Below are 55,668 nucleotides of genomic sequence, written 5' to 3' on the forward strand. Positions count from 1 at the left end.
GAAGCACGAGCGGCTGCGCGAGCTGGGCGCCGCGCACACGATCGACTACCGCGAGCAGGACTTCGTCGACGAGGTACGCCGGGTCACCGGCGGCCGGGGCGCGGACGTGATCCTCGACATCATGGGCGCGTCCTACCTGCCCCGGAACGTGGCGGCGCTGGCGACCGGCGGGCGGCTCGTGGTGATCGGCATGCAGGGCGGGCGCAAGGGCGAACTCGACCTGGGGATGCTGTTGGCGAAGCGCGCGGCGGTGCACGCGACGGCGTTGCGGTCCCGCCCGGTCGAGGAGAAGGCGGCGATCGTCCGGGGCGTACGCGAGCAGGTGTGGCCCCTGGTGGAGGCGGGCCAGGTCCGGCCGGTGGTGCACGCCCGGGTTGACATGGCCGACGCCGCCGCCGCGCACCGCCTGGTGGAGACGAACGACCACCTGGGCAAGGTGCTGCTGGTCCGGTGAGGGTCAGCCCTGGCCGGGGCGCGGGAGCATGAGGCGCGGGCCGGGGCCCTCGGCGGCGAGCGAGTCCTCCGGGTTGTAGAGCGTGCAGCGCTGCAACGACAGGCAGCCGCAGCCGATGCAGCCGTCCAGGTCGTCGCGGAGCTTGCCGAGCAGCCGGATCCGCTCGTCCAGCCGGTCCCGCCAGGCGCGGGACAGCGCGGCCCAGTCGTCCGGTGTGGGGGTGCGCCCCGACGGCAGCGAGTCCAGCGCCGCCCGGATCTCCTCCAGCGACACACCCACCTGCTGGGAGATCCGGATGAAGGCGACCCGGCGCAGCTCGGTGCGGGCGTAGCGGCGCTGGTTGCCGCCGGTGCGGGCGGCGTGGATCAGGCCGAGCCGCTCGTAGTACCGCAGCGCCGAGGGGGCGACGCCACTGCGGTCGGCGAGCTGCCCGATGGTCAGTGTTGCTTCGTGCATCACACGGCCTTGAGTTGAAGTTCGCTTCAAGTCGGAGGCTATCGGTATGACGACCACCACCGCCAGCGACCTGGGCGCGCTCCTGGACCGGGTACGCGCCGGACGCGAGTTCGGCGCCAACGTGTACTCCACGCTCGACGTGCTCCAGGTGCTCTACGACCGGGTGCTCCGGATCACCCCGGCCACAGTGGCCGACCCGGACCGGGACCGCTTCCTGCTCTCCAAGGGCCACGCGGTCGCCGGGTACTACGCGCTGCTCGCCGCCCGTGGCTTCGTACCGCCCGAGTGGCTGGACGACCAGGGCGGCCCGGCGAGCCGCCTCGGCGACCACCCCGACCGCACGCTCGTGCCGGGCGTCGAGATCGGTTCCGGTTCGCTGGGCCACGGCCTCGGGCTGGGCGTGGGCACCGCGCTCGGGCTGCGGGCCCAGGGCCGCACCGAACCCCGGGTGTACGTGCTGCTCGGCGACGCCGAACTCGACGAGGGCTCCAACCACGAGGCGATCGCGTACGCGGGCGCGACCGGGCTGGGCAACCTGACCGCGATCGTGCTGGACAACCGCTCGGCCACGTACGGCTGGCCGGGCGGCGCGGCGAGCCGGTTCACGGTGAACGGGTGGAGCGCCGCCACCGTCGACGGGCGCGACCACGACGCCCTGCACACCGCCCTCACCGGGCACGACGAGCACCGGCCGCACGTCGTCGTCGCGGTCGTCACGGACGGGGAGTGACAATGACCAGCACCATGCGGGACGCGTTCGTGACAAGCACCGAGGAGGTTCTCGCCGATCCGCGTACGACAGTCGTGCTCGCCGACATCTCCGCCGCCGCGTTCGAGCCGGCCGCCGCCCGGTACCCGGACCGGGTGGTAAACGTCGGCATCCGGGAACAGCTGATGATCGGGGTGGCCGGTGGGCTGGCGCTGACCGGGCAGCGGCCGATCGTGCACAGCTACGCCCCGTTCCTGGTCGAGCGGGCGTACGAGCAGATCAAGCTGGATCTCGACCACCAGGACGTCGGCGCGGTGCTCGTCGGCATCGGCGGCTCGTACGACCGGGCGGCGGCGGGACGCACCCACCTCGGGCCGGCGGACGTGGCGCTGCTCGACACGCTCGACGGCTGGACGGTGCACGTGCCGGGGCACCCGGACGAGGTCCGGCCGCTGCTGCGTGACGTGGTGTGCGGGCAGGACTCGGCGTACCTGCGGCTGTCCGTCCGGACCAACGCGCGGGCGTACCCGCAGGCGGGTGACCTGCGTGTGGTGCGGGACGCCGGGCCGGGCGCGCCGCTGCTGGTGGCGGTCGGTCCGGTGCTGGACGCGGCGGTGGCCGCCGTCACCGACCGGCCGGTCACAGTGGCCTACACGCACCGGCCGCGCCCGTTCGACACCGCCGGGCTGCGGGCACTCGCCGGCACCGAGGTGATCCTGGTCGAGCCGTACCTGGCCGGCACCTCGACGCGGGTGGTGTCCGAGGCGCTGGCCGACCGGCCGCACCGGCTGCTCGCGCTCGGGGTGGGCCGCGGGGACCTGCGCCGCTACGGCAGCGCCGAGGACCACGAACGCTGGCACGGCCTGGACGCCGCAGGGCTGCGCCGCTCGGTCGACGCCTTCCTCACCTGAGCGTCCCGGACACGGCGGAACCCCGCGACCTCGGCTCGTGCCGGGCTCGCGGGGTTCCGTCGTTCAGGCTCAGTGCGCGGCGGCGGGACCGGCCGGGCGGCGGCGGGCGCGCTCGCGGGCCAGGATCCAGAGCGCCTCGACGCCGTCCTTCCAGGTGATCTTCTTGCCCTCCTCGCGGCCCCGCGCGCGGTAGCTGATCGGCACCTCGTAGGGGCGGATCCGGCGGCGCAGCAGCTTGCCGGTGACCTCCGCCTCCATGCCGAAGCCACGGGAGCGGACCTGGAGCGAGCGGTACAGCTCCAGCGGCATCAGCTTGAAGCAGGTCTCCAGGTCGCCGATGTAGGAGTTGTAGAGGACGTTCGCGGCGAGCGTGACGCCCTTGTTGCCCATCACGTACCAGAAGCTGTACGAGCTGTGGCTGCCGAAGGTCCGATTGCCGTAGACGACTGTCGCCCGGCCGTCGAGCACCGGCTCCAGCAGGCGCGGAATGTCCTGCGGGTCGTACTCCAGGTCGGCGTCGAGGATGACCATGTACTTACCCTCGGCGCTGTCGACAGCCGTCTTGATGGCCGCGCCCTTACCGGCGTTGCGCTGGTGGGTGATCACCCGCAGGCGGGCGTCGTCGACCCGGCCGAGGATCTCGCCGGTGCCGTCCCGGCTGCCGTCGTCCACGACGACAAGCTCGATCTCGCAGGGGTAGTCGACGGCCAATGCCTGCTTGAGGGCATCCGCGATACGTTCTTCCTCGTTGTAGACCGGCATGAGGATCGAGAGCTTCACGGAATCTCCACGGAGGCGATGGCAGGTCGGGGCATAGCGTAGCCTGGCACATTGCTCAGGTCACGACAGGCCAGGCACTCTATTCCTGGCGAAGTGGCACCACCACGAGCCGGGCCACGCTCCTGTCGCCGTCCTTCGCGCCGGCCACCCCGACCGTCGTACCGATCTTGATGTCGGTCGATCGGATCGTGGTCCGCCGCTCGACCACCCGCAGCTTCTCGCCGAACGTCCACGTCACCGTGAACCCGTCGGTGGACTTGACGGTCATCGACCTGCCGTCGATCGCTGTCACCTCGCCGCGCTGGACCGCCACCGTCTTCGTACCGCCGTCCCTGGTCCGCACCACCGCCTCGCCGTGCAGCGTGCCGCGCCGCAGCAGCACCCGGGCCCGGTGGCGCTTGTACCCCTCCTTCGCCCGCTCGCCCTTGCCGTCCGGCCCGGCCTGGGGCGTGCCCGACGGCGCCGGCGCGGCGACCGGATCCACGTCCAGTTCGCCGGCGTCGACGCCGAGCGCGGCGAGCGCCTGCCCGTCCGCACCCAGCGCGGCGCTCACCTCGACCGCGTCGCCGGACGCCGGTCCGGACCGGGCCGCGCCGCACCCGGCGAGCCCGAGCGCCGTGGCGGCGAGCAGTGCGGCGGCGCCGGTGACGATTCGCTGACGTGTCATCTGTGGTCCTCTCCTCACGGTGGTGGACCGAGCGTCCCGCACCGACGCGAGAGGACGGTCAAGCCGATGTTCGAGCCCGGTAAGGATCCGCGGGTACCCGGACCGTGAACGCGGCCCCGCCCTCCGGGGCGTGCCCGGCGGCGATGTCCCCGCCGAGCCGCCGGACCAGCCCGGCGGCGAGCGCCAGGCCGAGCCCGCTGCCCACCTTGCGCACCCCCCGGTACCGCTCGTGCAACGCACCGCGCTCGAACGCCACCATCAGGTCGTCGTCGGTGAAGCCGGGTCCGCCGTCCCGGACCTCCAGCACCCCGCCGCCCGCCGGGCCCGCCGCCCGCACCGCGAGCACCACCGGCGCCCCCGGGGGTACGACCCGCAGCGCGTTCTCCAGCAGCCCGTCCACCACCTGCCGGATCCGGCCCGGATCGGTGTACGCCGGCACCGGCTCACCCGGTGTCTCCAGCCGGAACGGCACCCCGAGCGCGGCGCACCGGCCGGACCAGGTGCGCTCCGCGTCGGCGGCGACCCGGCTCAGGTCGACAGGGACCGGTTCCAGCGGGAAGTCGACCGCTTCCAGCCGGGCCAGCGCCAGCAGGTCGCGGACCAGCCGGTCCAGGTGCTCGGCCTCGGCGAGCACGGTACGGCCGGTCGCCGGCACCGCGTCGGCCTCGATCACCCCGTCGGCCAGCGCCTCGGCGTAGCCGCGGATGGCGGTGAGCGGCGTACGCAACTCGTGCGAGACGGAGAGCAGGAACTCGCGCTGCCGTCCCTCGCTCGTGGCGAGCGCGGCGGCCAGACCGTTCAGCGCGTACGCCAGGTCCGCCACCTCGTCGGGCGGCTCGACCGGTACCCGGACCGCCCGGTCCCCGGCACGCAGCCGGGCGGCGGCCGTGGCGGCGGTACGGATCGGCCGGGCCAGCCGGCGGGCCAGCAGCGCCCCGGCGGCCGCCCCGGCGGCGAGCCCGGCGAGCAGCGGCAGCCAGAGCCCGCGCAGCACCTGCCGCCACGGTCCGGTGCTCCGGGCCCGGGTCAGCACCACCCCGTCCCGGCCGGGCAGCGCCCGCGCCTCGACCAGCCGGCGTTCCCCGTCGACCAGCCGCCGGCCGGAGACGTTCTCGCCGCCCGCCACCCGGGTCACGAGCGCTCTGGGCAGGCCCGGCCGGTCGGCCCGGCCGTCGCGGATCACGTACACCTCGATCCGCTGCTGGCGCAGTTGCCGCACGAGCCGGTCCCCCGCGCCGTCGCGCCGGCCGGCCGGCCGCACCCGGAGCACGTCGGCGGCGAGCCGCGCCTGGGCGGCGAGCACCTCCTGGTCCCGGCGCTCCGCGCCGCGTACCGCCAGGGGCACCGCGACGAGCGCGGTGACAAGCACCGACACCAGCGCCACCGCGCAGGTGGCGAGCACGGCGCGGGCGGTGAGCGTCCGCCCGGGGCGGCGCCGCGTCGGCTCGTTCGGTTGTTCAGGCATCGGCGGCGTACCCGACGCCCCGATGGGTGCGGATCACGCTCGCCGCGCCGAGTTTGGCCCGTACCTGCGCCACGTGCACGTCGACGGTCCGGGTGCCGCCGTGTGCCGCGTACCCCCACACGCCGGCCAGCAGTTCCTCCCGGGTGAACACCCGGCCGGGGCGGGCCATCAGGTGGGCCAGCAGGTCGAACTCGGTGGAGGTGAGCTGCACCGGCGTACCGGCGGCGGTCACCGTCCGGCGGCCCGGATCGAGCGTGACGGCACCGAGCGTGCGGGGCTGACCGGCGGGCGTGCCGGCGGTGCGGCGCAGCACCGCCCGGAGCCGGGCGAGCAGTTCACGGGGGCTGAACGGCTTTGTGACGTAGTCGTCGGCGCCCAGTTCCAGGCCGACGACACGGTCCACCTCGTCGTCGCGGGCGGTGAGGAAGATGACAGGTGTCCAGTCGCCGTCCGCGCGCAGCCTGCGGCAGATCTCGGTGCCGGCCAGGCCGGGCAGCGCGATGTCGAGCACGCAGGCCACCGGGCGCAGGCGCCGCGCGGCGGCCAGCCCGGCCTCGCCGTCACGTTCCAGGTGTACGCCGAACCCGTCCCGGGTCAGGTAGAGCCGGACCAGGTCGGCGATGGCCGGCTCGTCCTCCACCACGAGGACGAGCCCGGGCGGGGCGGCGATGGTCACCGGCCCATGATGACCGACCGGTGGCCGCCCGGCCGGTCACCGAATGTTCGGATCCGGTAAGGACGTCAGCGGGCCGGTGCCGGACGCAACACCGAGGGCCGGGTGCCCGCCGGCTGGTCGCCGATGGTCGCCACCACCCGCTCGGCCGGGGTACGCAGGCGGGTCCGGAAGGCGTGGTTGAGCAGGGCGTCGAGCTGCCACACCTGCTTCGGGTGGTGGGTACGCAGGACGAAGCGCTCGCGTACCCCGTCGATCGCGGTGGCCGCCAGCTCCACGCGGTGCGCGCGGGCATCCGGGCTCCACGTCACGTTGCTCAGCTCGCGCAGTTCGGTGTTGAGGTGCAGGCGCAGCCGGTGCAGCACCCGGGTCTGCCGGGTGACCACCAGGCGGCGGTGGGTGAGCAGCATCAGGTAGTCGCCGCCGACCGGGTCGTCCGGGCGGCTGCATCGGGTGACCAGGATGGTCGCGTCGCCGGAACCGACGCACCGGCGGAACACCGGCATGTGCCGGGTGACGGTCTGGGTCGCCAGGCCGGTGTCGGCGGCGGCCGGAAGGAACGTTCGCGAGAACACGTCCATGTGAGGTGCAACGAGCCGATGACCTGGGGTGATATGGGTCACGGCCGATTTCTGGAACTTCCACACCTGCAAGTCGCACCAGCGGTGCGACTCCGCCGCCGGTCGGATCAGAGCAGCTCGACGATCGTGGCGTTGGCCATGCCACCGCCCTCGCACATGGTCTGGAGGCCGTAGCGGATGCCGTTGTCCCGCATGTGCTGGAGCATCGTGGTCATGATCCGGGCACCGGACCCGCCGAGCGGGTGACCGAGCGCGATCGCACCGCCCCGGGGGTTGAGCCGCTCCGGGTCCGCCTCGGTCTCGGCCAGCCAGGCCAGCGGCACCGGGGCGAACGCCTCGTTCACCTCGTACACCCCGATCTCCTCGATGCCCAGCCCCGCGCGGCGCAGCGCCTTCGCGGTGGCCGGGATCGGCGCGGTGAGCATGGTGACCGGGTCGTCGGCGGCGACCACGGCGGTGTGCACCCGGGCCAGCGGGCGCAGGCCGTGCCGGCTGGCCCACTCGGCCGTGGTGACCGCGAGCGCGGCGGCGCCGTCGGAGATCTGCGACGCGGACCCGGCGGTGACCACGCCGTCGGCGCGGAACGGGGTGGGCAGCTCGCCCAGCTTCGCCAGCGAGGTGTCGCGGCGGATGCCCTCGTCGGCGGAGAACTTGCCGCCGTCGGCGAGCGCCACCGGCGCCAGCTCGGCCTCGAACGCGCCCGCGTCCTGCGCGGCTGCCGCCTTCTCGTGGCTGGCCAGCGCGAACTCGTCGAGTTGGGTACGGGACAGACGCCACCGCTGGGCGATCAGCTCGGCCCCGACGCCCTGGTTGAACGGCAGTGGCGAGTCCTCGGCGACGCCCTCGACACCGCGGTAGCGCTCCAGGATCGCCGGGCTGAACGGCATGCCACCGGCGACGCTGGAACCCATCGGCACCCGGGTCATCGACTCGACGCCACCCGCGACGACCAGGTCGGCCTGGCCGGAGAGGACCGTCGCGGCGGCGAAGTGCAGCGCCTGCTGGCTCGACCCGCACTGGCGGTCGAGCGTGGTGCCGGGGACCGACTCCGGCCAGCCGGCCGCGAGCACGGCGTTGCGGGCCACGTTCCAGGACTGCTCGCCGACCTGCGACACGCAGCCCCACACCACGTCGTCGACCTGGCCGGGATCGATGCCGGTGCGCTCGGCGAGGGCCCGCAGCACGTGCGCCGAGAGGTCGACCGGGTGCACTCCGGCGAGGCTGCCCTTGCGCCGCCCGACCGGGGTCCGTACCGCGCCGACGATGACCGCGTCACTCATGTCTACTCCCCGGTAACCTCGCTTGCCCCGATAGTACGTGCTGACCCGACCGCCGTCCTCCCCCGGCGTGCGGCCGGGACGGCTGGCATGCTGGGCGGATGGATCCACAGTCACCGCCGGCCCGGCAGTGGCGGGTGCCGCGCGAGGTGCCGGTGCTCAAGGCGCTCGGCGCGCTCGGGCTCGTCGCTCTGGGGCTGGTCTTCGCCGGCGGTGACCCGGTCCGTCCGGGGCTGGCCGGGCTGGCCGCCGCCGGTCTGCTCGGCTGGGCGCTGCGCGACGTGGTCGCTCCGGTCCGCCTCGCCGTCGACCCGGACGGGCTCACCGTGCTGCGGGGGTTCGCGGGGCGACGCCGGCTGCCGTGGGACGCGGTGGAGACGATCCGGCTGGACCGGCGCAGCCGGCGTGGGATCACCGCCGAGACGCTGGAGATCGACGCCGGGGAGTCGCTGCACCTGTTCGGCCGCCGCGACCTGGACGCGCCGCTGGACGAGGTGGCGGCGGCGCTGACCGAGGCCCGCCCGACGGCGGGCTGACGCTCAGCCGAGCAGCGCGGCGGTGCGGACGAGGGTCAGGCCGATCAGCGCGACCAGCACGATCGCGCAGCCTGCCACCTGGAAGACGGTCCGCCGCGACCGTGGCGCGTACGCGAGGACCAGCGCCACCAGCGCGCCGGCCACCAGCCCGCCGAGGTGCCCGGCTACCGAGATGCTCGGCACGGTGAACGTGAAGATCAGGTTGATCACCAGGATCGGCACGATCGCCGAGGTGTCCCGGCCGAGCCGCCGCATGATCACGAAGATGGCGGCGAACAGGCCGAACACGGCCGTCGAGGCACCGGCCGTGAACCGGTTCGGCTCGGCGAAGACGTAGGCCGCGACGTTGCCGCCCAGCCCGGCGAGCAGATAGAGCGCCAGGAAGCGCAGCGGCCCGAGCACCGCCTCAAGCGTCCGGCCGAGCACCCAGAGCGCCCACATGTTCAGCAGCAGGTGCAGCACGCCGTAGTGCAGGAACATGGCGGTGACCAGCCGGTACCACTCACCGTCGGCCACCCCGCCGACGTGCCCGTCGGGGAAGCGCGCCAGGCCGAGCACCGCCCCCCACTCGGTGAGCGGGGTCCCGCTGCCCATCAGGCCGCCCAGACCGCCGCCGGCCACCGCGGTCCCGCTGCGGGCCGAGAGGATGGACAGCAGCATCGTCAGCACGTTCAGCGCGATCAGCGCCTTCGTGACGTTGCCCTGGCGGCCGGCGGCACCGCCACCGAAGGCGGTACGCGCCGGCCGCACGCTGCGGCGTCCCTCGGCGACGCACTCCGGGCACTGGTGGCCGACGGAGGCGTCCCGCATGCACTCGGTGCAGATGGGCCGGTCGCACCGGCTGCACCGGATGTACGTCTCCCGACCGGGGTGCCGGTAGCAGACCGGAGTGGTCGGCACCGGGCCCCCGGTGGCGTCGCCTGGCTGGCCGGAGCGCTCAGTCATGCGAGCAAAGGTACAGGTGTGCCGCTCAGGACTGCTTGCGCTCGATCTCGACCCGCTCGATCACCACGTCCTGGACCGGCCGGTCGCTCGGGCCGGTCGGGGTGTTGGCGATCGAGTCGACCACCTTCGCGGACTGCTCGTCGGCCACCTGGCCGAAGATGGTGTGCCGGTTGTTCAGGTGTGGCGTGGGCGACACCGTGATGAAGAACTGCGAGCCGTTGGTGCCCGGCCCGGCGTTCGCCATGGCCAGCAGGTACGGCCGGTCGAAGCGCAGCTCGGGGTGGAACTCGTCGGCGAACTTGTAGCCCGGACCACCGCGACCGGTGCCGGTCGGGTCGCCCATCTGAATCATGAAACCGCTGATCACACGGTGCGAGACGGTGCCGTCGTAGTACGGACCGCTGCCCGGCTGGCCGGTGCGCGGATCGGTGTACTCCCGGGTGCCCTCGGCCAGCTCCACGAAGTTGCGGACGGTCTTCGGCGCGTGGTTCGGGAAGAGCTCCAGCCGGATCGGGCCGGCGTTGGTGTGCAAGGTGGCGTAGACAGCCTCGGCCACGGGTACTCCTCACTCGTAGTTCAGTTCCTTGCGGATCCTCCCATGTGCCCGATCTGGCCATGCGGAGGCATTCGAAGGTGGAGGATGACGAAGGAACAACTCCCAGGAGGTGGGACCGTGTTTGGAATCGGGCGGCGAAAGACCCAGGGCCAGCTCGCCAAGGTCGAGTTGAACCAGGGCATCGGTCACCTGCGGCAGGCCGCGACGCACGCGGCGAAGGGTGCCGGCGCCACTGTCGGCCCGCGGGTCCAGGCAGCCCGGGTCGCCGTCGCGCCGACCGCGGTCATGGTCCGGGACCGGGCGTCCAGCGGCTTCGCGTCGACCGCCGCGGCGCTCGCCCCGGTGATGCTGGCCGTGCGCAACGCCCGGGTCGAGGCCGCCGGCAAGGCGTCGAGCGGCCGCAAGGTGATGGCCGCGAAGCAGGCCTCGGTGACGAAGAAGGCGAAGAACATGAAGGCCGGAAAGAAGAAGCAGCGCAGGTCGCGGGGCATGACCGCGGGCCTGCTGGTGGCCGGCACCGTCGCCGGTCTGGCCGGCGCGATGGCCATGCGCCGCCGCCGCGAGCAGCAGGAGTGGGCCGAGTACGACCCGACCGGCACGCTCGACACGACCGGCACGCTCGGCGCGAGCGGGCGGGACAAGCTGGAGCCGATGCGGGAGGACGTGGACACGATCGTGGTGGAGACCCCGGACGCGAGCGCGAAGGTGACGCAGGCCGGCCCGACCGGTGCCGGTTCCTCGGCGGTGGCCAAGGGCAGCAGCGCGTCGACCGCCACCTCCGGCAGCCAGCCGGTGATCCACCCCAACGACCAGGTCCCCTCCGTCGCCGAGGGTGCCCGGGACGTCACCGGCCGTCCGGCCGACGACATCACCAAGGCCGTGCAGGCCGGCAAGAACGCCGCGAAGGCCGGCGGTCGCCGCTGACCTCGTACCGTCGGATCAGCGCCGGCACGCGGGACACCCCGCGTGGCCGGCGCTTCCGCGTATACGGCGGCCGGGCCGGCGCGGAGTGACGATGGCTACAGCCAGCCGTTGCGGCGGAACAGGCGGTAGAGCGTGAAGGACGCCGCGAGCATCAGCGCCCAGACGCCCGGATAGCCGTACGTCCACTTCAGCTCGGGCATGTTGTCGAAGTTCATGCCGTAGATGCCGGCGATCGCCGTCCACACCGCACCGATCGCGGCCCAGGCGGCGATCTTGCGCATGTCGTTGTTCTGGTCGACTGTGACCTGGGCAAGCCGGGCCTGGAGGATCGAGTTGAGCAGGTCGTCGTAGGAGTTCACCTGCTCGACGGTGCGGCTGAGGTGGTCCTGCACGTCCCGGAAGTAGCGCCGCACCTCCTGCGGCACCGCGCGGTTGACCTGCGAGGTCAGCGTCATCAGCGGGCGCTGCAACGGCACCACCGCCCGCTTGAACTCGACCAGTTCCCGCTTCATCTGGTAGATCCGCTGGATCCGGCCGCTGCTCTGCCGGTCGAAGACGTCGGCCTCCAGCACGTCGAGGTCGTCCTCCAGCCGGTCGGCCACCTCCAGGTAGAGGTCCACCACCCGGTCGGTGATCGCGTACGCGACCGCCCACGGGCCGTGCCCCAGCAGATCCCGCTTCGCCTCCAGGTCGGCGCGGACCGGAGCCAGCCGGCAGGCGTCACCGTGCCGCACGCTGATCACGAAGTGCGGCCCGATGAAGAGCATCACCTGACCGGTCTCCACCACCTCGGAGTTCTCGGTCAGCTCCGCGTGCTCGCAGTAGCGGGCGGTACGCAGCGCCAGGAAGGCGATCTCACCGAAGTGTTCCAGCTTCGGGCGCTGCTGGGCCTTGACCGCGTCCTCCACCGCGAGTTCGTGCAGGCCGAAGGTGGCGGCGATCTCGGTCATCTCGACGAGGTCCGGTTCGTGCAGGCCGAGCCAGACGAAGCCGTCCCGCTCCTGCCGGGCGGCGGCCAGGGCGTCGGCGTACTGAGGGCGGCCGGGGCGGCGCTCGCCGTCGACGTACAGCCCGCAGTCGACGATCCCGCTGCGCTCCGGGCCGGCCGGCTCGGTCGTACGCGGGGAGCCGTCCGCGTTGAGGATGCGGGACATCGCGCGCACCGGGGCCGACCAGGCGCGGGGGCGTAGTGGCCGGCTGCTCTCGGCGCCGGCGGTTCGGTCGCGTGCCACCCGGTCCGTCATCTCTCGCCCCCTTTCCCTGAAGCTGCGGCTTGCAGGTTACGCCGACCGGCGGGAAGCGCAGCGCGGGCGCGGGAAGGGCCGGTTGCGACCGGCCTCACGCGGCGGCGCCGGGCGGGCCGGGCCGCGTCAGGGGGGTGAGGGGCGACACGGCCCACCCGGCACCCCTTGGGGGCGGGAGTGATGCTGGGCGTGCCGCCGGGCCCGGCCGGGTCGTGCCGGCGCACGGACCGGTCACCGGCAAAAGGTGAGCGGCACTCGCAGCATTGTGGGGGTGCCGGCCGGTCCGGCGGGAGAGCCGAACCGGCCAGCGGGGCCCTTTTGTCAGAAACCCGACAGAAATCAGCCGCGCACGGCGGCCATCGCCTCGGCGAGACGCCGCACACCCTCGTCGATCCGGTCGGCGGTCACCGCCGAGTACGCCAGCCGCAGCGCGTGCCGGCCGCCGTCGATCATGAAGTCGCTGCCCTTCACCACCGCCACCCCGCGCTCGGCGGCGGCCGGCGCGAGCCGGTCGACGTCGACGTCCTCCGGCAGCTCGACCCAGAGGAAGTAGCCGCCGTCCGGCTCCACGAACCGGGCCTCCGGGATGTGCCGGCGCAGCGACTCGGCCAGCACCGCCGACCGCTCGCCGAGCGCCGAGCGGACCGTCCGGATCGACTCCTCGATGGCGCCGGAGACGCAGAACTGGTGCACGATCGCCTGGGCCACCATGCCGGGCGAGATGTAGAGGTTGGTGGCCCGCTTGGCGATCGCCGCGATCAGCTCGGCCGGGCCCACCAGGTAGCCGACCCGCACGCCCGGGCAGACCGTCTTGGTGAAGCTGGAGGCGTGCACCACCACGCCGCGGGTGTCCATCGACAGCATCGAGGGCAGCGGCTCGCCCCGGAAGCGGATGTCCGCGTACGGGTCGTCCTCGAAGATCGTGAAGTCGTACTCGGCGGCGAGATCCAGCAGCTCACGACGCTTCTCCAGGGAGAGGGTCACGCCGGCCGGGTTCTGGTAGTTGGGGATCACGTGCGCCAGCCGCGGGCGTACCCCGGACTCCAGCAGCTTGCGCAGCTCGGCGGTGTCCAGGCCGTCCGGCTGGATCGTCACGCCGTGCACCTCGCCGCCCATCTGCTTGAGGTTGAGCAGCGTGCGGTCGTACGTCGGGCGCTCGACCACCACCGCGTCACCCCGGCGCACCAGGTGGTCGAAGAGGAACGCGTCGGCCTGCAACGAGCCGTTCGTGATCAGCACCTGGTCGGCCTCGACACCGTGCTTCTCGGCGATCCACTTCCGCAACGGCGGGTAGCCGACGGAGGTGCCGTACGCGGTGACCCCGGCGGGGTCGGCGTCGAAGGCGCGGACGGCGGCGGCCTTGAGCCCTTCGACATCGACGATGTCCAGCGAAGGCGCGCCACGGGCGAACGAGATCAGCTGCTCGGCGGTCATGCGCAGAGCCTAGGGCCTGGCTCGGCGGGTCCGACCGCGATACACGCGAAGTTCAACATGCGGGCGGCCGGCCGGGTCACCGGTGCGTCCGGAGGATCCGAGAACAGCTCGCACCTGTCTACGATCCGACGGACGCTGGCGCCGGTCCGACCGGACGCCGAAGGATGACGGGTCACGGCAGACCCGGGAGAACAAGGGATGGGGCTCGTGACCGAGGACGAGGCGGGACGGCTCGACGACCAGCGGTTCGCGCAGTGGCTGGCGGCCGAGGCCGGTACGGCGCTCACCGCGCTGCGGGACCGGCAGGGCTTCGCCGACCCGAAGGCGCTCAAGGACGCCGGCGACCGCGCGTCGCACGAGGTGATGACGGCGGCGCTGGCCAGGCTTCGGCCGGACGACGCGGTGCTCTCCGAGGAGGAGGCCGACGCGCGCCGCGCGTGGGCCGACGGCGAGCGCGCGCCCCGGCACGAGGCGGACCGGGTCTGGATCATCGACCCGCTGGACGGCACGCGCGAGTTCTCCGAGGCCGGACGCGACGACTGGGCGGTGCACGTGGCGCTCTGGCAGCGCTCCGCCGCGCCCGACGGCGCGCTGATCGCCGGTGCGGTCGGCATGCCGGCCCGGACCACAGGGGACGGAACGCAGCTCGTGCTCGGCACCGACTGCCCGCAGCCGAAGCCGTCCGACGGCCCGATCCGGATCGCGGTGAGCCGCAGCCGCCCGCCGGCGTTCGTCGGCGAGCTGGTCGAGATGCTCGGCGCCACCGCCGTCCCTATGGGCTCGGCCGGTGTGAAGGTCTGCGCGGTGGTGACCGGCGAGGTCGACGCGTACGTCCACGCGGGCGGTCAGTACGAGTGGGACAGTGCCGCCCCGGTCGCCGTGGCGCTCGGTGCGGGCATGCACGCGTCCCGGATCGACGGCTCGCCGCTGCGCTACAACCGCGCCGATCCGCGCCTGCCCGATCTGCTGGTCTGCCGGCCCGAACTGGCCGACCAGTTGCTCGACGCGATCGCCCGGACCGGGGTCGAGATGCCCGCTTCGACCGTCACCGGCAGGCAGGGTGAAGCGTTCGGCTGAGTGTCACGGTACATACGGCCGGGTGGATGAGGGTTATCGTCGGGCAGGGACGCATGACGATCTGAGCCCTCGACACGGGCCGCCGACAGCCAGGGAGGGTCATGCCGGTCGACCGAGAGCCGCACAATGCCTTCGGGCAGCCGACCGGCCTGTGGCCGGGTCAGGACATTCCGCGCCAGGGAGGCGGTCCTTCGCTTCCCTGGCCGGAAGCCGAGAGCACGCCGCCGCCGGCCCGTTCCGACGGTGACCTGCCCTGGCCCGAGCGGGACCGGCCCGACGCCGGTCACCCGGACGGGCCGGTACACGACACGACGAGCTGGGAGCCCGTGCCCGCCACGGCGAACGGCTGGGCGCCGCAGCGTGACGCGCACGACGACGCCTGGCCGGCGCAGGCCGGCCACGCCGGCTGGGCGCCGCACGACGAGCCCGGCCGGGCTGGCGAGGCGGGCTGGGCCGCGGGCACCGCGGCGACCGCCACCCTGACCGGGCCGCCCCCGGTGGACGTTCCGCACGGACCGGCCGCCGGTGGGCCGGGCCAGCCGCCCGCACCACCGCTCGTCCCGGCACCGCCGCCGTCGTCCGGCGGCTCCCGGCGGCGCTGGCGCGTCGCCCTGGCGGCGGCCCTGGCGCTGGCCGTGGCCGGCAGCGGGGTCGCGGTGGCCGCGCTGCGGCCCGACGCCGCGAACCCGCAGGCCGGCGAGGCACCGGGCGCGGTCGGGCCGGCGACCTCGATGGGCCCGGGCAAGCCCGGGACACCCGGCGCCTCTCCCGGCGCCGACCAGGGTCTCGGCGGCAAGCCCTCGGCACGTCCGTCGGCCTCCGCGAACGCCGGGCCGGGCTTCACCGGTACGCGACTGACGCTCCCGGGCGCCTCGATCGGTGTGCAGAACGGGGAGACCTTCGGCCAGGCGCTGGCCCGTTCCGACCGGACCTTCGGCAAGCTGCGGATGGCCCGGATCTTCTTCCCCGGCCTGCCGCCGGCCTGGTCCGGCAGCCGCGCCGACGTGGTGGACCGAACCGTCGTGGTGTCCTTCAAGGCGTCGCCGCAGGAGGTGAACACCGGCAAGTTCGACTCCCGCCTGGCCTCCTGGTTCGCCTCGATCCCGCGTGAGCACAACGTCTACTGGTCGTACTTCCACGAGCCGGAGGACGACGTCGAGCGCGGCGCGTTCACCACGGCGGCGTACCGGACGGCGTGGAAGCGGATCGCCGGCCTGGCCGACCGGACGGGCAATCCCAAGCTGATCAACACGCTGATCCTGATGTGCTGGACGCTCGACTCGAAGTCCGGGCGCAGCTTCGACGCGTTCTACCCGGGTGGCGACGTGATCGAGGCGCTCGGCTGGGACTGCTACAACTGGGGCAAGAAGTGGAAGCGGTACGCCTCGCCCCAGGAGATCTACGGCCCGATGATCAGCAAGTCGAAGGCGCTGGGCAAGCCGTGGGGCGTCGCCGAGACCGGCAGCGACCTGGTGCCCGGTGACGCGGGCACCGGCCGGGCGGCCTGGATCCGGTCGATGACGAACTTCCTCAACGGCCAGCGGCCGGAGTTCGTGGCGTACTACAACCAGACAGTCAGTCAGGGTGACTTCCGGCTGCTCGACCAGCCGAGCATCCAGGCGTGGAAGTCCTTCTGCACGGCCTGATCACAGCGGAACGACGACGGGCGGGCGACCGAGGTCGCCCGCCCGTCTCGCGTACGGCTCAGATGCCCCGGCCGCGCTTGTGCAGCGTGCGCAGCACCCGGTCGGCCTGCACCGCCCGGCTAGCCACGGCCAGCGCCAGGTAGGCGCGCGGCTCCTTCGGGTTGCGGGCCAGCGTGCGCCGGGCCCAGCGGACCGCGTCCCGCCGGTTGCCCATGGCGGCCTGCGCGAACGCGATCTGACCGGCCACCCGCGCCTCGCCGTGCGGCACCGTGGCGAACTCCGGGTAGCGGCGCAGCAGCCACTGCAACGCGGTCGAGATGGTCTCCCAGCGCTGCGCGAAGTAGGACCGCTTGTGCCAGCGGACCAGCACGTACGGGCTCTCCACGTTCACCAGCGGGGCGTACCGGGCGGCGCGGAGCAGGAACTCGTAGTCCTCCGCGTAGCTGCCCGGGATCTGCTCGTCGACCAGGCCGATCGCGTCGAGCAACGCGGCCCGGCGGATCAGGAACGTGGACGGGTGCAGCTCGGTGAGCCGGTCGCGCAGCAGCGCCTCCAGCGAGATCCGGGCCCGGTCCAGCGAACGGTCCACCGTACGGTCGTCGTAGCTGACCCGGATGCCGCAGCTCACCAGCGCGCCGTCCGGGTGCGCGTCGAGCGCGCCGAACTGGGCGGCCAGCTTGCCGGGCAGCCACTCGTCGTCGTCGTCGCAGAACGCCACCCAGTCGCCGACGGCCGCCTCGATGCCGGTGTTACGCGCACCGGCCAGCCCGGCGGTACGGGTGTTCGTGATCACCCGGACCCGCCGGTCACCCCGGTCGGTCTCCAGCGACCGGTCCGGCTCGGACTGGTCGTAGACCACGATCGCCTCGATCAGGCCCGGGTGCGCCTGGCTGAGGATCGCGTCGAGCGCCGCACGCAGCAACTCCGGACGGTCCCGCGTCGGTACGACGACCGAGATGCTCGGCCCACTCATGCTCTCTCCACGGACTCGTCGGATCCCCGCTGGCCCAGATAGCCGTAGCGGACCCGCAGGGGAAGCGTGGCCAGGCTGACCACGGCACGGCTGCGGCGCGGCAGGCGGTCCCGCCACGCCTCGTCCCGCCGCACGGTCAGCGGTCCGCCGCTGAACCGCAGCGGGTTGCCGGCGACGCTGTGCGCGCGGAACGGCGCGGCGGGCTCGGGCGCCGCGCCGGTCCCGTCGGCCCCGGACAGGATGCGCAGCGCCGCCGGGTCGTCCGGCAGGCCGGCGAAGTCCCGTACCCGGCGTACGGTGCCGGCCGGGTCGGCGGTGAAGTCCTCGTACCGCAGCCGCAGCACCTTCGCCCGGGAGGCGAGCAGGTGGAACGCGGCGTTCTGCGCGGTCCACAGCTTGCTCACCTCGAACGGCGAGAAGGTCGGCATGAAGTCCTCGCCGTCGACCACCTCGGGGCGGCGCACCTGCTTGCCCCACGAGTAAGCCACCGCCCGGCTGTCCCGGACCAGGTGCAGCACCCGCAGGTCGAGCCCTTCGGCCCAGCGCAGCGCGAAGGCGAGCGAGGCGTGCTTGCTGGAGTCGACCACCACCCGCGCGCCGGTCGCCGACAGCGCGGCCCGGTAGATCCGGGTGTACAGGTCGGCGTATCGGCGCACGTCGGCCAGCTGGTCCGGCGGGAGCGCGTCCTTCGCGAGCCGGGGGATGTGCCGGGTCCGGTCGACCCGGTCCTTGAGGGCCAGCACGTCGTCCCGGTCGACGGCGGCCCAGCCGCCGAACGCCTGGTCGCCGACCTGCCGCCAGAACGGGCAGGCGGTGAACCGCTCACCGCAACCGCACCGCTCGTCCGCGCCGAGCGCCCGTTCCCACAGGTGCACGACCTCACCGACGGCGCACACGTCGGCACTCTGCGCCAGCAGCAGCTCCAGCAGCGTGGAGCCGCTGCGGCCGAGACCGCCGACGAAGAGGACCCGCGGCGGCGCCGGATCCGGGGCGCTCATCCGCGACGTCCGACGGCTCGCTGCCGTACCCGGCGGGCCACCAGCTCGTCGATCACGGCGCCGACCCGGGCGACCGCCTCGGCGCGCGGGTCCGGGCGGTTCGGGTCGGCGGCCAGCACGAAGCGGCTCGGGTCGGCCAGCCCCTCGTCCAGCGCGGCGACCAGCTCGGCCTCGGACTCGCACAGCCGCACCATGCCCGCCGCGCCCAGCCGGCGGGAGAACAGCTGCTGGTGGTTGTCGACGTGCTCGTCGTGCGTCGGGTCGCGGGGCACCACGATCGGCAGGTGGCCGTTGCGCCGGGCCTCGGTGATGGTGGCCGGGCCACCGTGGCTGACCACGAGCGTCGACTCCGCCATCGCCCGCTGGAGTTCCTCGTGGCCGAGGAACGGGGTGGCCTCGGGCAGGGCCGGGGTGCGGCTGTGGCCGTACTGGAGGACCAGCCGGACCTCCGGCCGGTTCGCGTGCCAGCGCTCCAGCCAGCCCACCAGCCGGTCGAAGCGGTGCACGTCGGTGCCGACAACGACGAGCACGTACGGCGTCGCGGAGCGCCGGTTCCGCTGCCGGGGGATCACAGGAGGTTCCCCACGACAGTCGCCTCCGGGTACATCCGGCGCTGCTCGTCCCACTGCACGAGCATCGCGGAGAGGAAGGGGCGGCAGAGCCGGGCGGTGAGGGTCGCGCTGTCGATCCGGTCGTACACCTCGATGTAGACCGTGGGGATCCGGCGCATCCGGGCCGCCACCACGAACGGCAGGGCGACCCCGGCGCCGGTGGTGACCACCGCGTCGACCTGACGCCGGCGGATCACCTTCAACGCGAGGAACGCGTTGCGTACCAGGTTCTTGACGTTGCGTGTGGTGGGGTGATGCGCCCAGACCACGTCCTCACCGGCGAGCAGCGAGCGGGCGTCGGGGGTGTCGAACGTTACCCACGCGCGGCGCCGATCCCGGTACCACGGTTCCAGGGCCAGGAGCTGGGCCAGGTGCCCGCCACTGGAACCCACCAGCAGGACCTGGCCCGAGTCCTCGGTTGACCCGCTCACCACAGACTTCCTCCCGTACGCGGACGACCGCGTCCGGAATTTTGTGAATGCCCCTCGGACGCGTCCTGACAACCTACTGGCGCGGCCATGGGCAACTGAAGGGGCCATTGGACGGATACTGACGCGCCGGTCGGCTCACTCCTCGATTCCCGTCACTGGGACATGCACCGATTGGCCACTGTCCAGGTCAGCCCGGTTCGCCCGGGACGCCGGGCCGGGCCACCGGGAGAAAGTGAGATGTGTCAGGATTCCGTCACCGCTCCGCACGAGAGCCGTCGGTGACGCCGGCTGTCCGGGGGCAGGTCGGGCCCGACACCGGGAAACCCGCCGAATGGTCAGCGCCGATCGACCATTTCTACGCGGGCTGCCCACACCCGGGCAGGCTTACCGGAACGTGAGCAGACTTTCCCTCGCCGTTCGGATCGGGGACACTCAAGGCCACGGTCAGGTCCAGCTGCGCCGTGGACTGCCCGGCTCGGTCGAAAGGGAGCGACAGACTCTGATGCCCTCACCCCATTTGGCCGAGAGCGACGCTGACGGTCTTGCCCTGATGGCCTACCTGGGCTGGCTGCGCCGCCGCTGGTGGATCCTGCTGCTCGCCGCGGCCCTCGGTCTTGGTGGTGGGCTGGCGCTGAGCCAGATCCAGGAAGCGCGCTACACCTCGACCACCTCGCTGCTGGTGCGCCCGCTCGGCTCGGGCGCGGAGAGCAACCCCAACGCCAAGGTCAACCTCGACACCGAGGCCCAGGTGGTCCGCTCGCTCGTGGTGGCCGAGCGGGCCAAGACGCTGATGAAGGTCGACACCGGCGCGGATCAGCTGGTCAAGTCGGTCACCGTCAAGGTGCCGCCGAACAGCCAGATCCTCCAGGTGGTGTACGAGACGAACAGCCCCGAGGGCGCCCAGTCGGGCTCGCACGCGTTCGCGCAGGCGTATCTGGACCTGCGCAAGGCCACCGCGCAGAAGACGCTGGAGAACGAGACGAACGCGCTCAAGCAGCAGATCGCCGCGTTGAACAAGGAGCTCAGCGCCGTCGCCGGGCGGATCGCGGCGGCGCCGTCCAACTCGCCGGAGCGGGAGCGGGCCGAGGCCGAGCGGAGCGTCCTGACCAACCAGATCACCGGCCTGAACAACCGGCTCAGCCCGCTGGTCTCGGCCGGCTCCGACCCGGGCGAGATCATCTCTGACGCCCGGCTGCCCGATTCGCCCAGCTCGCCGAACCGCACGCTCAACCTCGCCAGCGGCATGGGCGCGGGTCTGCTGCTCGGCATCGTGCTGGCACTGGTGCTGGACCGGCTGGACACCCGGATCCGGCGTGGCCGCGACATCTCCGACCGGGTCGGCCTGCCGCTGCTCGTCGAGCTGCCGTCGCGGACGCCTTCGCTGGCCGTCCTGCCGCCCACGCACCGGGTCTCCCGCGAGCTGGGCCGGCTGCGCAACGTGCTGCTGTCCGCCGTGCCCGAGCCGGCGCAGGGCGGACGCGGCCGCCAACTGCTGCTCTGCGACGCCTCGGCCGGCACGGCCGCCGGGTTCGTCGCCGCCAACCTCGCCGCCGCGTACGCGCGCACCGGCCAGCAGGTCGCGCTGATCACCACCAAGCCCGACTCGACGGTGGCCGCCATCACCGGCGTGGCCGAGGGGCGGCACAACCTGGCCTCGGTGCTCCGCCGCGACGTCCCCCCGCTCAAGGCGCTGGCGCCGGTGCCGGGGCTGGGCCAGCTCCGCGTGCTGGTGCCGGGCGACCTGGACGCGGAGGTCGAGCTGCCGGTCGCCGGTCTGCTGGAGATCCTGCACGAGCTGTCGGCGCGCTTCGACCACGTGATCATCGAGACCGCGCAGCCCACGTACGCGGTGGAGGCCCAGGCCCTGGGCCGGTACGTCGACGCGGTGATCATGGTGGCCGAGGCGGGCAAGACCCGGAGCGGCGAGATCACCGCCGCCCTGCAGCAGTTCGAGCAGGTGAACGCGCCGGTGATCGGCGCCGTGCTGGCCCCGCGCCTGCCCGCCCCGGCGGGCGACGCCGCCCGGCCGGCGCCCTCGGGCGGGTCGAGCGCGCCGGCGACCCCGGCGGCACCGGCGAACCGGCCCAAGCCCCGGCCGAGCCCCGGCCCGTCCGCCGAGTCGACGATGGTCCTGCCGCGCATGCAGTCCTCCCGCCCCGCCCCGGCGAAGCCGGCTCCCGGCAAGGCCGCCCCGCCGCCGCCTGCCCCACCCGCCCAGGGCAGCCAGGGCCGGCCGGGTAAGCCGGCCCCGCTGAACGGCACCGGCGGCACGTACCGCTCCCGGGGCGACGGCGACGGTCGCAGCTACGCCCTCGACTCCGGCGAGGACCTGGGGTGAACCGCCGGCAGATGCTCCGCGCAGCCCTCGCCCCGGCCGTCGTCCTCGGCGTCGGCACGGGATGCAGCGAGCCCGAGCCCAAGCCGGGCAAGATCCAGGTGGTGGACCCGGGCGACGTCACCGCCTCGCCGTCGGCGGCCAGCGCCTCGCCGAGCCTGCCCACCGGCCCGCTGACCGGTAAGCCGGTGAGCACCCCGGCCGCGGCGGCCCGCCAGGCGGTCGCGGTGCCGCTGCGGGTGAGCCCCGCCACCACCCCGGCCGGCCTGGAGGCCGCCGACCTGGTGTACGCCGAGTTCGCCGAGTCCGACACGCTGCACCTGACCGCCGTGTTCCACTCCAGGGACGCCGCCAAGATCGGCCCGGTCACCGAGATCCGGCCGGTCGACATCCGCTCGCTGTCCGTGCTGCGCCCGTTCGTCGGCTACGACGGCGGCCCCACCGGCTTCCTCACCCAGTTCGAGAACTCCGACCTCGACGGCGTCACACCCGACGACGACAGCAAGGTCTTCTCCGGCGACTACACGTCGACGGCGGCGCTGCTGAAGGCCGCCCCGAAGGGCGGCCAGCCGCCCACCCCGCCGATCGACCACGCCGGTGAGGGCGACGCGCTCGCCGTCCGCGACGTCGCGCCGGCCACCGAGCTGACCGTCACCGTCGCCGGTGGCCCGCCGATGGTCTGGCGGTACGACCAGGCGAAGTCCGTCTGGGCCGGCAAGGTCGGCAAGGTCACCGTGACCGCCGCCTCCGTCATCGTGCTGACGATGGAATACCGCACGCTCGACGTACGCAAGCCATCCCCGCGCTCGCTGCCCTCGGCGAACGTCTTCGGTGAGGGCGCCGTGCTCGCCGTGTCCGGGCCGAACAGCGTGAAGGGCCGGTGGCGCAAGCCTGGCCTGGGCATGGTCTGCACGTTCGCCGACACCGGCGGCGACCTCCTGCGTCCGCAGCCCGGCAACGCGTGGGTGATCTACGCGCCGACCACCGCCAAGGTTTCCGTGAAATGAGCACCGCCACCCCGCCCCGCACCGCGCGCGGGACGGTCCCGGTCGGGGCGGTCTCGCCGCCCGGCGGGAACCGCCTCCGGTCGGTGACGGTACGGCCGGAGAGCTGGTCGTGGCGGCTGCCGACGGCATGGCCGCTGATCTCGCTCTTCCTGCTGTACCCGCTGTGGTGGGTGCTCGGCGTGTCGAGCTTCGTCTTCGTCATCTTCGCCGTGCCGATGGTGGTGCAGATGCGCCGGCGCGGCCCGGTCCGGGTGCCGCCCGGCTTCGGGATCTGGATGGTCCTGCTGCTCTGGGTGTTCCTGTCCGTGCTCACGCTCGACCTCACCGCGCCGAACACGCTGCCCCCGGGCGGCAGCGGCAAGTACATCGGCTGGGGCATCCGGCTCGCCAACTACATCGCGATGACAGTGACCATGCTCTACGTCTACAACCTGCGGGAACGGGAGCTGTCCCAGCGCCGGATGGTCCGGCTGTTCGGGTTCATGGGCGTGGTCGTGGTGCTCGGCGGCTGGATCGGCTCGCTCTTCCCGAACCTCACGTTCGTCGCGCCGCTGCGCTTCGTCCTGCCCCAGTCGATCGCCGGCCACCCGTACGTCTCCTCGCTGATGGAGATCAAGTTCGCGCAGGTCCAGCAGGTGATCGAGGGGGAGGCCAGTTCACCCCGCCCGTCCGCGCCGTTCACCTACACGAACTCGTGGGGCGAGAACACCGCGATCCTGCTGATCTGGCTGATCGTCGGCTGGGTCGTGCTGGGCAAGCCGCTGCGCCGTACCGCCGGGGTGGCCATCGCCCTGGCGGCGATCTTCCCGATCGTCTACTCGCTGAACCGCGGCCTGTGGATCGGTCTGGGCATCGCCGCCGCCTACGTCGCGCTGCGGCTCGCGCTGCGCGGCCGGATGGTGGTGCTCGGTGGGCTCGCCCTCGCGGTCGGGCTGATCGGGGTGCTGATCGTCGCCACACCACTCGGCCGCACCTTCGACGAGCGACTCCAGAACGGGCACAGCGACGACATCCGCACCACGCTGTCCCAGGGTGCGGTCGCCGCGGCGAACCACTCGCCGATCCTCGGGTACGGCGGCAACCGGGCACTGATCGGCAGCAACCGGTCCATCGCGATCGGCAAGTCCGAGGACTGCAAGCAGTGCGGCAACCGGGAGCTGGGCAGCAACGGCCAGCTCTGGGCGCTGCTCGTCGGGCAGGGCTGGGTCGGCGCGATCTGCTACAACGCCTTCTTCGTCTACGCGATCTGGCGCTACCGGCGCGACCACAGCGCGATCGGGATCGCCGGCACGCTCGTCCTCATCCTCATGCTGTTCTTCCAGTTCACCTACGGGGTGATGGAAGCAACGCTCGCCTACGCCCTGATCACTGTCGCCCTGCTGGCCCGTAACGACCGGATACGCCGGTCGCTCGCACCGGCGGCACCGCAGGGCACGATCGCCGGGCTACGGGCCCGACTGGAAAAGACCGGTGACCGCTGATGGTGTTCCGCGTACCCCCGGACGGCGACGGCCGCGCCGCGTACCTCGGTGACCTGGCCGGGCTGATCTGGCCCGCGCCGGCCGAGCCCAGCCTGCGGCGCGGCGGCGCCGGCTGGGTGGTGGTGCCCTCGGCGGCCCGCCCCCGGCTGCTGGTGCCGACCGGCTCGGGCCGGGCTGCGGCGAGCGCGGTCCGGCACTCCACCGAGGCGGTCGGCCGCAAGGCCAAGCTGGTCCGGCAGGGGCTGGCCACCGCGTTCCGGCTCGGGCTGGGCCCGCTCGTGTTCCGCGACCGGCTGGTGGTCGACGGCGGCGGGCTGGACGCCTACCTGACCGAGGTGCTCGGCGAGCCGGCGCTGGTGAGCCTGCACATCGGGCCGGCGCGGGCGAACCGCAAGCCGGTGCTGCAACTGCTCGCCCCGGACGGCCGGGCCCTCGGTTACGCCAAGCTCGGCGTCGACCCGCTGACCCGTGCCCTCGTGCACGCGGAGGCCGACGCGCTGCGCCGCCTCGCCGAGGTGCCGCTCGGGCCGGTGGTAGTGGCCGGGGTACGCCATCACGGCGACTGGCACGGCCACGCGCTGCTGGTGCAGGAGGCGCTGCCGGTACGGCTGCCCCGGGCGACCCCGGCCGCCGCGGAGGCGGCCGAACGCGCCGCCATGGTGGCGGTCGCCGGCTGTCTCGGCGTACGCAAGCAGTCGTGGGCGGGCAGCGGGCACGCGGCCCGGCTCACCGCCGCGGTGGACGCGCTCGGGCCCCGGCCGGAGGCCGGGCGGCTGCGCGCGGCGCTGAAGTCGGTAGCGGACGCCGACCCGGTGGTGGCCTTCGGCGCCTGGCACGGCGACTGGAACGGCGGCAACAGCGCGGTGCTCGCCGACGGCCGGGTGCTGGTCTGGGACTGGGAACGGTTCGAGGCGGACGTGCCGGCCGGATACGACGCGCTGCACCTGGCGGTGCAGGGCGCGATGAGCCACGACGGGGTGGAGCCGGTCGAGGCGGCCCGGGCGCTTGTCGCCGGCGCCGGCGCGACCCTGGCGCCGTTCGACCAGACCGGTGGGGGCGCCGATCTGGTCGCTGTGCTCTACCTGGTGGAGCTGGCTACGCGCTATCTGCGCGACCGGCAGGCGGAGGCGGGTGCGCGGCTGGGGCACGTCGACACCTGGCTGCTGCCCGCCGTGGAGGAACACCTGGCCCGCCGGGCCCGGTGAGAGTGAGGAGTGGGGACGTGACGGTGGCCAGGGAGCAGGCGCTCCGCGCGGTGAAGTCGGTGAGCCGGACGGTCGGTCGATTGACCGCCGGCTCACGGATGGTGCCGGGATTCCTGATCGTGGGGGCGCAGCGCTGCGGCACCACCTCGCTGTTCAAGACTCTCTCGCAGCATCCCGGTGTGCTGCCGCCCGCGTACCACAAGGGCGTGCACTACTTCGACATGGACTACCACCGGGGCATGAGCTGGTACCTCGGGCACTTCCCCACCACCGGCAAGGCCGAGGCGGTGAAGGCCCAGATCGGGGTACGCGGGATCACCGGCGAATCGAGCCCGTACTACATGTTCCACCCGCTGGCCGGGCAGCGCATCGCCCGGGACCTGCCCTCGGTGAAGCTGCTGGTGCTGCTGCGCGACCCGGTGGAGCGGGCCTACTCCGCGCACTCGCACGAACTGGCCCGGGGCTACGAGACCGAGGCGGACTTCGAGCGGGCGCTGGCGCTTGAGGAGTCGCGTACGGCGGGCGAGCGGGAGCGGATGATCAGCTCCGCGTCGTACGCCAGCGAGCACCTGCAGCACAACGCCTACCTGGCGCGGGGCCGCTACATCGAGCAGTTGGAGCGCCTGGAGGCGCTCGTCGGCCGGGACCGGATGCACGTCATCGACAGCGACGACTTCTTCGCCGACCCGCGTCCCTCCTTCGACGCGGTCTGCGACTTCCTCGGGCTGCCCCGCTGGGCGGACATCGCGTTCGGCAAGCACAACTCGCGCTCGCGTTCGCCCATGTCGGCGGAGCTGCGGACCCGGCTGGAGGACCACTTCGCGCCGTACGACGAGCGGCTGGCGACGTGGTGGGGACGCGTACCGTCGTGGCGGCGGTGACCCGGGCGGACGCCGGCGGCACCCCGACGCTCACCGCACCGGCCCCCGGGCCGGGCGCGGGACTGGGCGGCGCGGCCCGGCAGGGCTTCGCCAACCTGGTCGGGGTCGGGCTGGCCGCGGTGGCCGGTTTCGGCCTGAACATCGTCATCGCCCGGGGCTGGTCGGTCGGCGAGGCGGGCATGTTCTTCGCGGCCACCAGCGCGTTCATGATCGCCGCCTCGGCGGCCCGGCTCGGCACCGACGTCGGCACCGTCTACTTCGTCAGCCGCCAGCGCACGCTCGACCGCCGCGACCAGATCCGGGGCACGATCCTGGCCGGGTTGCTGCCGGTGCTCGTGGTCGGCGCGGTGCTCGGGCTGGCCGGCTGGCTGGCCGCACCGGCGCTGGCGCGGGCCACCATGCCGGAGGCCGGTCCGGAGGCGGTGACCGCGCTACGCATCCTGCTGGCGTTCGTGCCGCTGGCCGCGCTCAACGACTACGCGCTCGCCGCCTGCCGTGGCTTCGGGCAGATGCGCCCGCTGCTGACAGTCGAGCGGCTCGGCCGCACGCTCGTGCAGTTCCTGGCCGTGGCCGTGGCGGCCTGGCTCGGCCTGTCCGCCACCGTCGCGCTGCCGCTGGCCTGGGTGGTGCCGTACCTGTTCGCCGCGGTGGTCGCGCTGCTCTGGCTGAGCCGGCTGGTCGGCCGGGCCGGACGGCAGGTGACCCGGCCGGTGCCGGCGCGCGAACTCGTCGGGCCGTTCTGGCGGTTCACCGGCCCTCGCGCGATCAGCAGCCTGGCCGCGATCGTGGTGCAGCGGCTGGACATCGTGCTGCTCAGCGCGCTGCGCGGGCCGGCGGACGCGGCGATCTACACGGCCGCGACCCGGTTCCTGGCGCTGGGTCAGCTCTCCAGCGTCGCGCTGTCCAGCTCGGTGCAGCACCGGCTGGCCGCCGCGTTCGCCCGCGACGACCGGGCCGAGGCTCGCCAGCTCTACCAGGCCGCCACCGGCTGGCTGGTGCTGCTCTCCTGGCCCGCGTACCTGATCTTCGCGGCGTTCGCCACGCCGATGCTGGCGCTGTTCGGATCCGACTACGGCGACGGCCGCCGGGTCGTGGTGCTGCTGGCGCTGACGATGCTGCTGGCCACCGGCTGCGGCATGGTCGACATGGTGCTCAACATGGCCGGGCGCACCGCGTGGACGTTCTACAACGCGATGACCGGCACCGTGCTCAACGTGGTCGGAAACCTGGTGCTCATCCCGCGTTACGGCATCCTCGGCGCGGCCCTGGCCTGGATCGTCTCCATCCTGGTCACCAACCTGGTGCCGCTGACCCAGCTCTGGTGGTCGATGCGGCTGCACCCGTTCGGCGCCGGCACCCGGGCCGCGATGGCGCTGGCGGTGGTCACGCTGGGCCTGCCGCTGGGCGCGGCGAGCCTGCTCGGCGCCGGTCCGCCGGTGCTCGCGCTGGTGACCGCCGCCGGTCTGGCCGCGTACCTGGCGGGCGCCTGGCGCTGGCGGCGCACCCTGCACCTCGACGCGCTGCGCGCCCTGCGCCGTGGCCGCAACCGGGCCGGGGCGGACCCGGCCGCCCAGTCCTGACCGATTCTGCGCACCGATGGGATCTTCGATGACAAGCGACTCCCCCCTCGCCCCGCACTCCGGCCTGTCCGCCGTGAAGGCCGCGAAGCTCGCCGCGGTCGGGCTGCTGGCGGACCGCAAGGAACGCCGCGAGCTGGAACGGCCGGTCGAGGCGGGTGGCCGCCGGCTCACCCTGAAGGTGGAGCGGCCGATCTTCATCCTGGGCGCCCCGCGTTCCGGCACCACGTTCCTCGGCAGTTGCGTCGGCGCGCTGCCGGACGTGTCGTACCACTTCGAACCGCGGCTGACCAAGGCGGTCGCCCGCTGTGTCTACGAGGGAAGCTGGACGCCGCAGCGGGCCGCCCGCTACTTCCGCGGCTACTACGGCGCGTTGCTCGCCGCGTCCGGACACGGTGGACTGCGTTTCGCCGAGAAGGACCCGGAGAACTGCTTCATCGTGCCGTTCCTGACCGAGGTGTTCCCGGACGCGGTGTTCCTGCACGTCTACCGGGACGGGCGGGACGTGGCCGTGTCGCACGCCGAGCAGCCCTGGCTGAACGCGGCGTCCACCGGGAGCGGCCGCAGCGGCCGGGGCGGCACGCCGTGGGGGGCCGCGCCCCGGTTCTGGGTGGAGCCGGAGCGGCGCGAGGAGTTCACGCAGGTCTCCGACCTGGGTCGGTCGGCCTGGATGTGGCGGCGGTTCACCGGCAGCGCGCTCACCCAGCTCGCCGAACTGCCGGCGGACCGGGTGCGGCACCTGCGGTACGAGGACGTCGTCACCCGCCCGGCGGAGGCGGCCGAGACCGTGGCCGACTTCCTGGAGGTCGGAGACCCGGCCGGGCGGGAGGCGCTGCACGCCCGCTTCGCCAAGGCGCGGCCCGGCTCGGTGGGCCGCTGGCGGCAGCGACTGACCGAAAAGGACCTTGCCGACGTGATGGCTCAGGCCGGACCGCTGCTGGCGCAACTCGGCTACCCCGCCTGAACGCCGCGTCACGGGTAGAGTGCCAGGGGTCGCCCGCCAGGCCCGGCGTGCCTCTCCGCCCCCGCGGATCGTCAGGGCCTCATGCCGTGGCCGGCGACCGTCCTGGGGAGAGGTTGCGGTGGTACGACGGTTACGACTGACGATGGCTGCCGTGCTGGGCCTGGCCCTTCTGGCTCCGGCGGTGGCGGCCTGTGACTCCGGTTCCGAGCGGTCCGACGGGACGGCGACGACGGCGGCGCCGCCCCCGCCGACAGTGACACCGCGGACCGCTCCGGTCCGCACCACCGGGCGTGGGCCGGAGCCGCCGGCGGAGGGCGCCTGGCTCGGCACCTGGGTCAAGCCGCAGAACCACAACGCCGCCGGGCGGGCCGCGGCGTTCGACGCGTTCAACCAGGCGGCCGGCGGCAAGCTCGCCATCGCGCACATGTTCCACGAGTGGAACGAGCCGTTCCCGACCAACACCGAGAAGATGTTCCAGTCCCGGGGCAGGCTCCAGATGATCTCGTGGCAGGGCACCGACACCCGGTCCACGGTCAGCGGCGTCTACGACGCGCTGATCCGGGAACGCGCGAAGGACGTCAAGGAGTTCGGCGTTCCGGTGCTGCTGCGCTACCGGTGGGAGATGGACCGGCCGAACCTGGCCGCGAGCATGCACTCACCGGAGGACTACGTCGCCGCCTGGAAGCACGTCCGCGGCATCTTCACCGAGATGGGCGTCACCAACGCCGGGTGGGTGTGGTGCCCGCACGCGGACGGGTTCGCCGAGCCGCAGCGCCGGGCCGCCGACTACTACCCCGGCGACGACCAGGTCGACTGGCTCTGCGCGGACGTCTACCCCAGTCCGGAGTGGAACAGCTTCTCCAACCGGATGGACCACTTCATGGCGTTCGCCAAGAAGCACCCGCGGCCGGTCATCATCGGCGAGTACGGCCTGACCCAGGACGGGCGGCCGGGCCAGCGCGCCGACTGGATGCGCGAGGTCGGGCCGTACCTGAAGAAGCACCCGCAGATCAAGGCGGCGGTCTATTTCGCGGCCCGGCAGACGGAGAAGCCGATCTACGACAGCACGTTCGGCGACGACCCGGAGAGCGAGAAGGTCTTCCGGGAGATGGCGACCGATCCGTACTTCCAGGCGCCCCTGCCAGACCTGAGTGTTCCCTCAGGGCAACCCTCCGTGTCCACCAGGTGATCGTCGCTCGTCTTTTCGTGTGACCCGGGCCGTTTCCTCGGCCAAAAAGGCCGAACCCGGGTGGACGGGCGATGCCCGAATGCGAGAAGGTATTGCTCTCACGTCTGCGGTCGGTCGAGTGACGCCCCGCCTCATGTCGGCACCGACCACGATCGCAGCGCCTCCGACGTTTCCCCCCGGAGTAGCCTGTGGCTTCCTCGATCCTGAGACACCGCTCGGTGTCCGCCTTCGGCGCTGCCGTGCTCGGCATCGCCACCTTGTTCACACCGGTGCCGGCGCTGGCCGCGCCGGCCTCGGCACCCGCGCCCGACCACAGCACGATGGTCGGCGAGGTGCCCTCGGACAAGACGCCGAACATCAACGACGGCAACGTCGTGGCCATCTACGACGCCGGCAGCAAGGTGATCGTCGGCGGCTCGTTCACGAACGCGCAGAACCGTGGTTCCTCGCCCACTCCGGTCGACCGCCGCGGGCTGCTCGCCTTCGACAAGGCGACCGGCAAGATCGACAACGCGTTCGCGCCGGTGCTGGACAACGACGTCACCGCCATCATCGCCGGCCCGACGCCGGGCACCGTCTACGTGGCCGGCAAGTTCAACAAGGTCGGTGACAAGAACTTCCGCAAGCTGGCGCTGCTGAACGTCGCCGACGGCACCCCCGTCGACGGGTTCAAGGGTCCGGCCTTCAACGGCACCGTCAACGACATCGCGCTCGTCGACGATCACCTGCTGGTCGGCGGCATCTTCACCACGGCGACCGCGACGATCAACCGCAACGGGCTGGCGTCGCTGAACCCGACCACCGGCGCGGTGGACGACTACCTCACCGTGTCGCTCACCGAGAACCACAACTGGACCCCGACCAACAACGGCGCCTCGGCCGGTGTCGGTACGGAGAAGCTCACCGTCTCCCCGGACGGCAAGCACCTCGTGGTGATCGGCAACTTCAAGAAGGCCGACGGGGTCGTGCACGACCAGATCGTGCGGATCAACCTGGGCGCGAACTCCGCGACCGTCGCCGACTGGAACACCGACGGCTACTCCGCGGCCTGCAAGTACACCGCGTTCGACTCGTGGGTGCGCGACGTCCAGTTCTCCCCGGACAGCAAGTACTTCGTGGTGGTCACCACCGGCGCGTCGTACCCGGGCACGCTCTGTGACTCCGCGGCGCGCTGGGAGACCGCGGCCACCGGCGACGGCCAGAAGCCGACCTGGACGAACTTCAGCGGCGGCGACACCTTCCTCTCCGTCGGCATCAGCGAGAAGGCCATCTACGTAGGCGGTCACTTCCGCTGGTCGAACAACCCGCTCGCCCGCGACAAGGCCGGACCGGGCGCGGTGCCGCGGGCCAGCATCGCCGCGCTCGACCCGGTGAGCGGCCTGCCGCTGTCCTGGAACCCGGGCCGCCACCCGCGCGGCTACGGCGTCACCGAGATGCTGGTGACCCAGGAGGGCCTCTGGCTCGGCAGCGACCAGGAGTACATCGGCAACTTCGACTACCAGCGCAAGCGGCTCGCCTTCTTCCCGCTGGACGGCGGCAACGCCCCGCACTCGACCAGCACGAAGGGCCTGCCGGGCAACGTCTACCAGGCCGGTCGGGCGGCGCAGACCGAGGTGCTCTACCGGGTCAACGCCGGTGGTCCGGCCATCCCGGCCACCGACGGCGGACCGGACTGGGCGGCCGACAGTGCCACCGAGCCCAGCCCGTACCACAACACCGGCAACCAGGTCACCAGCTACACCACGAACGCGACGTTCGACGCCACCGTGCCGGCGAGCACGCCGGCCACGCTGTTCAACACGGAGCGGTGGGACGAGGCGACCGCGCCGGACATGCAGTGGGACATCCCGGTCGCGGCCGGCACCCGGGTCGACGTCCGGATCTACATGGGCAACCGCTGGTCCGGCACGAGCAAGCCGGGCGCCCGCAAGTTCGACGTCAGCGTCGACGGTGTGCTCAAGCTGAACGACTTCGACCCGGTCGTCGCGGCCGGCGGGACCGACCGCGGCACCATGCAGTCCATCTCGGTGGTCAGCGACGGCGTGGTCGACATCGACTTCGGCCGGGTGCTCCAGAACCCGCTGCTGCACGGCATCGAGATCGTCAAGACCGCGCCCACGCCGGACGCCTCGGACGTGCTCTACCGGGTCAACGCGGGTGGCGACCAGTTGGCGGCACCGAGCGGCCCGGCCTGGGCCGCGGACACCGCCGCCGCGCCGAGCACCTACCACAACGCCGGCAACCAGGTGACCAGCTACACCACGAACGCCTCGCTCGACGGCACGGTGCCGTCGGGCACGCCGGTCGAGCTGTTCAACGCGGAGCGGTGGGACGAGTCGCCCGCGCCGGACATGCAGTGGGACTTCCCGGTCCCGGCCGGCACGCCGGTGCAGGTGCGTCTCTACCTGGCGAACCGCTGGTCCGGCACCGCCACCGCCGGCAAGCGCAAGTTCAACGTGACCATCGACGGCGTGGTCAAGCTGAGCAACTTCGACCCGATCGCCGCGATCGGCGCCACCAACCGGGGCACCATGCGCGCGTTCCCGATCACCAGTGACGGCAACATCGACATCGACTTCGGTCGCGTCCTGGAGAACCCGCTGGTGCAGGGCATCGAGATCGTCAAGCTGCCCCCGGTGCCGCCGGCCACCACCGTCGACAGCATCACCAAGCGCACGTACGACGGTGCTACCTCGGTCGGCAACGCGATGTCGGTGCCGAACGGCGACAACACCGGCTGGTCGAAGATCAAGGGCGCGTTCTGGGTCGGTGGTGACCTGTTCTACGGCGTCGGCGGCGACCTCTACAAGCGCTCGTTCGACGGCAGCGAGTTCGGCACCGCCAAGAAGCTCGACCCGTACCACGACGCCAAGTGGGACACGGTCGTCACCGGCTCCGCGCCGGAGGGCTCCACGTACGCCGGCATGACCGGCAACTTCGCCGCGGAGCTGCCGAACGTGACCGCGATGTTCTACAAGAGCGGCCGGATCTACTACTCGCTGGCCGGTCAGAGCACGCTGTTCTGGCGCGGGTTCGCGCCGGACACCGGCACCGTCGGCGCCGAGCGCAACACGGTCACCGGCACCACCGCCTTCGCCGACGCGGGCGGCCTGTTCCTGGACGGCGACAAGCTCTACGTCGTCTCCCGGAGCACCGGCAACCTGTCCTCGATGGCGTGGTCGGACGGCGTGCCGACCGGCTCCGCCACGGTGCGCAGCGGTCCGGGCGTCGACGACGTGGACTGGCGCGGCACCTCGGTCTTCGTCGGCCCCTGACGGGCGGGCACGACCGAAACGGAACGCATGACGACGATGGCCCGGCCGATATCGGCCGGGCCATCGCCCTTTCCCGGCGCCGGTAGCGCCGGGGCCGGTCAGGTGCGGGTCGGCGCGTGCTGCCCCGCCCAGACCCGCATCAGGTCCCGTACCGAGATCACTCCCGCCACCTCCCGGCCGTCGAGCACGACCAAGTGACGGAACCCGCCCCGGGCCATCGCGGCGGCTGCCTCCTCGATCGTCCAGTCCGGGCCGGCGTAGACGACGTCCCAGGTCAGGTGTGCTCCGGTGCGTTCGACGTCCGGGTCGAGCCCGGCGCCGATCGCCTTCAGCACGTCGCGTTCGGTCATGATCCCTACTCCTTCGGAGTCGGGGTCGATCACGACCGCCGACCCGACACCGCGGGCCGACATCATCCGGGCCGCCTGCCGGAGCGTGTGCTCCGGCCCGACCACGAGTACCTCGCTGGACATCGCTTCCCGTACCTGCATCACACATCACCCCTGTGGGACGGCGACTGAGTACGGACATGGTGGGCCATCGATGCGTACCGGGACAAGAACGGGCATCGCCGGAGACGGCGCGGATGGCTACTGTCGGAGGGTGCCCACCGAGCCCCTCCGCTGCGCCGGCGCGCTGATCGTCGACGACGACGGCCGCATCTTCATCCAACGCCGATCCCCCGAACGACGCCTCTTCCCGAACTGCTGGGACATCGTCGGCGGCCACCTCGAACCGGGCGAGGAGATCGACGACGCGCTGCGCCGGGAGGTCACCGAGGAGACCGGCTGGGCCGTGTCGCACGTGCTCGGCCTGGTCGGCGAATACCGGTACACCGCCGACGACGGGCTGACACGGGTGGAGACCGACTTCCTGGTCCGGGTGGACGGCGACCTGAGCCGGCCCCGGCTGGAGGCCGGCAAGCACACCGAGTTCCGCTGGCTGGCGGAATCGGAGGTCGCGCTGCTCGACGAGCACCGGGACGTCAACGACGGGCTGATCCGGCGGATCGCCGAGGACGGCTTCGCGGCGCTGCGCTCGATCGGGCTGACGGGCTGAACCACTGCGGGTCGGTGGCCGACGATATCCTCGCCGGGTGGAATCGGGTCGAGAAGAGGAGCGTGTCGGCATGATCGGGATGGTGCTCGCCGCCGGTGCGGGGCGCCGGCTGCGGCCGTACACCGACACCCTGCCCAAGGCCCTGGTGCCGGTCGACGGGGAGACAACCATCCTCGACATCGCGCTGCGCAACCTCGCCGAGGTGGGGCTGAACGAGGTCGTGATCGTGGTCGGCTACGCGGCCGACGCGGTGCGGCAGCGCCAGGCCGCCCTGGAGGAGAAGTACGGAGTCACGATCAGCCTGGTGCACAACGACAAGGCCGAGGAGTGGAACAACGCGTACTCGCTCTGGCTGGCGCGGGAGCACTTCTCCCGGGGCGTGCTGCTCGTCAACGGCGACACCGTGCACCCGGTGAGCGTGGAGAAGACGCTGCTGGCCGAGCGTGGTCCCGGCATCCTGCTCGCCGTGGACACGCTCAAGCCGCTGGCCGAGGAGGAGATGAAGACCACCTTCGACGCGGCCGGCCAGCTCACCCGGATCACCAAGCTGATGGACCCGGGCGAGGCGTACGGCGAGTACATCGGCGCGACGCTGATCGAGCCGCAGGTGGCCGACGCGCTCGCCGACGCGCTGGAGGCCACCTGGCGGCGTGACCCGAACCTCTACTACGAGGACGGCTACCAGGAGTTCGCCGAGCGCGGTGGCGAGGTGCGGGCGGCCCCGATCGGTGACGTCTCCTGGGTCGAGGTCGACAACCACGCCGACCTGGCCCGGGCGCGGGAGATCGCGTGCCGCTACTAGCCCGCAGCGTCCTCACCCCGCTGCACATCGACGTGCGGCGGGGCGCGGTGGCCGATCTGGCGGCGATCCTCTCCGACGGGCGGATCTCGGCCGGTGGCGACGTCGCCGTGGTGGTCGGCCCGGGGCAGGGCGAGCGGATCGCCGAGCTGATCCGGCCGTCGCTGCGTTCGGCGGACGTGTTCACTGTCGCCGGGGGCACGCTCGACGCCGCCGACGACCTGGGGGCGAAGCTGCGCACCCGGTCGTACGACGCGGTCGTGGGCATCGGCGGCGGCAAGACCATCGACGTGGCCAAGTACGCCGCGACCCGGCGCGGCCTGCCGATGGTGTCGGTGGCGACGAGCCTCGCCAACGACGGCATCGCCTCCCCGGTGGCCAGCCTCATCACCGAGGGCCTGAAGGGCTCCTACGGCGTGCACATCCCGATCGCCGTGATCGTCGACCTGGACTTCGTGGAGGCCGGGCCGGAGCGGCACAACCGGGCCGGCGTCGGCGACGTGGTCAGCAACATCAGTGCGCTGGCGGACTGGGAACTGGCCCGGCGGGTGCGTGGGGAGCGGGTCGACGGGCTGGCCGCCTCGCTGTCGCGGGCCGGCGCCGAGGCGGTGCTCAACCACCCGGGCGACATGAACGACGACGGCTTCGTCACCGTACTCGCCGACGCGCTGATCTCCAGTGGCCTGGCGATGGCGATCGAGGGCACCAGCCGCCCGTGCAGCGGCGGCTGCCACGAGATCATGCACGCGATCGACGCGCTGTTCCCCGGCACCGCCTCGCACGGCGAGCTGGCCGGGCTCGGTGCGTTGTTCTGCACGTTCCTGCGCGGCGACGAGCGCCGGTTCGCCGAGATGGCTGCCTGCCTGACCCGGCACGGGCTGCCCCGGCTGCCCGCCGAGGTCGAGCTGACCGACGACCAGTTCGTCGAGGCGGTGCAGTTCGCGCCGGCCACCCGGCCGGACCGCTACACCATCCTCGAACACCTCGCGATGTCCGCTTCCGAGACGCGGGAGCGGCTGGCAGACTACGCCGGTGCCCTCCGCGACCACATTGGCTGAGCCCCGCCCCACCGTCGCCGACTTCCACCGGGTCAACCGGGGAGGCGGCCTGTTCAGCGAGTCGATCAGCCAGTGGATCGGGGCGGCCTTCGCGCTCGCCGCGCAGCGGCTCGGGTTGCGCCCGACCGCGCTGACGCTCACCAACCTGGTGCTGGGACTGGCCGCCTCGATCACAGTGGTGGCGCTCGCCGACGACGTGGCCGCCGGCACCGTACCGGCCTGGGTGGTCGGGCTGGTCGCGCTTGTCGCGTGGCAGATCGCGTACGCGCTGGACTGCGCCGACGGGCAGCTCGCCCGGGTCACCGGTCAGGGCAGCGCGGCCGGTGCCCGGATCGACGTGCTCTGCGACGTGGCCGCCCAGATCGCGCTTGTCGCCGCGATCGGCGCGACAGCGGTGGCGCAGCGCCCGTCCACGCCCGCCTGGCTGGTGGCGGTGTTCGCCGGCACCTGGATGGTCAACCTGGTGACGTCGGTGATGCAGTCCGGGCCGAACGCGGCGAGCATGGTCACCTCGACGTCGCTCCCGGTGCGCCTGGTGAAGCTGGTCCGCGACTACGGCGCGGTGATCTTCGTGGCCGGTCTGGTGCTGGCCTTCGCGCCCGCGCTGGCGTTCTGGCTGATGATCGCGTTCACCGTGGTGAACGGCGGCTTCCTCCTGGCCAGCATCGCCTTCTCCGCCCGCGCCTCCCTGCGGTAAGGAAGGGCCCCCTATTAACGCCTCGTGCATAAAAAGGGGCCCTTCCTAACACCTGGGCTCAGCGCGCGGGACGGCCTCCGGGAGCGGCCAGGCCGGCGTACACGTCGATCAGGCGCTTGGTGATCACGTCGGGGTGGAACGTGCGCTCGTAGCGGCCGCGAGCCGCCGGGGCCAGCGCGGTCGCCTCGGCGGCGGCCAGGGGCAGTGCCGCCGCCAGCGCGTCGGCCTCGGGCGCCACCACCCAGCCGGCCTCGCCGCGCCGCACCCCGGACGGCAACGCGACCCGACCGTCGCCCGGCGCCGCGGTGGCCACCTCGGCCGGTCCGGTCCCGGCGGGCTCGCGCGGCCCGTCCGCGCCCACCAGGTACGGGATCCCGCCGAGCGCGGTGCCGAGCACCGGACGACCGGCCGCCAGCGCCTCGATGATCACGGTGGGCAGCACGTCGTGCCAGGTGGAGGTGGCCAGCACCACGGAGCTGTCGGCAAGCGCCGCGCGTACCCCGGAACGGTCGAGCTGGCCCAGGTAGAGCACGTCGGGCCGTTCGGCGGCGGCCGCCTCGGCGAGCGGACGCAGCTCGCCGTCACCGGCGATGCGCAGCGGGCCGAGCGCGCCCACCGGATGCCGCCGCCATGCCGCGAGCAGCAGGTCCAGGCCCTTCTCCGGGCTGAGCCGCCCCATGAAGAGGAAGCCGTTGCCGACCGGCGCCGGGGTGCCCGGGTCGGGCACGGCGTTCGGCTTGACCACGATCCGGTCGTCCGGGATGCCGTAGTCGCGCAGGTGGTCGGCGACCGCCGTGGTGAGCGCGATGTACCGGTCCACCGACTTCCAGGTGGGGCGGTGCACGGCGAGCGTGGTCGCCATCAGCGCGCTCTGCACCCGCGAGTTGCGGTAGCAGCGGTGCACGATCGCCGGCACGCCCAGCGTCCGGCCCCGGCAGTCCTGGCAGATCACGCCGTCGCGGAAGTAGAGGCCGGAGGAGCAGACCTGCCGGTAGTTGTGCACCGTCTGCACCACCGGCACCCCGCGCTTGTGCGCGGTCCGCACCACCCAGGGCGAGAGCAGAGGGTACGGGTTGTGCAGGTGCAACACGTCCGGCCGGTGCTCGGTGAGCAGGCGGTCGAGGTCGTGCTGGGCCTTCGGGGCCCAGATCGGCGAGATCGGCAGCAGCGCCTTGGCCGGCTTGGACATCGACGGGATCTCGTCGGAGCTGCGCAGGAACGGCAGCACCTCCACGCCGGCGGCGGTGAGCTGGGCGATCTCCGCGTCGACGATGGTGTTCTCGCCGGAGGGCTGGGCTTCCCGGTACCGGTTGTGCGCCACCACGATTCTCACGGGAAAGAAGGCTACCGTTGGACGATGCCCGAACTACCGGAGGTGGAAGCGCTCGCCGGTTACCTGCGCGAGCGTGCGGTGGGCCGCCGCGTCGAGCGGTTCGAGGTCGCCGCGATCAGCGCGCTGAAGACGTACGACCCGCCGCCGAGCGCGGTCACCGGCCGGGCGGTCACCGGCGCGGGCCGGTACGGCAAGTTCCTGGACGTCCGGTTCGACGAGGGACTGCACCTGGTGGTCCACCTGGCCCGGGCGGGCTGGCTGCACTACCGGGAGGCGTTCCCGTCGGCGGCCCCGCTGCGACCGGGCAAGGGCCCGATCGCGGTGCGGGTACGCCTCGACGACGGCTCCGGCTTCGACCTGACCGAGGCGGGCACCCAGAAGAAGCTGGCCGCCTACCTGGTCACCGAGCCGGCGCAGGTGCCGGGTGTGTCCAAGCTCGGGCCGGACGCGCTGGAGGCGGACCTGCCGACCTTCGCCGAACGGCTGCGCAGCCGACGGGGTCAGGTGAAGGGTGTGCTGACCGACCAGTCGGTGCTGGCCGGCGTCGGGAACGCGTACTCGGACGAGATCCTGCACGCGGCGCGGCTCTCGCCGTTCGCGATCACCGACCGGCTCACCGACGATCAGCTCGCCGGTCTGCACGCGGCGACGCGCGCGGTCCTGGGTGACGCGGTGCGCCGGTCGATGGGGCAGCGGGCCGCCGAGCTGAAGGGTGAGAAGCGCTCGGGCCTGAAGGTGCACGCCCGCAAGGGACTGCCGTGTCCGGTCTGTGGCGACACCGTGCGGGAGGTCTCGTTCGCCGATTCGAGCCTCCAGTACTGCCCCACCTGTCAGACCGGCGGCAAGCCGCTGGCTGACCGAAGGTTGTCCCGCCTCGTACGGTGAGTAATGGCATTCGCCGGTTACCGAGCGGAATCGGCCCGCGATCACCGAAGGTCCGGTCCGCCCCTCTACCCGAGCCGTCATCCATCGGTATAGTGGCTCGGTCCCCGGCTTCACAACTGATTCGGAGCCGGCCAGATCTCACCGAGCACCAGCGGAACGGCTTCCTCGCGGGGGCCGGTCCGGGCCGGGCCCGCGTGGGAGACTGGGACGGTGAGCGACCCGGGCCCTCACGCCGAGTGAGGACGCGGGTCATGCGGGAGGACATGGGTTGAGGTGACGACAAGCCTCCAGCGCCCGGTAACCGAAAGAGGCCGGAGCAAGAGCGTGCGGCACGTCGACAGCTTTGAGATCCAGCCGCCGACTCCGCCGTCGCACAACGGCGTGCCCCGGTCGGCGTGGGCCCGCGCCCGGCGCCGGGTGTCCCGGTGGCACCGGCCCTACATCTTCTTCTTGCTGCTGCTCGACTTCGGCGCGGCCGCGCTGGCCAGCTTCCTGGCCGTGCAGATCTTCGAGCAGGCCGACTCCGGCTTCCGCAACTCGCCGCAGGCCTGGTTCTACACCGTGGCGTTCGTGCTCCTGCCGCTCGGGTGGCTGCTCTTCCTCTGGGGCAACCGGGCCTACGACCGGCGCTACCTGGGTCTCGGCCCGGACGAGTTCAAGCGGGTGACCCGGGCCGGCGTCGCGGTGGCGGCGGCGGTCTCGTTCATCGCCTTCGCCACGAAGACCTACTCCCTGTCCCGGTGGACTGTCGGCTTCGCGCTGCTCGGCGCGATGCTGCTGATCCTGCTCGGCCGCATGATCGCCCGGGCCTGCCTGCACGCGCTGCGCCGCCGCGCCGGCCACGCCGGGCACCGGATGGTGCTCGTCGGCACGCTCCCGGAGTGCCTGGAGGTCTACACCACTGTCACCCGGAACCCGTCGGTCGGCCTGGTGCCGGTGGCCATCCACCTCACCGACGGGTACGCCGCCGCGCGCGGCCTGGAGACCCCGGTGCCGGTGTACGCGGGCCGCGACGTGCTGGCCCTGGTGCGGGAGGTCGGCGGCGACACCATCGCGGTCTGCGGTTCGGCCAGCGCCGAGCCGGGCGAGCTGCGCCGGCTGGCCTGGCAGCTGGAGGGCTCCGGTGTCGACCTTGTGGTCGCACCCCAGCTCACCGACATCGCCGGTCCCCGGGTGCACATCCGCCCGATCGAGGGCCTGCCGCTGCTGCACGTCGAGGAGCCGACCCTGTCCGGGCCGGCGCTGCTGGCCAAGAACCTGATGGACCGGGTCGCCGCCGGGCTGGGCCTGTTGCTGCTGGTCCCGCTCTTCCTCGCCATCGGCCTCGCCATCCGCATCTCCGACCCCGGGCCGGTCTTCTTCCGTCAGCCCCGGGTCGGCCACGAGGGGCGGACGTTCCGGGTCTGGAAGTTCCGCACCATGTACGTCGACGCCGAGGAGCGGCTGGCCGGCCTGGTCGACCGGAACGAGACCGACGGCATGCTGTTCAAGATGAAGCAGGACCCCCGTGTCTTCCCGGTGGGCCGCTTCCTGCGGGCCACCTCGCTGGACGAGCTGCCCCAGTTGATCAACGTGCTCTGGGGCGAGATGTCGCTGGTCGGCCCGCGCCCGCTGCCCGCCGACGACGGCGACTTCCTCGGCGACGTCCGGCGCCGCCTGCTGGTCCGGCCGGGCATGACCGGTCTGTGGCAGGTCTCCGGCCGCTCCGACCTGTCCTGGGACGAGGCGGTCCGGCTCGACCTCTACTACGTCGACAACTGGTCGCTGGCGTACGACCTGAGCATCCTGTGGCGGACCGTCGGCGTGGTGCTGGCCCGTAAGGGCGCGTACTAGCGCTATCGGGCCGGCACCCGGCAGGATCGCTGCGTGGGTGGCAACCTCTCCGCCGTCTTCGCCGTCGTCTCGCTGGTCACCGCGCTGGCCGCGGCGCTCTGGGCGGTGCTGCGGCTGCGCGGCCGGCGGGGCATCGCCACCGCCACGCAACGGGCCACGTACGAGGTTCTGCACACCGCGGGGCTCGCGGCCGAGCCGCTGCGGGCTGGCCTGACCGCGGCGGACGCGGCGAAGGCCGTACGCCATCTGCGGGCCCTGGTGGGTGCGGCCGGGCTGGCGCTGACGGACCGGGACGCGTTGCTCGCGATCGACGGGCAGGGGGCGCACCACGGCGACCAGCTGGTCGCGGCGGCCCGGCGGGCGGCCGACAGTGGGCGCTCCACGGTGCTGGGCGAGTCGGAGCTGCGCTGCGACCTGGTCGACTGCCCGGTACGCGGCGCGGTGGTGGCGCCGCTGCGCGCGGACGGGCGGGTGGTCGGCGCGTTGGTGGCGGTGGCCGACGAGCGGCCGGCGCCGGGTCTGGTGCAGGCGACGCTGGAGACCGCGCACTGGGCCGGTGACCAGCTCGCGCTGGCCGAGCTGGAGTCGTCGCGGGAGCGGCTGGCCCGGGCCGAGGTACGCGCGCTGCGCGCCCAGATCAGCCCGCACTTCATCTACAACGCGCTCACCGCGATCGGCTCGTTCGTGCGCACCGACCCGGAACGGGCGCGGGAGCTGATCCTGGAGTTCGCCGAGTTCACCCGCTACTCGTTCCGGGCGCACGGCGAGTTCACCACGCTCGCCGAGGAGCTGCGCTCGATCGACCGCTACCTGACCATCGAGCGGGCACGCTTCGGCGAGCGGCTCCAGGTGCGCCTCCAGATCGCGCCCGAGGTGCTGCCGGTGACGCTGCCGTTCCTCTGCCTCCAGCCGCTCGTGGAGAACGCCGTCCGGCACGGGTTGTCCCGCAAGCCGGGCACCGGCATGGTGAGCATCGAGGCCCGGGACGCGGGCGCCGAGTGTCACATCACGGTGGAGGACGACGGGGTGGGGATGGATCCGACGACGCTCACCGCAGGCATCGCCGAGGTGTCCGGCGCGGCCGGTGACCCGGCCGACGACCCGGGGCAGCACGTCGGCCTGTCGAACGTCGACGAACGGCTCCGGTCGGTCTTCGGGGACGGGTTCGGCCTGGTCGTGGAGACCGGCCTGGGTTCGGGTACGAAGGTCAGCATGCGTGTGCCGAAGTTCCACCCCGGGGTACGGGTGTCGTCATGACAGTCACCGGCACCGGGTTCCTGCGGGTGCTGGCGGTGGACGACGAGCCGCCCGCGCTGGACGAACTGGCGTACCACCTGCGCGCCGACCCCCGGGTGGCCCGGCTGCACACGGCCGGCGACGCGACCGAGGCGCTGCGCGTGCTGCGCGACGACGACGTGGACGTGGTGTTCCTGGACATCCGCATGCCGGGGCTGGACGGCATGGAGCTGGCCCGGGTGCTGCGCCGGTTCGCCCGCCCGCCGGCGATCGTGTTCGTCACCGCGTACGACGACGGCGCGGTGGACGCGTTCGACCTGGGTGCCACCGACTACGTGCGCAAGCCGGTACGCGCCGAGCGGCTGTCCGAGTCGCTGCGCCGGGTGATCGGTTCCCGGGTGGTGGCGTCGCATCCGGCCGCGCTGGCCCGGGCGGAGGAGGATCCGACCATCCCGATCGAGCTGGCCGGCACCACCCGGATGCTGCCCCGCTCGGCGGTGCGGTGGGTGGAGGCGCAGGGCGACTACGCGCGGCTGCACACGGCGGAGGGGTCGCACCTGGTCCGGGTCTCGCTGGCCACGCTCGCCGAGCGCTGGGCCGATGCCGGGTTCGTCCGCATCCATCGCTCCTATCTGGTGCAGCTGCGGCTGATCGCCGAGCTGCGGCTGGTCAACTCCGGCTACGTGGTGGTGATCGACGGGTCGGAGCTGCCGGTGAGCCGCCGGCACACCCGGGAGCTGAAGGACAAGCTGGTCCGCGCCGCGAAGCAGGACTGGAACCGCTGAGGGCCGGGTTCGCGTCCGGCGGCCGCCCTCGCCCGACGTTGGCGTACAATGTACGGCAGACCGTACGACAGCATGGGGGACCGCATGTCCGACGCCCGCTTCGACGCCGCCACCGAATTCGACAGCCAGCTCGAGCGCCTCGTGCGGCTCGGCTACCCGGCGCTGGCCGGTCAGACCGAGGAGGAGTTCCGCGCGCTGCTCAGCCCACTGCGCGACGCGGCCGTCACCGGTGCCGCCGGGCTGGCCGCCCCCACCGACGCGCGCGTGCCGTTCCTGCTGGTGACCACGCGGGAGCTGGTGCCGGTACCGGAGCGAATCGCGCTCACCACGCTCGCCGGCAAGCGCAAGACCGGTGTCCTGGACCGCAACTTCCCCGCCGACGACCTGCCCACCTTCCACCCGATCAAGGAACTGGAGGTGCCGGCCGGTCCCGCGTACCTGCTCTTCGACGTGGACCGGGGCGAGGAGTACCGCAACGTGCCGCCGTCCGCGGCGCTGGAGGACATGACCACGAAGGACCGGCTGCCGATCACCATCGACGAGGGACTGGCGTTCGTCACGCTGCACCCGGCGGCGCTGGCGAGCAACAGGTGCTTCTCGCTCGTCGGATCGCGCTGCCGCGACCGGCGGGTGCCGGCGCTCTGGATCAGCCAGGGTGCGCCGAAGCTCGGCTGGTGCTGGTTCGGCAACCCGCACACCTGGCTCGGCTCGGCGACCGCCAACCCGGTACGGGTGGGGCTGGACTGAGCGGTGGCCGGGGCGGGCCGACACCGTCCCGCCCCGGCACGGTCAGGAGGACACCAGCAGGATCCGCGTCCAGACCTGTCCGTCAGGCGTGAGGACCAGATGGTCCGCCTCCCGGGCCTCGCTCAGGTCACCGGTCACCGCGTAGAGCTGGACCACCAGCCGGCGGAAGGACCCCGCGTAGAGCTCCGCGATCAGATCACCGTCGGGCACTGTCACCCCCTCTCCCCACCTGTCCACTTACGGGACGGCGGGAAGGTTCCGGGGTTCTTTCAGAAGATCTCGCCGACCGGCAGGACGAGCGGGAACGGCCGATCGGCGCGGTACACGTCGGCCGTGGAGAGCACCACTGACTCGCGGTAACGGCCACCGGCGTTCTCCAGCACCGTCACGGTCTGCTTGCGCGGCTCCACGAGCCAGTAGTTCGCGATGCCGGCCACGCCGTACTCGTGGCGCTTGAGCACCAGGTCACGGCCGGCGTTGCCGGGCGAGACGACCTCGACCACGAGCAGCACGTCGGCCGGGGTGAGCGCCGGGCCTCCACGCTCCAACGCCTCCTCGCGGGCGACGAAGACGTCCGGCACGAAGTAGGACGAGCGGTTCGCGCTGACGCCGACGTCCTGCCCGACGAGCAGACCGGGCGGCGCCTGCCGGTCGAGGAGCCGGCGGAGGCGGTTGGCGATCGCACCGTGCCGGACGTCGGCGTGTGGGGACACGAGCAGGCTCCCGTCGAAGATCTCGTAGTCCTGACCGTCCTCGGGGAGATCCTGGAGGTCGTCCACCGTCCAGACGTCGCCGCTGCCGGGCCGTGCCGGGCTGGTCACTGTCACACCTCCTCTCTACCGGCTCACCCTGACACCCCGTCCGGTCGTCCACAACGACTCCGCGCCATCCACCGGGTTATCCACAGGCGTGAAGCGTTATCCACAGGTTGTGCACAGGGCTCGGAATTGTGCCCTTGACATTCCCGCTGAGCGGGCGAGACTGCCGGGGGTGACCGGAGCCGAGGAACAGCACCCTCCGGGCCGGGCCGCCGAGGCCGCCCCGGTTCCGGGCCCTCGCACGTCCCGCACGCCCGGCCATCGCGAGCCGGAAAGCGGGCCACAGCCGGCCGCCGCGCCGAAGCGGACCCGGATCGTGCTGGCCGAGGTCTCCCGGGTGGGCAGCCCGGCCGACCGCGCCCGCTCCGAGCTGACCCAGCAGACCCCGGTCGGCGAGACGCTCGTACGTGGGCTGATGCGCGCCCAGCTCTCGCTGGCGCTGCGGCTCAGCCTGCTGGTGCTGATCGGGCTCGGCGGCCTGCCCTGGCTGTTCGCCATCGCGCCCACCGTCGGCCGGGTGACGGTGCTCGGGGTCAACCTGCCGTGGCTGCTGCTCGGCGTCGTGTCGTTCCCGTTCCTGATCGTGGTGGGCTGGGCGTACGTGCGGCTGGCCGAACGCAACGAGCAGGACTTCGTCGACCTGATCCGACGGCCGGAACGCTGATGTCGAACGACTACGTGGTCCCGGCGATAGTCGCCGTCACACTGGTCACCGTCGGCATCGGCTTCTACGGGCTGCGGCTGGCCCGGACCACCTCGGACTTCCTGGTCGCCTCCCGGGCGGTGAGCCCCACCTGGAACGCCGCCGCGATCGGCGGGGAGTACCTGTCGGCGGCGAGCTTCCTCGGCGTCGCCGGGCTGATCCTGAAGTACGGCGTGGACGTGCTCTGGTACCCCGTCGGCTTCGCCGCCGGATACCTGGCGTTGCTGCTGTTCGTGGCCGCGCCGCTACGCCGCTCCGGCGCGTTCACGCTGCCCGACTTCTGCGAGGTGCGGCTCGGCTCGCGCCGGCTGCGGACGCTCGCCACCGTCTTCGTGATCTTCATCGGGTGGCTCTACCTGGTGCCGCAGTTGCAGGGCGCCGGGCTGACGCTCGCCACGCTCACCGGCTCGCCGTACCCGCTCGGTGCGCTGCTCGTCGCCGTCGTGGTGACCGCGAACGTGGCGCTGGGCGGCATGCGGGCGATCACGTTCGTGCAGGCGTTCCAGTACTGGCTGAAGCTCACCGCCCTCGCCGTACCCGCGATCTTCCTGGCGTTGCAGTGGCAGGCCGACGCCCGCCCGGCGGTGACCCCGCCCGACGGGCCGACGTTCCGGACCGCGACCACAGTGGTGGTCGAGCACCGCGCGACCCTCACCCTGCCCGACGGCGACATCCGGGAGGTACGCCCCGGCGACCGCATCGAATTCGCCGCCGGTGACCCGGTGCCGGAGGTGTCCGGCGCGGCCAACGGCGCCACCGAATGGCTGCTGCCGGACACGGCCGGCGAGGACGACCGCGGGCTGTTCGCCACGTACTCGCTGATCCTGGCCACGTTCCTCGGCACCATGGGCCTGCCGCACGTGCTGGTCCGCTTCTACACCAACCCCGACGGCGCCGCCGCCCGCCGCACCACGCTCGTGGTGCTGGCGCTCGTCGGCGTCTTCTACCTGCTGCCCACCGTCTACGGCGTGCTGGGCCGCGTCTACACCCCGCAACTGCTGGTGAGCGGCCAGACCGACGCGGTGGTGGTGCTGCTGCCCGGTGCGGCGCTCGGCGACGGCACCACCGGCCGGCTGCTCGCCGCGCTCGTCGCGGCCGGCGCGTTCGCGGCGTTCCTCTCCACCTCGTCCGGCCTGCTCACCAGCGTGGCCGGGGTGATCTCCACGGACGTGCTGGGGCGCGGCTCGGTACGCGGCTTCCGGCTCGCCACTGTGATCGCCGGGGCGGTGCCCGCGGTGCTCTCCCTGAACGTCTCCGGGCTCGACGTGTCGCAGGTGGTCGGGCTGGCGTTCGCGGTGGCAGCGTCGAGTTTCTGCCCGCTGCTGGTGCTCGGCATCTGGTGGCGTGGCCTGACCGACCTGGGCGCCGCCGCCGGGGTGCTGGTCGGTGGCGGCGCGGCGGTCGGGGCGGTGCTGCTCACCGTGCTCGGCCCGCCGCTGACCGGGTGGCCGGCCACGCTGACCACCCAGCCCGCCGCGTGGACGGTGCCGCTGGCGTTCACGGTGATGGTGGTGGTGTCGATGGCGAGCCGGCGGCGTCTTCCCCGCGACGTCGGCGCCACCATGCTCCGCCTGCACACCCCGGAGTCGCTGCGCCTGTGATCCGCGCCGTACCTCTCAGGGATGACGCGAGATCATCCTGCCGCCCGAGCAGCCGCTGGCCGGAGCCCGATACGGTCGGACCATGACCGATCAGCACGCGGCGCTCTCCCTTCGCGGTCTGGCCAAGCGCTTCGACACCAAGGTCGCGGTGGCGGGCGTCGACCTCGCCGTGCCGACCGGCTCGTTCTACGGCCTGCTCGGCCCGAACGGCGCGGGCAAGACCACCACCCTCTCCATGGCCGTCGGCCTGCTGCGGCCCGACGCGGGTGAGGCGCGGGTGCTCGGGTACGACGTCTGGGCCGACCCGGTGCGCGCCAAGAGCCTGCTCGGTGTGATGCCGGACGGCGTACGCCTCTTCGACCGGCTCAGCGGGGCGGAGCTGCTGGCGTACCACGGTCTGCTGCGTGGCATGGACCCGGCGGTGGTCGACCAGCGGGCGGCGGAGCTGCTCGACGTGCTGGCGCTCTCCGACGCCGGCCGCACGCTCGTGGTCGACTACTCGGCGGGCATGAAGAAGAAGATCGGGCTGGCCTGCGCGCTGCTGCACGGTCCGCGCCTGCTCGTGCTGGACGAGCCGTTCGAGGCGGTCGACCCGGTCTCGGCGGCGCTGATCCGCGACATCCTGCACCGGTACGTCAGCGGTGGCGGCACGGTGATCTTCTCCAGCCACGTGATGGAGGTGGTCGAGCGGCTCTGCTCCCACGTCGCGATCCTGGCCGAGGGCCGGATCAAGCAGGTGGGCACGCTGGCCGAGGTGCGCGGCGACCGGTCGCTGGAAGACGTCTTCGTGGAGGTGGTCGGCGGCCGGACCGCGACCGGCGAGGAGCTGTCGTGGCTGTCCCGGTGACCGTCCCCGAGCGGCCGGCCCGGCGCGTGTCACCCTGGCACTTCGTCCGGCTCAAGCTGCGGGTGCTCGGCAACAACTTCCGGGGTCAGACCTGGCGGATCGCACTGTTCGTCCTCGGCCTGCTGTTCGGGCTCTGGTTCGCCGCCGTCGGGTTCTTCCTGCTCGCCGCGCCAGGGCTGGCCGACGAGTCCCGGTACGCGCTGATGGTCTCCGCCCTCGGTGGTGGCCTGCTGACGCTCGGCTGGCTGCTCCTGCCGCTCGTCTTCTTCGGCGTTGACGAGACGCTCGACCCGGCCCGGTTCGCGCTGCTGCCGCTGCCGCGCCGCACCCTGGTCACCGGCCTGCTCGCCGCCGCCCTGGTCAGCGTGCCGGCCCTGGCGACGGCGATCACGGCAGCCGGGCTGGTGGTCACCGCCGGTGCGCTCGGCGGCTGGGCGGCCGCCCTGGCCGGCGCGCTCGGCGTGGTCGTCGGGCTGCTCGTCTGCCTGGCCGGCGCCCGCGCGCTGACGAGCGCGTTCGCCACCATGCTGCGCTCCCGCCGGGTACGCGACCTGGCCGCCGTGCTGCTGGCCGTGCTGGCCGCACTGCTCGGGCCGCTGCAGTTGCTGGTGCTCGCGGCGGTACGGCAGACCGACTGGGGCCGGCTGGACGGTGTGGCCCGGGTGGTCGGCTGGACGCCGTTCGGCGCACCGTGGACCGTCGGTCTGGAGGTGGCCCAGGGCCGGGCCGGCGCGGCGGTGGTGAAGCTGCTGATCGCGCTCGCGACGCTCGGCGTACTCCTGTTCTGGTGGTCCCGGTCGCTGGAGACGGCGATGGTGGGCGCGGCGAGCAGCGGCCCCGCGCGGACGCCGCGCGGCGTGACCGGCGGCGCGGTCACGCAACTCTTCCCCCGCGCGGTGGGCTGGGCCCGGCGGGACCGGTTCGGCGCGCTCGTCGCCCGCGAGTGCCGCTACTGGTGGCGGGACGCCCGGCGGCGGGCCAACCTGATCACCGTGGCCGTGGTCGGTGTGTTCGTGCCGCTGATGGTCAACCTCGGCGGCGTGTCGTTCACCACCGAGGGCGGGGCGGAGTTCGGTGGCGGTGATTCCTCCCCGGCGCTGGTCAGCCTTTCCATGATCTTCGTCGGGGCGCTCGCGTCGTTGACGCTGGCCAACCAGTTCGGCTTCGACGGCAGCGCGTACGCCGCGAACCTGGTCGCCGGGGTGCCCGGCCGGGTGGAGCTGCGGGCACGGATGGCCGCGTTCTCGATCTACGTGCTGCCGATGCTCGTCGCGATCGCGATCGCGCTGGCCGTCATCCTCGGCCGGCCCGGATGGCTCGGCGTCATGGGTGGCGCGTTGATCGCCTCGTACGGCTGCGGGCTCGCGATCAACGCGTACGTCTCGGTGTTCGGCGCCTACTCGCTGCCCGAGTCGAGCAACCCGTTCGCCATGAACAGCGGTGCGGGTTTCACCAAGGGCCTGCTCACCCTGGTCTCCATGGTCGTCTCGGCGGTGGCGGCGGTGCCGTTCGTGGTGGCCGCCGCGCTGCTCGGCGACGTGTGGCTCTGGCTGGCGCTGCCGGTCGGCCTGGCGTACGGCGGGGGCGCGGCACTGCTGGGGGCGTACCTGGCGGGGGACACACTCGATCACCGGCAGCCGGAGCTGCTGGCCGCTGTCACCCCGAGGCGCTGATGCCCGTCGTCGAAGCGGTCACCACGGTCCCGGTTCCCCCGGAGCTGGCGTTCGCCGTCTCCCAGACCACCGCCCCGGTGCGGTACCGCTGGGATCCGTTCGTCCGCGAGCAGCACTTCGTCGACGGCGCGACGCGGCCCGGGCGGGGCGTGCGCACGTACACCCGCTCCCGGCACGGCCTGGTCATGGTCAGCGAGTACGTCTCCTGGTCACCGCCGACGAACGTCGGCATGAAGATGGTGCGCGGACCGTGGTTCTTCGAGCGGTTCGGCGGCGGCTGGCGGTTCGCGCCCGGCCCGGATCCCGGCACCACGCTCGCGACGTGGCGGTACAACTTCCGCTGCCGCCCCGCGTTCCTGCGCCCGGTCGCCGAGCGGATCGGGCAGTGGTTGCTCGGGCGCGACATCCGCCGCCGGATCGCCGGGTACGCGGCCGGCTGCGCCGACCCGGAGGTGCTGGCCGCCGCCCGCCGGCTGCTCGCCGACGACTGATCCGCGCGCCCCCGGCCGCCGTCAGGCGGTGCGGCGCATCACCGCGTAGACGGCGGGACCCTCGGAGAGGGCGAGCACGTTCACCAGATCCCAGCCGTAGTTCGACAGGTGCTCGACCGCCGCCAGGAGCAGCGGTAAGCCGCTTCTGCCCCACCTGTGCCGGGTGACGATCATCAGGTGCCGGTGCGGATAGGCCCGGAGATCGACCTGGCCGCCGAGGACGGCGTCGGCGTCGACCGTCCGTTCCTGGGCGATCTGGTGCGGGGGGATCAGCGACATGCCCGGCAGGGTAGGCGCCGGCGTCGAGCCGCGCCCGGGCCGGACCGGGCGGCACAATGTTTCACGTGAATCCAGAGCCGGGCGCGCAGATCCATTCCACCGACCCGTTCGCGGCACCGGCCGCGCAACGTTCACCGGTACGCCGGCTGCGCGGGCGGCTGGCCGCCCCGGTGACGCTCTGGACCGCGCCCGGCCCGGCCGGGCTGACCGTCTCGTCCACGCTCGTCGCCGAGGGCGAGCCGGACCGGCTGCTCGGGTTGATCGATCCGGAGTCGGACCTGTGGGCGGCGGTCGAGGACGCCGGGCGGTTCGCGGTGGCCGCGCTGGGCCCGCGGCACCGGCAGCTCGCCGACCGCTTCGCCGGGCTGTTCCCGTCCCCCGGCGGCCTGTTCGCGCTGGACGCCTGGACCGAGACGCCGTACGGCCCGGTGCCGGCCGACGCCGGCGGGTGGGCGGGCTGCCGCCTCGACACCGCCCGGGAGTACGGCTGGAGCCTGCTGATCGAGGCGACCATCGAATCGGTGGATCTGCCCCGGGACACCCCTCCGTTGCTCCACTACCGAGGCCGCTACCACGACCTCCCCGGCTGACCCCCCAGCTCCGTCGATCATGAAGTTGACGGCGCTCGGCGTCCGATTTGTCGCCGTCAACCTCATGATCGGCCGGGTGGGGGTGACCGGTTAGCGGAGTGATGTGGGTCACTGGGCGCAGTGGGGGTGCCGTTCGGCGCAACCGTTCGCCGCCGGGCGGCGGAGCCTTCCGGGGCCGGGAGCGCGCTCTCTACGGTGCGCGAAACTCCCCACGCCTTGCGAAGGTGGTGATCCACAGATGTCCACGGACACACCCGCGTCCGCACCCGCCGAGTCGGCGGCGGAACGGTACCTCGCCGTCCAGCGGTCGGACGAGTTCGCCGGGTTGCGGCGCACGCTGCGCGGCTTCGTCTTCCCGATGACCGTCGCGTTCTTCCTGTGGTACGCGCTCTACGTCATCCTCTCCGCGTACGCGCGGGGATTCATGGGCACGAAGCTGATCGGCAACATCAACGTCGCCCTGGTCTTCGGCCTGCTCCAGTTCGTCTCCACGTTCCTCATCGCCTGGTTCTACTCGCGGTTCGCCAACCGCCGGATCGATCCGGTCGCCGACCGGATCCGCGACGAGATGGGGGAGGTGACCCATGAACACGGTCCTCGCGGCTGAGGCGGGCAGCACCACCGCCCGGAACCTCACCATCACGCTGTTCCTGGTCTTCGTGGCCATCACGCTGGCGATCACCGTCTGGGCCAGCCGGCAGACCAAGACCGCCACCGACTTCTACGCCGGCGGCCGGTCCTTCTCCGGCTTCCAGAACGGCATGGCGATCGGCGGCGACTACATGTCGGCCGCGTCGTTCCTCGGCATCGCCGGCATCATCGCGCTCTACGGCTACGACGGCTTCCTCTACTCGATCGGCTTCCTGGTCGCCTGGCTGGTGGCGCTGCTGCTCGTGGCCGAACTGCTGCGCAACTCCGGCCGGTACACGATGGCTGACGTACTCGCGTTCCGGATGCGGCAGCGGCCGGTGCGGACGGCGGCGGCGGTCTCCACCATCACCGTGTCGATCTTCTACCTGCTGGCCCAGATGGTCGGCGCGGGCGCGCTCGTCGCCCTGCTGCTCGGCATCAAGCCGGACACCACGTTCCTCGGCATGGACGCCGACACCGCCAAGGTCGCCACCATCATCATGGTCGGTGCCCTGATGATCATCTACGTGACGGTCGGCGGCATGAAGGGCACCACGTACGTACAGATCGTCAAGGCGTTCCTGCTGATGGGCGGCGCGCTGGCGATGACGCTGCTGGTGCTCGCCAAGTACAAGTTCAACCTGTCCTCGCTGCTCGGCGACGCGGCCAGCGCCTCGGGCAAGGGAGCGGCGTTCCTCGAACCCGGGCTGCGCTACGGCGTGGAGACACCCGGCGACGCGCTGAAGACGTTCTACAGCAAGATGGACCTGCTCTCGCTGGGCATCGCGCTGGTCCTCGGCACGGCCGGCCTGCCGCACATCCTGATCCGCTTCTACACCGTGCCGACCGCGCGGGCGGCCCGCAAGAGCGTGCTCTGGGCGATCGGCATCATCGGCACCTTCTACCTGCTCACCCTGGCGCTCGGCTTCGGCGCGGCGGCGATCGTCGGCGGGTCGGAGATCACCGCGCAGGACAAGGCGGGCAACACCGCGGCGCCACAGCTCGCCGAGAAGCTGGGCGAGCAGTTCCTCGGCGGAGACCTGGGCGGCGCGACACTGCTGGCGATCATCGCGGCGGTCGCGTTCGCCACGATCCTCGCGGTGGTCGCCGGGCTGACCCTGGCGTCGTCGTCCAGCCTGGCGCACGACTTCTACGCCAACGTGATGAAGAACGGGCAGGCGTCGGAACGGCAGGAGGTGACTGTCGCCCGGGTCTCCGCGCTGGTGATCGGCGCGGTCTCGATCGTGCTGTCGATCTACGCGCAGAACCTGAACGTGGCGTTCCTGGTCGCGCTGGCGTTCGCGGTCGCCGCGTCGGGCAACCTGCCGGCGATCCTCTACAGCCTGTTCTGGAAGCGGTTCAACACCTCGGGCGCGGTCTGGGCGATCTACGGCGGCCTGCTCGCCGCCGTGGTGCTCGTCTTCTTCTCGCCGGTCGTCTCCGGCGTGCCGACGGCGATGTTCCCCGACCACGACTGGCACTGGTTCCCGCTGTCGAACCCGGGCATCATCTCGATCCCGTTCGGCTTCCTGTGCGGCTGGCTCGGCACGATCCTGTCGAAGGAGAGCGACGAGGAGAAGTACGCGGAGCTGGAGGTGCGCTCGCTCACCGGAGCCGGCGCGCACTGATCACCACCGTCGAGCGGGGTCCCTGCCTTACGCGGGGGCCCCGCCTCGCGTGTATAGGCTGACCGCCATGAAGGTCGCTCCCCGCTTCGGTACCGGACACCGCATCCTCGTCACCGGCGGCGCCGGTTTCGTCCCGTCACACCTGGTCGACCGGCTCGTCGAGCGCGGCTGCACCGTCGTGGTGCTGGACAACTTCGTCACCGGGTCCAAGGACAACGTGGCCCACCTGCTGGACAAGCCGACCTTCACCCTCGTCGAGGCGGACATCTCCGAAGGCCTGCCGCAGCACCCGGCGATGGCCGAGCGGTTCGACGCCATCCTGCACATGGCGTCCCCGGCCAGCCCCACCGACTTCGAGAAGCTGCCGGTGGAGATCCTCCGGGTCGGCTCGGTAGCCACGCTGGCGCTGCTGGAGCGGGCCACCGACGACGGCGCGCGGTTCCTGATGGCCTCCACCTCCGAGGCGTACGGCGACCCGAAGGAGCACCCGCAGCGCGAGACGTACTGGGGCAACGTCAACCCGATCGGCATCCGGAGCGTCTACGACGAGGCGAAGCGGTTCTCCGAGGCGGCCACCATGGCCTACCACCGCAGCCGGGGCACCGACACGGCGATCGTGCGGATCTTCAACACGTACGGCCCCCGGATGCGACCGGACGACGGCCGGGCCATCCCGACGTTCATCTCCCAGGCGCTGCGTGGGGAGCCGATCACGGTGCACGGCACCGGCAACCAGACCCGGTCGATCTGCTACGTCGACGATCTGGTGCGCGGCATCCTGCTGCTGCTGGACTCGACCGAGACCGGGCCGATCAACTGCGGCACCGAGCACGAGATGTCGATGCGGCAACTGGCCGAGACGATCGTGTCACTCACCGGAAGCACGTCCGAGGTGAGCTACATCACTCGTGCTTCCGATGACCCGGAGATGCGCCGCCCGGACCTGACCCTCGCCCGCGAACTGCTCGGATACGAGCCGAGCGTCACGCCCGAAGACGGCCTCCGACGCACCATCGAGTACTTCCGCGAGCGTCTCGGGTACTGAACCCGCCGAGGACGCGGCTGACATCGGCGCGCGTACGAGGGCGTCGGTGGCCCGGCCGACCTACCCTCGGTTACATGTCAGCGACCTCGTCTGCCGGCGCCCCGCTCCCCCGACACCTGAACCGGGGCGCGGGCCGCGCCCCGGTTCCCGGCTCCGGCCGGGCCGCCACCGGGCGTGCCCGGCCCTCGGAAACCAGGTGGTACCCCGCGCACGACGAGGCGCCCCGCTCCGGCGGTCCCGGCGGCCCGGCGGGCCCGGCCGGTCCCGGTGGTCCGGGCGGCGGCGGTCCGGGTGGGTCCGGCCGGCGTGGTCCCCGGCCGCGCTGGGGGCGCATCGGCCTGGTGGCCGGCGTGGCGGTGCTGGTGCTGGCGCTGCTCGGCGGCCTCGGCGCCTGGTTCTACGCCCGCAACCTGGACGACGACCTGGCGCGTACCGACCCGTTCGCCGGGATCACCGGGGGACGGCCGGCCAAGCAGGTCGAGGGCGCGTTCAACATCCTGCTCGTGGGCAGCGACTCGCGGGACCCGGACGCCCCTGTCGACGGCTCGGGCAAGTGGCGCGCGGACACCGTGATCGTCATGCACATCCCGGCCGACCACAAGAGCGCCTACCTGGTCTCGGTGCCGCGCGACCTGTATGTGCCGATCCCGGAGAGCGCCGGCGCGTCCTGCGACTCCGGCTCACGCAACAAGATCAACGCGGCGTTCGCGTTCGGCGGCCTGCCGCTGGCGGTGAAGACCGTGGAGTGCTTCACCGACGTACGCATCGACCACGTCATGGCCATCGACTTCGGCGGCTTCAAGGAGGTCACCGACGCGCTGGGCGGGGTCGACCTCAAGGTGGAGCGGACCATCACCTCGATTCACAAGCCGTACCGGACGTTCACCAAGGGCGTGAACCACATGAACGGCGCCGAGGCGCTGGACTGGGTCCGGCAGCGCAAGCAGTTCCCGGACGGCGACTTCGCCCGGATGCGGCACCAGCAGGAGTTCCTGAAGGCGCTGATGGACAAGGCGGCGAGCACCGGGACGCTCACCAACCCGAAGAAGCTGAACGACTTCCTCAAGGCGGTGACCGCCGCCGTCACGGTCGACCAGGGATTCTCGTTGACCGACATGGCAGTGCAGTTCCGCAGCCTGCGGGGCGAGAACCTGACGTTCGTCACCAGCCCGCACCTGGGCGGCCAGACCATCGACGGCCAGTCGGTGGTGGTGTCCGATCGGGAGAAGGCGCTGGCGATGTACAAGGCGATCGCCGCGGACCGGATGGCCGAGTGGATGCAGGCCAACCAGAAGGGTTCGGGCGACAGCGCGGGCGGCTGACGCCGGCACGGCACGACCTGTGTCGCGTGCTGGATCCTCGCCACCACGGAGGCCAACCGCCGACCGGCTCCTTACTCCTGCCCGTTCGGCCACACCCCGAGGATGTTGGCCGGGATTGACGGGAATTGCCGCCCGACGAGGTCGCAGAAACGAGAACCAGTACGTAAAGTGGTCCCGCCCCCGATCCCCGAGCTGGAGCACGCATGTCGGTCCAGACCAGCCGTCGCACCCACTCACCGGCACCCGGGTCATCCGGGCGGGTTCCTCCGGTCATCCCCACACAGCCCGGTTCCGGCGGTCGCGGTCCCGGCGGTGGCAAGAAGAAGCGCACGAAGCGCAAGGACCCG

General features: G+C 72.5%; 56 protein-coding genes (2 of these 56 only partly in view). 36 read left to right on the forward strand and 20 right to left on the reverse strand.

All coding sequences use genetic code 11. From position 1 onward, the window contains the following. Positions 1–454, forward strand: the 3' portion of a protein-coding gene (locus AB0D28_RS03835; protein ID WP_357381913.1) for an NAD(P)H-quinone oxidoreductase. The gene continues 521 nt to the left of window position 1, outside the view; 454 of the gene's 975 nt are visible here — the last part of the coding sequence; the start codon falls outside the window, past its left edge; the stop codon is at positions 452–454. A 3-nt stretch (positions 455–457) separates the two neighbouring features. On the opposite strand, the gene soxR is transcribed toward AB0D28_RS03835, so the two are convergent. Continuing rightward, positions 458–910, reverse strand: coding sequence for a redox-sensitive transcriptional activator SoxR (gene soxR, locus AB0D28_RS03840; protein ID WP_013289249.1), 453 nt, complete (start codon positions 908–910; stop codon positions 458–460). A gap of 46 nt (positions 911–956) precedes the next feature. Between soxR and AB0D28_RS03845 the strand changes: the two genes are divergently transcribed. Both AB0D28_RS03845 and AB0D28_RS03850 read left to right on the forward strand, forming a co-directional pair. Beyond that, entirely contained in the window at positions 957–1,640 is a 684-nt protein-coding gene (locus tag AB0D28_RS03845) for a transketolase (RefSeq protein WP_357381915.1), read from the forward strand. 14 nt (positions 1,641–1,654) lie between these two features. After that, on the forward strand, positions 1,655–2,530 hold the full coding sequence (locus tag AB0D28_RS03850) for a transketolase (protein ID WP_357382294.1): 876 nt from the start codon (positions 1,655–1,657) through the stop codon (positions 2,528–2,530). A 69-nt stretch (positions 2,531–2,599) separates the two neighbouring features. Here the strand turns inward: AB0D28_RS03850 and AB0D28_RS03855 are convergent, their stop codons facing one another. The 6 genes from AB0D28_RS03855 to AB0D28_RS03880 form a co-directional block, all read right to left on the reverse strand. Further along, positions 2,600–3,310, reverse strand: coding sequence for a glycosyltransferase family 2 protein (locus AB0D28_RS03855; RefSeq protein ID WP_357381916.1), 711 nt, complete (start codon positions 3,308–3,310; stop codon positions 2,600–2,602). A gap of 79 nt (positions 3,311–3,389) precedes the next feature. Then, positions 3,390–3,977, reverse strand: coding sequence for a hypothetical protein (locus tag AB0D28_RS03860; protein WP_357381917.1), 588 nt, complete (start codon positions 3,975–3,977; stop codon positions 3,390–3,392). Positions 3,978–4,035: 58 nt separating this feature from the next. Beyond that, entirely contained in the window at positions 4,036–5,442 is a 1,407-nt protein-coding gene (locus AB0D28_RS03865) for a HAMP domain-containing sensor histidine kinase (protein WP_357381919.1), read from the reverse strand. Continuing rightward, positions 5,435–6,118 (reverse strand): response regulator transcription factor, encoded by a 684-nt coding sequence (locus AB0D28_RS03870; protein ID WP_357381921.1) that lies wholly within the window; start codon positions 6,116–6,118, stop codon positions 5,435–5,437. The genes AB0D28_RS03865 and AB0D28_RS03870 overlap by 8 nt, the downstream gene beginning before the upstream one ends. Positions 6,119–6,183: 65 nt before the next feature. After that, positions 6,184–6,696: a hypothetical protein gene (locus AB0D28_RS03875; protein WP_357381923.1), complete on the reverse strand. Its 513-nt coding sequence runs from the start codon at positions 6,694–6,696 to the stop codon at positions 6,184–6,186. Between the two features lie 107 nt (positions 6,697–6,803). Then, on the reverse strand, positions 6,804–7,976 hold the full coding sequence (locus AB0D28_RS03880) for an acetyl-CoA C-acyltransferase (protein WP_357381925.1): 1,173 nt from the start codon (positions 7,974–7,976) through the stop codon (positions 6,804–6,806). A gap of 98 nt (positions 7,977–8,074) precedes the next feature. Here AB0D28_RS03880 and AB0D28_RS03885 point away from each other — a divergent pair, with 98 nt between their 5' ends. Further along, positions 8,075–8,509, forward strand: a complete 435-nt coding sequence (locus tag AB0D28_RS03885; protein WP_357381927.1) for a PH domain-containing protein — start codon at positions 8,075–8,077, stop codon at positions 8,507–8,509. Between the two features lie 3 nt (positions 8,510–8,512). Here AB0D28_RS03885 and AB0D28_RS03890 read toward each other — a convergent pair whose 3' ends face one another. Further along, complete coding sequence (locus tag AB0D28_RS03890; RefSeq protein WP_357381929.1) at positions 8,513–9,454, reverse strand: rhomboid family intramembrane serine protease; 942 nt, start codon at positions 9,452–9,454, stop codon at positions 8,513–8,515. Positions 9,455–9,479: 25 nt separating this feature from the next. Then, on the reverse strand, positions 9,480–10,010 hold the full coding sequence (locus AB0D28_RS03895; RefSeq protein ID WP_357381931.1) for a peptidylprolyl isomerase: 531 nt from the start codon (positions 10,008–10,010) through the stop codon (positions 9,480–9,482). 84 nt (positions 10,011–10,094) lie between these two features. Between AB0D28_RS03895 and AB0D28_RS03900 the strand changes: the two genes are divergently transcribed. After that, a complete protein-coding gene (locus tag AB0D28_RS03900; protein ID WP_357381933.1) occupies positions 10,095–10,934 on the forward strand; it encodes a hypothetical protein in 840 nt (279 codons plus the stop codon). Positions 10,935–11,029: 95 nt separating this feature from the next. On the opposite strand, the gene corA is transcribed toward AB0D28_RS03900, so the two are convergent. Both corA and AB0D28_RS03910 read right to left on the reverse strand, forming a co-directional pair. After that, positions 11,030–12,178: a magnesium/cobalt transporter CorA gene (gene corA / locus AB0D28_RS03905; protein WP_357381935.1), complete on the reverse strand. Its 1,149-nt coding sequence runs from the start codon at positions 12,176–12,178 to the stop codon at positions 11,030–11,032. A gap of 339 nt (positions 12,179–12,517) precedes the next feature. Continuing rightward, positions 12,518–13,612 (reverse strand): PLP-dependent aminotransferase family protein, encoded by a 1,095-nt coding sequence (locus AB0D28_RS03910; RefSeq protein WP_357381936.1) that lies wholly within the window; start codon positions 13,610–13,612, stop codon positions 12,518–12,520. A gap of 198 nt (positions 13,613–13,810) precedes the next feature. On the opposite strand from AB0D28_RS03910, the gene AB0D28_RS03915 reads away from it, so the two are divergent. Together AB0D28_RS03915 and AB0D28_RS03920 are read left to right on the forward strand one after the other, a co-directional pair. Beyond that, a complete protein-coding gene (locus tag AB0D28_RS03915; RefSeq protein WP_357381938.1) occupies positions 13,811–14,689 on the forward strand; it encodes a 3'(2'),5'-bisphosphate nucleotidase CysQ in 879 nt (292 codons plus the stop codon). Between the two features lie 101 nt (positions 14,690–14,790). After that, complete coding sequence (locus AB0D28_RS03920; RefSeq protein ID WP_357381940.1) at positions 14,791–16,335, forward strand: hypothetical protein; 1,545 nt, start codon at positions 14,791–14,793, stop codon at positions 16,333–16,335. Between the two features lie 58 nt (positions 16,336–16,393). Here the strand turns inward: AB0D28_RS03920 and AB0D28_RS03925 are convergent, their stop codons facing one another. Genes AB0D28_RS03925 through AB0D28_RS03940 form a run of 4 tightly spaced genes read right to left on the reverse strand, consistent with a single transcriptional unit; the run spans position 16,394 to position 19,351 of the window. After that, on the reverse strand, positions 16,394–17,308 hold the full coding sequence (locus AB0D28_RS03925) for a glycosyltransferase family 2 protein (RefSeq protein ID WP_357381942.1): 915 nt from the start codon (positions 17,306–17,308) through the stop codon (positions 16,394–16,396). Then, the gene (locus tag AB0D28_RS03930; RefSeq protein WP_357381944.1) at positions 17,305–18,306 is read right to left on the reverse strand and encodes a sulfotransferase; all 1,002 of its coding nucleotides are present in this window, start codon (positions 18,304–18,306) and stop codon (positions 17,305–17,307) included. The genes AB0D28_RS03925 and AB0D28_RS03930 overlap by 4 nt, the downstream gene beginning before the upstream one ends. After that, a complete protein-coding gene (locus tag AB0D28_RS03935; RefSeq protein WP_357381946.1) occupies positions 18,303–18,878 on the reverse strand; it encodes a glycosyltransferase in 576 nt (191 codons plus the stop codon). Before AB0D28_RS03935 ends, AB0D28_RS03930 begins: the two co-directional genes overlap by 4 nt. After that, complete coding sequence (locus AB0D28_RS03940; RefSeq protein ID WP_357381948.1) at positions 18,875–19,351, reverse strand: UDP-N-acetylglucosamine--LPS N-acetylglucosamine transferase; 477 nt, start codon at positions 19,349–19,351, stop codon at positions 18,875–18,877. Before AB0D28_RS03940 ends, AB0D28_RS03935 begins: the two co-directional genes overlap by 4 nt. Before the next feature lie 499 nt (positions 19,352–19,850). Between AB0D28_RS03940 and AB0D28_RS03945 the strand changes: the two genes are divergently transcribed. The 9 genes from AB0D28_RS03945 to AB0D28_RS03985 all read left to right on the forward strand — a co-directional run bounded on the left by AB0D28_RS03945 (position 19,851) and on the right by AB0D28_RS03985 (position 33,262). Beyond that, entirely contained in the window at positions 19,851–21,686 is a 1,836-nt protein-coding gene (locus tag AB0D28_RS03945) for a Wzz/FepE/Etk N-terminal domain-containing protein (RefSeq protein ID WP_357381950.1), read from the forward strand. Continuing rightward, positions 21,683–22,690 carry a DUF3048 domain-containing protein gene (locus AB0D28_RS03950; RefSeq protein ID WP_357381952.1) on the forward strand — a complete coding sequence of 336 codons (1,008 nt, stop codon included), beginning with the start codon at positions 21,683–21,685 and terminating at the stop codon, positions 22,688–22,690. Before AB0D28_RS03945 ends, AB0D28_RS03950 begins: the two co-directional genes overlap by 4 nt. After that, a complete protein-coding gene (locus AB0D28_RS03955; RefSeq protein WP_357381954.1) occupies positions 22,687–24,171 on the forward strand; it encodes an O-antigen ligase family protein in 1,485 nt (494 codons plus the stop codon). Before AB0D28_RS03950 ends, AB0D28_RS03955 begins: the two co-directional genes overlap by 4 nt. Continuing rightward, positions 24,171–25,376: a hypothetical protein gene (locus AB0D28_RS03960; protein WP_357381956.1), complete on the forward strand. Its 1,206-nt coding sequence runs from the start codon at positions 24,171–24,173 to the stop codon at positions 25,374–25,376. The genes AB0D28_RS03955 and AB0D28_RS03960 overlap by 1 nt, the downstream gene beginning before the upstream one ends. A gap of 17 nt (positions 25,377–25,393) precedes the next feature. Continuing rightward, positions 25,394–26,257, forward strand: coding sequence for a sulfotransferase (locus tag AB0D28_RS03965; protein WP_357381958.1), 864 nt, complete (start codon positions 25,394–25,396; stop codon positions 26,255–26,257). After that, entirely contained in the window at positions 26,254–27,837 is a 1,584-nt protein-coding gene (locus AB0D28_RS03970; RefSeq protein ID WP_357381960.1) for a polysaccharide biosynthesis C-terminal domain-containing protein, read from the forward strand. The genes AB0D28_RS03965 and AB0D28_RS03970 overlap by 4 nt, the downstream gene beginning before the upstream one ends. Positions 27,838–27,865: 28 nt before the next feature. After that, positions 27,866–28,798 carry a sulfotransferase gene (locus tag AB0D28_RS03975; protein ID WP_357381962.1) on the forward strand — a complete coding sequence of 311 codons (933 nt, stop codon included), beginning with the start codon at positions 27,866–27,868 and terminating at the stop codon, positions 28,796–28,798. Positions 28,799–28,940: 142 nt separating this feature from the next. Further along, positions 28,941–29,987, forward strand: a complete 1,047-nt coding sequence (locus AB0D28_RS03980) for a glycosyl hydrolase (RefSeq protein ID WP_357381964.1) — start codon at positions 28,941–28,943, stop codon at positions 29,985–29,987. A gap of 218 nt (positions 29,988–30,205) precedes the next feature. Then, complete coding sequence (locus tag AB0D28_RS03985) at positions 30,206–33,262, forward strand: malectin domain-containing carbohydrate-binding protein (protein ID WP_357381966.1); 3,057 nt, start codon at positions 30,206–30,208, stop codon at positions 33,260–33,262. 98 nt (positions 33,263–33,360) lie between these two features. On the opposite strand, the gene AB0D28_RS03990 is transcribed toward AB0D28_RS03985, so the two are convergent. Beyond that, positions 33,361–33,753, reverse strand: a complete 393-nt coding sequence (locus AB0D28_RS03990; protein ID WP_357381968.1) for a CBS domain-containing protein — start codon at positions 33,751–33,753, stop codon at positions 33,361–33,363. A 112-nt stretch (positions 33,754–33,865) separates the two neighbouring features. Here AB0D28_RS03990 and AB0D28_RS03995 point away from each other — a divergent pair, with 112 nt between their 5' ends. The 4 genes from AB0D28_RS03995 to AB0D28_RS04010 all read left to right on the forward strand — a co-directional run bounded on the left by AB0D28_RS03995 (position 33,866) and on the right by AB0D28_RS04010 (position 36,875). After that, the gene (locus AB0D28_RS03995; protein WP_357381970.1) at positions 33,866–34,321 is read left to right on the forward strand and encodes an NUDIX domain-containing protein; all 456 of its coding nucleotides are present in this window, start codon (positions 33,866–33,868) and stop codon (positions 34,319–34,321) included. 70 nt (positions 34,322–34,391) lie between these two features. Next, positions 34,392–35,123 carry a phosphocholine cytidylyltransferase family protein gene (locus tag AB0D28_RS04000; protein ID WP_357382296.1) on the forward strand — a complete coding sequence of 244 codons (732 nt, stop codon included), beginning with the start codon at positions 34,392–34,394 and terminating at the stop codon, positions 35,121–35,123. Next, positions 35,111–36,178 carry an iron-containing alcohol dehydrogenase family protein gene (locus AB0D28_RS04005; protein ID WP_357381972.1) on the forward strand — a complete coding sequence of 356 codons (1,068 nt, stop codon included), beginning with the start codon at positions 35,111–35,113 and terminating at the stop codon, positions 36,176–36,178. The genes AB0D28_RS04000 and AB0D28_RS04005 overlap by 13 nt, the downstream gene beginning before the upstream one ends. Further along, positions 36,153–36,875, forward strand: a complete 723-nt coding sequence (locus AB0D28_RS04010) for a CDP-alcohol phosphatidyltransferase family protein (RefSeq protein ID WP_357381974.1) — start codon at positions 36,153–36,155, stop codon at positions 36,873–36,875. The genes AB0D28_RS04005 and AB0D28_RS04010 overlap by 26 nt, the downstream gene beginning before the upstream one ends. 58 nt (positions 36,876–36,933) lie before the next feature. Here AB0D28_RS04010 and AB0D28_RS04015 read toward each other — a convergent pair whose 3' ends face one another. After that, a complete protein-coding gene (locus AB0D28_RS04015; protein ID WP_357381976.1) occupies positions 36,934–38,208 on the reverse strand; it encodes a glycosyltransferase in 1,275 nt (424 codons plus the stop codon). Between the two features lie 24 nt (positions 38,209–38,232). Between AB0D28_RS04015 and AB0D28_RS04020 the strand changes: the two genes are divergently transcribed. The 5 genes from AB0D28_RS04020 (at position 38,233) to AB0D28_RS04040 (ending at position 43,694) form a co-directional block, all read left to right on the forward strand. Further along, entirely contained in the window at positions 38,233–39,093 is an 861-nt protein-coding gene (locus AB0D28_RS04020) for a DNA-formamidopyrimidine glycosylase family protein (protein WP_357381978.1), read from the forward strand. A 324-nt stretch (positions 39,094–39,417) separates the two neighbouring features. After that, entirely contained in the window at positions 39,418–40,926 is a 1,509-nt protein-coding gene (locus tag AB0D28_RS04025; RefSeq protein WP_357381980.1) for a sugar transferase, read from the forward strand. A 33-nt stretch (positions 40,927–40,959) separates the two neighbouring features. After that, a complete protein-coding gene (locus AB0D28_RS04030) occupies positions 40,960–42,183 on the forward strand; it encodes a histidine kinase (protein ID WP_357381982.1) in 1,224 nt (407 codons plus the stop codon). Next, positions 42,180–42,947 (forward strand): LytTR family DNA-binding domain-containing protein, encoded by a 768-nt coding sequence (locus tag AB0D28_RS04035; RefSeq protein WP_357381984.1) that lies wholly within the window; start codon positions 42,180–42,182, stop codon positions 42,945–42,947. Before AB0D28_RS04030 ends, AB0D28_RS04035 begins: the two co-directional genes overlap by 4 nt. Before the next feature lie 72 nt (positions 42,948–43,019). Beyond that, positions 43,020–43,694, forward strand: a complete 675-nt coding sequence (locus AB0D28_RS04040) for a DUF5701 family protein (RefSeq protein WP_357381986.1) — start codon at positions 43,020–43,022, stop codon at positions 43,692–43,694. Between the two features lie 42 nt (positions 43,695–43,736). Here AB0D28_RS04040 and AB0D28_RS04045 read toward each other — a convergent pair whose 3' ends face one another. Next, on the reverse strand, positions 43,737–43,910 hold the full coding sequence (locus tag AB0D28_RS04045; protein ID WP_357381988.1) for a hypothetical protein: 174 nt from the start codon (positions 43,908–43,910) through the stop codon (positions 43,737–43,739). Positions 43,911–43,963: 53 nt separating this feature from the next. Continuing rightward, positions 43,964–44,515, reverse strand: a complete 552-nt coding sequence (locus AB0D28_RS04050; protein WP_357381990.1) for a Uma2 family endonuclease — start codon at positions 44,513–44,515, stop codon at positions 43,964–43,966. Between the two features lie 310 nt (positions 44,516–44,825). Between AB0D28_RS04050 and AB0D28_RS04055 the strand changes: the two genes are divergently transcribed. The 5 genes from AB0D28_RS04055 (at position 44,826) to AB0D28_RS04075 (ending at position 49,827) form a co-directional block, all read left to right on the forward strand. Next, the gene (locus AB0D28_RS04055; RefSeq protein WP_354866788.1) at positions 44,826–45,176 is read left to right on the forward strand and encodes a hypothetical protein; all 351 of its coding nucleotides are present in this window, start codon (positions 44,826–44,828) and stop codon (positions 45,174–45,176) included. Next, entirely contained in the window at positions 45,176–46,816 is a 1,641-nt protein-coding gene (locus AB0D28_RS04060) for a cation acetate symporter (protein ID WP_357381992.1), read from the forward strand. Before AB0D28_RS04055 ends, AB0D28_RS04060 begins: the two co-directional genes overlap by 1 nt. A gap of 82 nt (positions 46,817–46,898) precedes the next feature. Next, the gene (locus AB0D28_RS04065) at positions 46,899–47,663 is read left to right on the forward strand and encodes an ABC transporter ATP-binding protein (RefSeq protein WP_357381994.1); all 765 of its coding nucleotides are present in this window, start codon (positions 46,899–46,901) and stop codon (positions 47,661–47,663) included. Further along, positions 47,648–49,336 (forward strand): ABC transporter permease, encoded by a 1,689-nt coding sequence (locus AB0D28_RS04070; protein ID WP_357381996.1) that lies wholly within the window; start codon positions 47,648–47,650, stop codon positions 49,334–49,336. Before AB0D28_RS04065 ends, AB0D28_RS04070 begins: the two co-directional genes overlap by 16 nt. Further along, the gene (locus AB0D28_RS04075; protein ID WP_357381998.1) at positions 49,336–49,827 is read left to right on the forward strand and encodes an SRPBCC family protein; all 492 of its coding nucleotides are present in this window, start codon (positions 49,336–49,338) and stop codon (positions 49,825–49,827) included. Before AB0D28_RS04070 ends, AB0D28_RS04075 begins: the two co-directional genes overlap by 1 nt. Before the next feature lie 21 nt (positions 49,828–49,848). On the opposite strand, the gene AB0D28_RS04080 is transcribed toward AB0D28_RS04075, so the two are convergent. Beyond that, positions 49,849–50,106 (reverse strand): hypothetical protein, encoded by a 258-nt coding sequence (locus AB0D28_RS04080; RefSeq protein ID WP_357382000.1) that lies wholly within the window; start codon positions 50,104–50,106, stop codon positions 49,849–49,851. Between the two features lie 56 nt (positions 50,107–50,162). Between AB0D28_RS04080 and AB0D28_RS04085 the strand changes: the two genes are divergently transcribed. The 6 genes from AB0D28_RS04085 to AB0D28_RS04110 form a co-directional block, all read left to right on the forward strand. Beyond that, positions 50,163–50,696 (forward strand): flavin reductase family protein, encoded by a 534-nt coding sequence (locus tag AB0D28_RS04085; protein ID WP_357382002.1) that lies wholly within the window; start codon positions 50,163–50,165, stop codon positions 50,694–50,696. 238 nt (positions 50,697–50,934) lie between these two features. Then, complete coding sequence (locus AB0D28_RS04090) at positions 50,935–51,303, forward strand: DUF485 domain-containing protein (RefSeq protein WP_357382004.1); 369 nt, start codon at positions 50,935–50,937, stop codon at positions 51,301–51,303. Then, positions 51,281–52,954 (forward strand): cation acetate symporter, encoded by a 1,674-nt coding sequence (locus AB0D28_RS04095; RefSeq protein ID WP_357382006.1) that lies wholly within the window; start codon positions 51,281–51,283, stop codon positions 52,952–52,954. Before AB0D28_RS04090 ends, AB0D28_RS04095 begins: the two co-directional genes overlap by 23 nt. Before the next feature lie 67 nt (positions 52,955–53,021). Continuing rightward, positions 53,022–53,999, forward strand: a complete 978-nt coding sequence (locus AB0D28_RS04100; RefSeq protein ID WP_357382008.1) for an NAD-dependent epimerase/dehydratase family protein — start codon at positions 53,022–53,024, stop codon at positions 53,997–53,999. 74 nt (positions 54,000–54,073) lie between these two features. After that, positions 54,074–55,321: an LCP family protein gene (locus tag AB0D28_RS04105; RefSeq protein WP_357382010.1), complete on the forward strand. Its 1,248-nt coding sequence runs from the start codon at positions 54,074–54,076 to the stop codon at positions 55,319–55,321. 203 nt (positions 55,322–55,524) lie between these two features. Further along, a protein-coding gene (locus AB0D28_RS04110; protein ID WP_357382012.1) for an LCP family protein crosses the window boundary here: on the forward strand, positions 55,525–55,668 show its 5' portion. 1,068 nt of this gene lie beyond the right edge of the window; only the first 144 of its 1,212 coding nucleotides appear in the window; its start codon is at positions 55,525–55,527; its stop codon lies off the right edge, out of view.

The organism is Micromonospora sp. NPDC048169, assembly GCF_040652815.1.
Taxonomy (GTDB): domain Bacteria; phylum Actinomycetota; class Actinomycetes; order Mycobacteriales; family Micromonosporaceae; genus Micromonospora.

What these genes read in the sequence shown, in the direction of transcription:
- soxR (WP_013289249.1), bottom strand. Translation starts at nt 910, where the DNA reads ATGCACGAAGCAACACTGACCATCGGGCAGCTCGCCGACCGCAGTGGC.
- AB0D28_RS03845 (WP_357381915.1), top strand. Translation starts at nt 957, where the DNA reads ATGACGACCACCACCGCCAGCGACCTGGGCGCGCTCCTGGACCGGGTA.
- AB0D28_RS03850 (WP_357382294.1), top strand. Translation starts at nt 1,655, where the DNA reads ATGCGGGACGCGTTCGTGACAAGCACCGAGGAGGTTCTCGCCGATCCG.
- AB0D28_RS03860 (WP_357381917.1), bottom strand. Translation starts at nt 3,977, where the DNA reads ATGACACGTCAGCGAATCGTCACCGGCGCCGCCGCACTGCTCGCCGCC.
- AB0D28_RS03865 (WP_357381919.1), bottom strand. Translation starts at nt 5,442, where the DNA reads ATGCCTGAACAACCGAACGAGCCGACGCGGCGCCGCCCCGGGCGGACG.
- AB0D28_RS03875 (WP_357381923.1), bottom strand. Translation starts at nt 6,696, where the DNA reads ATGGACGTGTTCTCGCGAACGTTCCTTCCGGCCGCCGCCGACACCGGC.
- AB0D28_RS03880 (WP_357381925.1), bottom strand. Translation starts at nt 7,976, where the DNA reads ATGAGTGACGCGGTCATCGTCGGCGCGGTACGGACCCCGGTCGGGCGG.
- AB0D28_RS03885 (WP_357381927.1), top strand. Translation starts at nt 8,075, where the DNA reads ATGGATCCACAGTCACCGCCGGCCCGGCAGTGGCGGGTGCCGCGCGAG.
- AB0D28_RS03890 (WP_357381929.1), bottom strand. Translation starts at nt 9,454, where the DNA reads ATGACTGAGCGCTCCGGCCAGCCAGGCGACGCCACCGGGGGCCCGGTG.
- AB0D28_RS03900 (WP_357381933.1), top strand. Translation starts at nt 10,095, where the DNA reads ATGACGAAGGAACAACTCCCAGGAGGTGGGACCGTGTTTGGAATCGGG.
- corA (WP_357381935.1), bottom strand. Translation starts at nt 12,178, where the DNA reads ATGACGGACCGGGTGGCACGCGACCGAACCGCCGGCGCCGAGAGCAGC.
- AB0D28_RS03910 (WP_357381936.1), bottom strand. Translation starts at nt 13,612, where the DNA reads ATGACCGCCGAGCAGCTGATCTCGTTCGCCCGTGGCGCGCCTTCGCTG.
- AB0D28_RS03915 (WP_357381938.1), top strand. Translation starts at nt 13,811, where the DNA reads ATGGGGCTCGTGACCGAGGACGAGGCGGGACGGCTCGACGACCAGCGG.
- AB0D28_RS03920 (WP_357381940.1), top strand. Translation starts at nt 14,791, where the DNA reads ATGCCGGTCGACCGAGAGCCGCACAATGCCTTCGGGCAGCCGACCGGC.
- AB0D28_RS03925 (WP_357381942.1), bottom strand. Translation starts at nt 17,308, where the DNA reads ATGAGTGGGCCGAGCATCTCGGTCGTCGTACCGACGCGGGACCGTCCG.
- AB0D28_RS03930 (WP_357381944.1), bottom strand. Translation starts at nt 18,306, where the DNA reads ATGAGCGCCCCGGATCCGGCGCCGCCGCGGGTCCTCTTCGTCGGCGGT.
- AB0D28_RS03945 (WP_357381950.1), top strand. Translation starts at nt 19,851, where the DNA reads ATGCCCTCACCCCATTTGGCCGAGAGCGACGCTGACGGTCTTGCCCTG.
- AB0D28_RS03955 (WP_357381954.1), top strand. Translation starts at nt 22,687, where the DNA reads ATGAGCACCGCCACCCCGCCCCGCACCGCGCGCGGGACGGTCCCGGTC.
- AB0D28_RS03960 (WP_357381956.1), top strand. Translation starts at nt 24,171, where the DNA reads ATGGTGTTCCGCGTACCCCCGGACGGCGACGGCCGCGCCGCGTACCTC.
- AB0D28_RS03975 (WP_357381962.1), top strand. Translation starts at nt 27,866, where the DNA reads ATGACAAGCGACTCCCCCCTCGCCCCGCACTCCGGCCTGTCCGCCGTG.
- AB0D28_RS03980 (WP_357381964.1), top strand. Translation starts at nt 28,941, where the DNA reads ATGGCTGCCGTGCTGGGCCTGGCCCTTCTGGCTCCGGCGGTGGCGGCC.
- AB0D28_RS03990 (WP_357381968.1), bottom strand. Translation starts at nt 33,753, where the DNA reads ATGCAGGTACGGGAAGCGATGTCCAGCGAGGTACTCGTGGTCGGGCCG.
- AB0D28_RS04000 (WP_357382296.1), top strand. Translation starts at nt 34,392, where the DNA reads ATGATCGGGATGGTGCTCGCCGCCGGTGCGGGGCGCCGGCTGCGGCCG.
- AB0D28_RS04020 (WP_357381978.1), top strand. Translation starts at nt 38,233, where the DNA reads ATGCCCGAACTACCGGAGGTGGAAGCGCTCGCCGGTTACCTGCGCGAG.
- AB0D28_RS04035 (WP_357381984.1), top strand. Translation starts at nt 42,180, where the DNA reads ATGACAGTCACCGGCACCGGGTTCCTGCGGGTGCTGGCGGTGGACGAC.
- AB0D28_RS04040 (WP_357381986.1), top strand. Translation starts at nt 43,020, where the DNA reads ATGGGGGACCGCATGTCCGACGCCCGCTTCGACGCCGCCACCGAATTC.
- AB0D28_RS04060 (WP_357381992.1), top strand. Translation starts at nt 45,176, where the DNA reads ATGTCGAACGACTACGTGGTCCCGGCGATAGTCGCCGTCACACTGGTC.
- AB0D28_RS04065 (WP_357381994.1), top strand. Translation starts at nt 46,899, where the DNA reads ATGACCGATCAGCACGCGGCGCTCTCCCTTCGCGGTCTGGCCAAGCGC.
- AB0D28_RS04075 (WP_357381998.1), top strand. Translation starts at nt 49,336, where the DNA reads ATGCCCGTCGTCGAAGCGGTCACCACGGTCCCGGTTCCCCCGGAGCTG.
- AB0D28_RS04080 (WP_357382000.1), bottom strand. Translation starts at nt 50,106, where the DNA reads ATGTCGCTGATCCCCCCGCACCAGATCGCCCAGGAACGGACGGTCGAC.
- AB0D28_RS04085 (WP_357382002.1), top strand. Translation starts at nt 50,163, where the DNA reads ATGTTTCACGTGAATCCAGAGCCGGGCGCGCAGATCCATTCCACCGAC.
- AB0D28_RS04090 (WP_357382004.1), top strand. Translation starts at nt 50,935, where the DNA reads ATGTCCACGGACACACCCGCGTCCGCACCCGCCGAGTCGGCGGCGGAA.
- AB0D28_RS04095 (WP_357382006.1), top strand. Translation starts at nt 51,281, where the DNA reads ATGAACACGGTCCTCGCGGCTGAGGCGGGCAGCACCACCGCCCGGAAC.
- AB0D28_RS04100 (WP_357382008.1), top strand. Translation starts at nt 53,022, where the DNA reads ATGAAGGTCGCTCCCCGCTTCGGTACCGGACACCGCATCCTCGTCACC.
- AB0D28_RS04105 (WP_357382010.1), top strand. Translation starts at nt 54,074, where the DNA reads ATGTCAGCGACCTCGTCTGCCGGCGCCCCGCTCCCCCGACACCTGAAC.